56 protein-coding genes and 1 tRNA gene (2 of these 57 running past the window's edge) are annotated in these 56,350 nt (G+C 68.0%); 34 read left to right on the top strand and 23 right to left on the bottom strand.

Annotated elements, in window-relative coordinates; all coding sequences use genetic code 11:
* On the bottom strand, positions 1-267 hold the 5' end (the start) of the coding sequence (locus H0B56_RS18955) for a macro domain-containing protein (protein ID WP_219632895.1). Its footprint begins 282 nt before the window's first position; the window shows 267 of its 549 coding nt (coding positions 1-267); the start codon lies at positions 265-267; its stop codon lies beyond the left edge, outside the window.
* Positions 268-1,074: 807 nt separating this feature from the next.
* Here H0B56_RS18955 and H0B56_RS18950 point away from each other — a divergent pair.
* A complete protein-coding gene (locus tag H0B56_RS18950) occupies positions 1,075-1,956 on the top strand; it encodes a phosphatase PAP2 family protein (RefSeq protein ID WP_219632894.1) in 882 nt (293 codons plus the stop codon).
* A gap of 155 nt (positions 1,957-2,111) precedes the next feature.
* Here H0B56_RS18950 and H0B56_RS18945 read toward each other — a convergent pair whose 3' ends face one another.
* Complete coding sequence (locus H0B56_RS18945) at positions 2,112-2,582, bottom strand: GNAT family N-acetyltransferase (protein WP_180894429.1); 471 nt, start codon at positions 2,580-2,582, stop codon at positions 2,112-2,114.
* A gap of 500 nt (positions 2,583-3,082) precedes the next feature.
* Here H0B56_RS18945 and H0B56_RS18940 point away from each other — a divergent pair, with 500 nt between their 5' ends.
* From H0B56_RS18940 to H0B56_RS18925, 4 genes are all read left to right on the top strand, one after another.
* The gene (locus tag H0B56_RS18940; protein WP_180894428.1) at positions 3,083-3,676 is read left to right on the top strand and encodes a dihydrofolate reductase family protein; all 594 of its coding nucleotides are present in this window, start codon (positions 3,083-3,085) and stop codon (positions 3,674-3,676) included.
* A gap of 387 nt (positions 3,677-4,063) precedes the next feature.
* Entirely contained in the window at positions 4,064-4,480 is a 417-nt protein-coding gene (locus tag H0B56_RS18935) for a hypothetical protein (protein WP_180894427.1), read from the top strand.
* A 360-nt stretch (positions 4,481-4,840) separates the two neighbouring features.
* Entirely contained in the window at positions 4,841-5,431 is a 591-nt protein-coding gene (locus tag H0B56_RS18930) for a TIGR03086 family metal-binding protein (RefSeq protein ID WP_180894426.1), read from the top strand.
* A gap of 290 nt (positions 5,432-5,721) precedes the next feature.
* Positions 5,722-6,354 (top strand): maleylpyruvate isomerase family mycothiol-dependent enzyme, encoded by a 633-nt coding sequence (locus H0B56_RS18925; protein ID WP_180894425.1) that lies wholly within the window; start codon positions 5,722-5,724, stop codon positions 6,352-6,354.
* A gap of 228 nt (positions 6,355-6,582) precedes the next feature.
* Here H0B56_RS18925 and H0B56_RS18920 read toward each other — a convergent pair.
* Positions 6,583-6,656, bottom strand: a tRNA-Gly gene (locus H0B56_RS18920).
* A gap of 140 nt (positions 6,657-6,796) precedes the next feature.
* On the opposite strand from H0B56_RS18920, the gene H0B56_RS18915 reads away from it, so the two are divergent.
* A complete protein-coding gene (locus tag H0B56_RS18915; protein WP_343063956.1) occupies positions 6,797-8,074 on the top strand; it encodes an oxygenase MpaB family protein in 1,278 nt (425 codons plus the stop codon).
* A 76-nt stretch (positions 8,075-8,150) separates the two neighbouring features.
* The gene (gene dcd, locus H0B56_RS18910) at positions 8,151-8,735 is read left to right on the top strand and encodes a dCTP deaminase (protein WP_180894424.1); all 585 of its coding nucleotides are present in this window, start codon (positions 8,151-8,153) and stop codon (positions 8,733-8,735) included.
* Positions 8,736-8,783: 48 nt separating this feature from the next.
* Here dcd and H0B56_RS18905 read toward each other — a convergent pair whose 3' ends face one another.
* Entirely contained in the window at positions 8,784-11,111 is a 2,328-nt protein-coding gene (locus H0B56_RS18905; RefSeq protein WP_180894423.1) for a 4Fe-4S dicluster domain-containing protein, read from the bottom strand.
* A 182-nt stretch (positions 11,112-11,293) separates the two neighbouring features.
* Between H0B56_RS18905 and H0B56_RS18900 the strand changes: the two genes are divergently transcribed.
* The gene (locus H0B56_RS18900) at positions 11,294-11,620 is read left to right on the top strand and encodes a DMT family transporter (RefSeq protein WP_180894422.1); all 327 of its coding nucleotides are present in this window, start codon (positions 11,294-11,296) and stop codon (positions 11,618-11,620) included.
* Complete coding sequence (locus H0B56_RS18895; protein WP_180894421.1) at positions 11,621-12,223, top strand: TetR/AcrR family transcriptional regulator; 603 nt, start codon at positions 11,621-11,623, stop codon at positions 12,221-12,223. It abuts the gene before it with no gap.
* 35 nt (positions 12,224-12,258) lie between these two features.
* Here H0B56_RS18895 and H0B56_RS18890 read toward each other — a convergent pair whose 3' ends face one another.
* Together H0B56_RS18890 and H0B56_RS18885 are read right to left on the bottom strand one after the other, a co-directional pair.
* The gene (locus H0B56_RS18890) at positions 12,259-13,224 is read right to left on the bottom strand and encodes an alpha/beta hydrolase fold domain-containing protein (RefSeq protein ID WP_180894420.1); all 966 of its coding nucleotides are present in this window, start codon (positions 13,222-13,224) and stop codon (positions 12,259-12,261) included.
* Positions 13,225-13,404: 180 nt separating this feature from the next.
* Positions 13,405-13,935, bottom strand: coding sequence for a YbhB/YbcL family Raf kinase inhibitor-like protein (locus H0B56_RS18885; protein WP_180894419.1), 531 nt, complete (start codon positions 13,933-13,935; stop codon positions 13,405-13,407).
* 222 nt (positions 13,936-14,157) lie between these two features.
* Between H0B56_RS18885 and H0B56_RS18880 the strand changes: the two genes are divergently transcribed.
* From H0B56_RS18880 to H0B56_RS18860, 5 genes are all read left to right on the top strand, one after another.
* On the top strand, positions 14,158-14,829 hold the full coding sequence (locus H0B56_RS18880; protein ID WP_180894418.1) for a DUF4097 family beta strand repeat-containing protein: 672 nt from the start codon (positions 14,158-14,160) through the stop codon (positions 14,827-14,829).
* 230 nt (positions 14,830-15,059) lie between these two features.
* On the top strand, positions 15,060-16,931 hold the full coding sequence (gene dnaK / locus H0B56_RS18875) for a molecular chaperone DnaK (RefSeq protein ID WP_089302128.1): 1,872 nt from the start codon (positions 15,060-15,062) through the stop codon (positions 16,929-16,931).
* Positions 16,928-17,647, top strand: coding sequence for a nucleotide exchange factor GrpE (grpE, locus tag H0B56_RS18870; protein WP_180894417.1), 720 nt, complete (start codon positions 16,928-16,930; stop codon positions 17,645-17,647). Before dnaK ends, grpE begins: the two co-directional genes overlap by 4 nt.
* A 21-nt stretch (positions 17,648-17,668) precedes the next feature.
* Positions 17,669-18,868, top strand: a complete 1,200-nt coding sequence (dnaJ, locus tag H0B56_RS18865) for a molecular chaperone DnaJ (RefSeq protein ID WP_180894416.1) — start codon at positions 17,669-17,671, stop codon at positions 18,866-18,868.
* A gap of 5 nt (positions 18,869-18,873) precedes the next feature.
* Positions 18,874-19,305 carry a heat shock protein transcriptional repressor HspR gene (locus tag H0B56_RS18860; RefSeq protein WP_180894415.1) on the top strand — a complete coding sequence of 144 codons (432 nt, stop codon included), beginning with the start codon at positions 18,874-18,876 and terminating at the stop codon, positions 19,303-19,305.
* A gap of 37 nt (positions 19,306-19,342) precedes the next feature.
* Here H0B56_RS18860 and H0B56_RS18855 read toward each other — a convergent pair whose 3' ends face one another.
* The 6 genes from H0B56_RS18855 to H0B56_RS18830 form a co-directional block, all read right to left on the bottom strand.
* On the bottom strand, positions 19,343-20,086 hold the full coding sequence (locus tag H0B56_RS18855) for an ESX secretion-associated protein EspG (RefSeq protein WP_180894414.1): 744 nt from the start codon (positions 20,084-20,086) through the stop codon (positions 19,343-19,345).
* 27 nt (positions 20,087-20,113) lie between these two features.
* A complete protein-coding gene (locus tag H0B56_RS18850) occupies positions 20,114-21,331 on the bottom strand; it encodes a hypothetical protein (protein ID WP_180894413.1) in 1,218 nt (405 codons plus the stop codon).
* 164 nt (positions 21,332-21,495) lie between these two features.
* Entirely contained in the window at positions 21,496-22,146 is a 651-nt protein-coding gene (locus H0B56_RS18845) for a DUF3558 domain-containing protein (RefSeq protein ID WP_180894412.1), read from the bottom strand.
* Positions 22,146-22,655 (bottom strand): hypothetical protein, encoded by a 510-nt coding sequence (locus H0B56_RS18840; protein ID WP_180894411.1) that lies wholly within the window; start codon positions 22,653-22,655, stop codon positions 22,146-22,148. Before H0B56_RS18840 ends, H0B56_RS18845 begins: the two co-directional genes overlap by 1 nt.
* A gap of 476 nt (positions 22,656-23,131) precedes the next feature.
* A complete protein-coding gene (locus H0B56_RS18835) occupies positions 23,132-23,755 on the bottom strand; it encodes a DUF3558 family protein (protein WP_180894410.1) in 624 nt (207 codons plus the stop codon).
* 156 nt (positions 23,756-23,911) lie between these two features.
* Positions 23,912-25,012 carry a globin domain-containing protein gene (locus tag H0B56_RS18830; RefSeq protein WP_343063961.1) on the bottom strand — a complete coding sequence of 367 codons (1,101 nt, stop codon included), beginning with the start codon at positions 25,010-25,012 and terminating at the stop codon, positions 23,912-23,914.
* Positions 25,013-25,457: 445 nt separating this feature from the next.
* On the opposite strand from H0B56_RS18830, the gene H0B56_RS18825 reads away from it, so the two are divergent.
* Complete coding sequence (locus H0B56_RS18825; protein ID WP_343063955.1) at positions 25,458-26,336, top strand: pyridoxamine 5'-phosphate oxidase family protein; 879 nt, start codon at positions 25,458-25,460, stop codon at positions 26,334-26,336.
* Here H0B56_RS18825 and H0B56_RS18820 read toward each other — a convergent pair.
* Positions 26,312-27,412: a globin domain-containing protein gene (locus H0B56_RS18820; RefSeq protein WP_180894463.1), complete on the bottom strand. Its 1,101-nt coding sequence runs from the start codon at positions 27,410-27,412 to the stop codon at positions 26,312-26,314. The two genes, H0B56_RS18825 and H0B56_RS18820, sit on opposite strands and share 25 nt — an antisense overlap.
* Positions 27,413-27,755: 343 nt before the next feature.
* Positions 27,756-29,357 carry an alanine/glycine:cation symporter family protein gene (locus tag H0B56_RS18815; protein WP_180894408.1) on the bottom strand — a complete coding sequence of 534 codons (1,602 nt, stop codon included), beginning with the start codon at positions 29,355-29,357 and terminating at the stop codon, positions 27,756-27,758.
* Positions 29,358-29,712: 355 nt separating this feature from the next.
* Here H0B56_RS18815 and clpB point away from each other — a divergent pair, with 355 nt between their 5' ends.
* The 8 genes from clpB to H0B56_RS18775 all read left to right on the top strand — a co-directional run bounded on the left by clpB (position 29,713) and on the right by H0B56_RS18775 (position 38,899).
* Positions 29,713-32,310, top strand: a complete 2,598-nt coding sequence (clpB, locus tag H0B56_RS18810) for an ATP-dependent chaperone ClpB (protein ID WP_180894407.1) — start codon at positions 29,713-29,715, stop codon at positions 32,308-32,310.
* Between the two features lie 136 nt (positions 32,311-32,446).
* Positions 32,447-33,178, top strand: coding sequence for a type III secretion system chaperone family protein (locus H0B56_RS18805; protein WP_343063954.1), 732 nt, complete (start codon positions 32,447-32,449; stop codon positions 33,176-33,178).
* A 43-nt stretch (positions 33,179-33,221) separates the two neighbouring features.
* Positions 33,222-33,992, top strand: a complete 771-nt coding sequence (locus H0B56_RS18800; RefSeq protein WP_180894406.1) for an SDR family NAD(P)-dependent oxidoreductase — start codon at positions 33,222-33,224, stop codon at positions 33,990-33,992.
* A gap of 843 nt (positions 33,993-34,835) precedes the next feature.
* Entirely contained in the window at positions 34,836-35,612 is a 777-nt protein-coding gene (locus tag H0B56_RS18795; protein ID WP_180894405.1) for an ATP-binding cassette domain-containing protein, read from the top strand.
* A 155-nt stretch (positions 35,613-35,767) separates the two neighbouring features.
* Positions 35,768-36,916: a hypothetical protein gene (locus tag H0B56_RS18790; RefSeq protein WP_180894404.1), complete on the top strand. Its 1,149-nt coding sequence runs from the start codon at positions 35,768-35,770 to the stop codon at positions 36,914-36,916.
* A 95-nt stretch (positions 36,917-37,011) separates the two neighbouring features.
* Positions 37,012-37,539 carry a hypothetical protein gene (locus H0B56_RS18785; RefSeq protein WP_180894403.1) on the top strand — a complete coding sequence of 176 codons (528 nt, stop codon included), beginning with the start codon at positions 37,012-37,014 and terminating at the stop codon, positions 37,537-37,539.
* A gap of 92 nt (positions 37,540-37,631) precedes the next feature.
* On the top strand, positions 37,632-38,207 hold the full coding sequence (gene pyrE / locus H0B56_RS18780; RefSeq protein ID WP_180894402.1) for an orotate phosphoribosyltransferase: 576 nt from the start codon (positions 37,632-37,634) through the stop codon (positions 38,205-38,207).
* Positions 38,208-38,236: 29 nt separating this feature from the next.
* Entirely contained in the window at positions 38,237-38,899 is a 663-nt protein-coding gene (locus H0B56_RS18775; protein ID WP_343063953.1) for a TrmH family RNA methyltransferase, read from the top strand.
* Positions 38,900-38,908: 9 nt separating this feature from the next.
* Here the strand turns inward: H0B56_RS18775 and H0B56_RS18770 are convergent, their stop codons facing one another.
* On the bottom strand, positions 38,909-39,109 hold the full coding sequence (locus H0B56_RS18770; protein ID WP_180894400.1) for a hypothetical protein: 201 nt from the start codon (positions 39,107-39,109) through the stop codon (positions 38,909-38,911).
* A 123-nt stretch (positions 39,110-39,232) separates the two neighbouring features.
* Between H0B56_RS18770 and H0B56_RS18765 the strand changes: the two genes are divergently transcribed.
* From H0B56_RS18765 to H0B56_RS23320, 4 genes are all read left to right on the top strand, one after another.
* On the top strand, positions 39,233-40,081 hold the full coding sequence (locus H0B56_RS18765; protein WP_180894399.1) for a helix-turn-helix domain-containing protein: 849 nt from the start codon (positions 39,233-39,235) through the stop codon (positions 40,079-40,081).
* Between the two features lie 15 nt (positions 40,082-40,096).
* Complete coding sequence (locus tag H0B56_RS18760) at positions 40,097-40,339, top strand: DUF397 domain-containing protein (protein WP_180894398.1); 243 nt, start codon at positions 40,097-40,099, stop codon at positions 40,337-40,339.
* A gap of 232 nt (positions 40,340-40,571) precedes the next feature.
* Positions 40,572-40,778, top strand: coding sequence for a nucleotidyltransferase family protein (locus tag H0B56_RS23045; RefSeq protein WP_343063952.1), 207 nt, complete (start codon positions 40,572-40,574; stop codon positions 40,776-40,778).
* 94 nt (positions 40,779-40,872) lie between these two features.
* Positions 40,873-41,094 carry a HepT-like ribonuclease domain-containing protein gene (locus H0B56_RS23320; protein WP_180894462.1) on the top strand — a complete coding sequence of 74 codons (222 nt, stop codon included), beginning with the start codon at positions 40,873-40,875 and terminating at the stop codon, positions 41,092-41,094.
* Here H0B56_RS23320 and H0B56_RS18745 read toward each other — a convergent pair whose 3' ends face one another.
* From H0B56_RS18745 to H0B56_RS18710, 8 genes are read right to left on the bottom strand one after another with little or no spacing between them, the layout of a single operon-like run.
* Entirely contained in the window at positions 41,095-42,036 is a 942-nt protein-coding gene (locus tag H0B56_RS18745) for an amidohydrolase family protein (RefSeq protein ID WP_180894397.1), read from the bottom strand.
* Positions 42,036-42,464, bottom strand: coding sequence for an SRPBCC domain-containing protein (locus H0B56_RS18740; protein WP_180894396.1), 429 nt, complete (start codon positions 42,462-42,464; stop codon positions 42,036-42,038). Before H0B56_RS18740 ends, H0B56_RS18745 begins: the two co-directional genes overlap by 1 nt.
* Positions 42,461-44,911, bottom strand: coding sequence for a xanthine dehydrogenase family protein molybdopterin-binding subunit (locus tag H0B56_RS18735; protein WP_180894395.1), 2,451 nt, complete (start codon positions 44,909-44,911; stop codon positions 42,461-42,463). Before H0B56_RS18735 ends, H0B56_RS18740 begins: the two co-directional genes overlap by 4 nt.
* The gene (locus tag H0B56_RS18730; protein WP_180894394.1) at positions 44,908-45,441 is read right to left on the bottom strand and encodes a (2Fe-2S)-binding protein; all 534 of its coding nucleotides are present in this window, start codon (positions 45,439-45,441) and stop codon (positions 44,908-44,910) included. The genes H0B56_RS18735 and H0B56_RS18730 overlap by 4 nt, the downstream gene beginning before the upstream one ends.
* Positions 45,438-46,322: an FAD binding domain-containing protein gene (locus H0B56_RS18725; protein ID WP_180894393.1), complete on the bottom strand. Its 885-nt coding sequence runs from the start codon at positions 46,320-46,322 to the stop codon at positions 45,438-45,440. The genes H0B56_RS18730 and H0B56_RS18725 overlap by 4 nt, the downstream gene beginning before the upstream one ends.
* Positions 46,323-46,334: 12 nt before the next feature.
* Positions 46,335-46,856, bottom strand: a complete 522-nt coding sequence (locus tag H0B56_RS18720) for a flavin reductase family protein (protein WP_180894392.1) — start codon at positions 46,854-46,856, stop codon at positions 46,335-46,337.
* Positions 46,857-46,882: 26 nt separating this feature from the next.
* Positions 46,883-48,106 carry a styrene monooxygenase/indole monooxygenase family protein gene (locus H0B56_RS18715; RefSeq protein WP_180894391.1) on the bottom strand — a complete coding sequence of 408 codons (1,224 nt, stop codon included), beginning with the start codon at positions 48,104-48,106 and terminating at the stop codon, positions 46,883-46,885.
* Positions 48,107-48,109: 3 nt separating this feature from the next.
* Positions 48,110-48,901, bottom strand: coding sequence for an SDR family oxidoreductase (locus H0B56_RS18710; RefSeq protein WP_180894390.1), 792 nt, complete (start codon positions 48,899-48,901; stop codon positions 48,110-48,112).
* A 177-nt stretch (positions 48,902-49,078) separates the two neighbouring features.
* On the opposite strand from H0B56_RS18710, the gene H0B56_RS18705 reads away from it, so the two are divergent.
* The 7 genes from H0B56_RS18705 to H0B56_RS23040 all read left to right on the top strand — a co-directional run.
* Positions 49,079-50,089 carry an AraC family transcriptional regulator gene (locus H0B56_RS18705; RefSeq protein WP_219632893.1) on the top strand — a complete coding sequence of 337 codons (1,011 nt, stop codon included), beginning with the start codon at positions 49,079-49,081 and terminating at the stop codon, positions 50,087-50,089.
* A 190-nt stretch (positions 50,090-50,279) separates the two neighbouring features.
* Positions 50,280-51,353, top strand: a complete 1,074-nt coding sequence (locus H0B56_RS18700; RefSeq protein ID WP_219632892.1) for an Ldh family oxidoreductase — start codon at positions 50,280-50,282, stop codon at positions 51,351-51,353.
* Entirely contained in the window at positions 51,350-52,930 is a 1,581-nt protein-coding gene (locus H0B56_RS18695) for a phytoene desaturase family protein (protein WP_180894389.1), read from the top strand. The genes H0B56_RS18700 and H0B56_RS18695 overlap by 4 nt, the downstream gene beginning before the upstream one ends.
* 23 nt (positions 52,931-52,953) lie before the next feature.
* A complete protein-coding gene (locus H0B56_RS18690) occupies positions 52,954-53,691 on the top strand; it encodes an SDR family NAD(P)-dependent oxidoreductase (protein WP_180894388.1) in 738 nt (245 codons plus the stop codon).
* On the top strand, positions 53,688-55,298 hold the full coding sequence (locus tag H0B56_RS18685) for an FAD-dependent monooxygenase (RefSeq protein ID WP_180894387.1): 1,611 nt from the start codon (positions 53,688-53,690) through the stop codon (positions 55,296-55,298). The genes H0B56_RS18690 and H0B56_RS18685 overlap by 4 nt, the downstream gene beginning before the upstream one ends.
* A complete protein-coding gene (locus H0B56_RS18680; protein ID WP_180894386.1) occupies positions 55,295-56,029 on the top strand; it encodes a cupin domain-containing protein in 735 nt (244 codons plus the stop codon). The genes H0B56_RS18685 and H0B56_RS18680 overlap by 4 nt, the downstream gene beginning before the upstream one ends.
* Positions 56,026-56,350, top strand: partial view of a cupin domain-containing protein gene (locus tag H0B56_RS23040; protein ID WP_180894385.1) — the 5' portion only. The gene runs 218 nt beyond the window's last position; the window shows 325 of its 543 coding nt (coding positions 1-325); its start codon is at positions 56,026-56,028; its stop codon lies beyond the right edge, outside the window. Before H0B56_RS18680 ends, H0B56_RS23040 begins: the two co-directional genes overlap by 4 nt.

The raw sequence follows: 56,350 nt of genomic DNA, 5'->3' as shown, positions 1-56,350 counted from the left end.
GACCGGCCCGAGGCAGTGGATGACGTGACTGTTCGGTAACTCGTGTGCGCTGGTGAGTACCGCCTCACCCGGACGGATGGGAGCCAGCGGGCGGCACTCCACGGCGAGACCGGGTCCGGCGGCGCGGTGGATCGCCCCCGCGACACCTCCGCCGGTGGTCAGCTGGGCGTTCGCCGCGTTGACCACGGCGTCGAACTCGTGCTGTCGCGTGATGTCGCCCTCGACGATATCGAGGGTTACGTCTCCGATGCGGTGCTCGATGCTCATGGCGTTTCCTCGGGCATACGGGAGCTCGTGGGTGCCCTTCCGCGCGTGTCCCGGAACCGGACGAGTGCGTCGTAACGCGTCGTAGCATATGTGCCGGCTCGGCGGACGGTCGAGTGTGCCCGTTGCCGCCGGCCGGGTGCTTCAGCATCCTCCCGGAACGTTGTCCGCCGCAGGAGTCAGGAATCGAACGGTATGGTGTGTGAGATCACGCCGGATTCGTGACGGTTACATTGCGGATCGATTCACGCACCCGGAGTGCGTGTGAGCCCCTGCGGAATCATTTCGACGGCGGGCGGGAAGGTCCCGAACCGCCGGTCGCGCGATTGTGCGGGCCTGCCGCGAGATACGGGTCATTTCCGATCTGTCCCTTGCAGTACGGCGTCGGGGGTGGTGCCGGCCGCTTGCTATGCTGGGTATTCACAAGCACAACGAGGTAGCGATCCAGACGCCCGAGCACGTGGGTGTCGTCGGGGGCGAGTCAACCAGCGACCGGCGGGGGAGCTCGGCCGGAGCACGCTTGTGGAGGTGCGCCACACGGCTGTGCCGCTGTGAGCAGTGCTCTCGTTGTGACGATCGCGCGAAGCCCCGATCGTCGAGTCGCGATAGCGCCGACCCCGACTGGCCAGAGAGCGCGGTGAGTTGATGACCCGGACACCGGCGGTTGACCCGCCCTCGCAGCAGGCGTCACGGTCGGCTGATCGCCCGACACGCTTCGATGATCCGGCTCGCATTCGGCCCCGGACGGGATTCGAGAATCGAAACGGTGGCGGGTCTCCACCGGAGAATGCGTGGCCGAGTGCACGGGAGATGATCCGGAAGCTGTCGTTGGACAGCGTCACCATCGTCCTGATGGTGGCGCTGCTCACGGTTACGGCTCTCGCGGCCGGACCGTTGCATTTTCTCGACAACTACCTCAATGAGGTGCCGCACCCGCTGACGCGTCTCGGGGCGGCCTGGTATTTCCTCAAGTTCGTGCCGAACGAGGTCGGATCCCGGTTCATCGCGATACCGCTGCTGGGTATCGTGACATTGATCTTCGCGTACCGGCACCGTTCCTGGCGCCCGATCATCGTGAGCTCGATCGGTGTGTTGGGGATGAGTGGTCTGATCTGGGGTTTCAAGTTCCTCTTCGCACGGAATCAACCGCGCGAGTACGACCCGTCGTTCTTCTCCGACTACGGCGGACTCGCCTTCCCGTCGGGTCATGCGGGCAATGTCGTCCTGTTCTACGGGCTGGTTCTGTTCCTGGTTACTCGCTACGAGCCGGTCAGGCAGCATGTCGTCCGGCGAGTGGTGCACCTCATCATCGCCATGGCGATCGTGCAGACAGCGGTGTCGGTGTACCTCCAGTTCCACTGGTTCACCGACCTCGTCGCTGGACTGATCGCCGGCGGGCTCTGGCTGCGTATCGCCATCCGCACGGACCAGCTCATTCCGGAGGGTCGTACCCGCCACTGGTGGCCGTGGCGTGAAGGCGACTTCGTGGATCGCTACATACGCCCCGTGTCGTCGGCACCTCCCACGAACGGTGCTCTCCCGCCGGTTGTGGAAGGTGCACCCCGCCCCTGGACCGTCCTCGGGAGCGAGGCGGAGCCGGGCCGGATGCCGCGGCATCGAGCTGGTGAGGACGCCACGAGCCCGCCGCCTGGTGGGCACGTCGTCGAGACCTCTCGGCCCGGACCGGCGTAACCCGAGAGTGTGGAACGCGCGCGTTCATCCGGAGGCGAGCGGTATCGGTCGCGCGTGCCCGGATGTGACGGTGCCGATCAGGCCCGCCCGGGATGCCCCGCGGCGTTGCCGGTTCGCCGAAGCCGATGAGCGCGGCCGGCCCCGGGTAGTCGTCGCTATGTCGGGTCCGCGAGGTCGGCCTGTAGCAGCCGGGGTGACGTCACGAAGCCGCGGCGCGAGTACGCGGGAATCGCTCGGACACTGGAGTGCACGGTGACGCGTTCGAGCCCGCGGTCGTGCGCGAGCCGAAGAACCGCGTCGATCAGCAGGCTTCCGAGGCCGTTGCCGCGTTCCTCCGGCACGATATACACCGACTGCAGGTCGCCGGATGCGCGTGCCGGGGAATGTGGCGTCGGTACGCGCTGAACGACTGCCAGCCACGCCATGCCGATGATCTCGTCATCGCGCACCATGACGACGCACCGGTGGGTGACGGCGTTCTCGCGCGCCCACGACGCGAAGCTCTTCGTGAACTCCTCGCGCGTGACTGCTGGCAGCCCACCGTTCTCGAGGACCCAGTCCCACCGAAGCTCGGCGACGGCGCCCAACTCATCCCCCGTGGCAGGACGGATCGCGATACCGTTCATCTCCCCATCCTCACGTGGACCGGGCGCCGGCGTCTCGGCTGTCGCGCACCTGTGCACATGTGGACCGTGCGTATCGCGTCCGCACATCAACACCCGGAACCCCTCCGCCTGCGGCGGGGGTCGACTCGGCTGTTCCCTACCGGCCTGTGTGTGACGGCGCTCCGCCGGTGGCGGCCCGGCTCGTCGCCGAACGGCTGCGACAAGGCGACGTCTGGAATGTGGACTTTGTCGGTATGGCCTGGTAAGTAAGTAGTCGACGATCCGGCGGGGAAGCCACAGCGTACAACGGTGCGTGTGTGAAGTTCGATCTTCAAATGGGGGCTGAGTTGCTTCGAAGGCGTACCAGCACTCGGTTCGACGACTCGAATCGCGGCGGCGTTGTCCCGGTGTACTCCCGGCGTTCTCGGTGCGGCGGCCGTTCGCGGCGATGACTATTCCGTGCGTTCCGAGTCTCACTTGCTGACCGGCCCACCCCGGGCCGCCTGACGAAAGGAGCAACGATGCAAATCATTCTCAGTGACTTCATGAGCCTGGACGGTGTCGTGCAGGCGCCCGGCGGGCGCGAGGAGGACACCGAGGGCGGGTTCACCCACGGCGGCTGGTCGATGCCGTACTTCGAACCGGAGACCATGGGCCAGGTGATCGATGAGGTCATGGGGCGAACGGAGGCGCTGCTGTTCGGCAGGCGCACGTGGCAGACGATGGCAGCCGCCTGGCCCGACCGTGCCGGTGACGAGTTCGCCGACCGCATGAACGAGATCCCCAAGTACGTGGCATCCCGCACGCTCACCCAGGACGACCTCACGTGGCCCGGCTCGGCCCTGCTACCCGCGGACGACGCGATCGGCGCGGTGCGCGAGCTGCGCGCCAAGGACGGCGAGGGGCTGCAAGTCATGGGCAGCGCCTCGCTCGCAGCGCAGCTGATCGAACACGACCTCGTCGACGAGTACCGGCTGATGATCGAGCCGATCCTGCTCGGTGGCGGCAAGCGCATGTTCCCCGACGGCGGTCAGGCCCGCCCGCTCGAGCTGGCCTCGACCACGACGACCGGGACCGGCGTGCTGATCTGCACGTACCGGCGGGCGGATAGCTGATCCTGCCGCGCCTTCCGCAGGGCTCGGGGCGACGTGAGCTCCACGCGGCTGGGGTCGGCCCCGCCGGAGATCGGTGGCGGTTGGACGCCCCGCGTGGGGTTCACCGACCATTCCCGCGCGTCTCGCGTCCGGGATGATCGGTTGGTAGCTTCCGTGCTAGCCGTGTGGGCTTGTCCCAAGTGGTGTGATCGTATGGCTGACTCGGCTTCGTGGGCATCGAGGGTATTGCTTGTCCTGGTCAGCGCCTGCCTCCTCGCCTCGGGCTGCGGCTCCGCCGTCCCGGGTTCGGTTCACACGACGGGCGCAGCTCCGGCAAGTTCCCGTGGGCTGATCGCGCCAGCCGGCGCGGCGCTGTGGAACCCGCCTGGCGCGATCGCCAGATCGTCCGTGGTCGAGTGTGAAGACCGGATCGGCACTGATCCCCCGGCTGATGACCTGGCGGTCGTCTCCGGTGTCGCGGCGCTTCCTGATGCGGGCACGTCCGGGCCGTTACAGGCTGTGCCGAGGGTGAACGGCCTCCGGCTTCGCTACTTCGCCAAGCGAGGACTCGTCGCGGGCTCGGACCGAACCATCGACCTCGTCGTCCCGCCCGAGGAGAGGCATCGTCTGGCGATCACGTGGGGTAGCCCCGGGCGTCTCACCTGGCACCTGCGGGTTTCCTGCCACGCGGCGGACGCGACATGGCTCACTTTCGCCGGCGGTTACGTCACGACTCGCCGGGGATGTGTCTCGCTCATCGTCCGTGCCGATGGCCGGCAGGAGCGTGCCCGCATCGGGGTGGGTGCGCGCTGTGTGGAGGAGTGAGCTGACCCGCCGAGCCAGTACCGGTCGATCGCGACGAACGCGGGGCTGCTCGGAGGAAGCGGCACGTTCGCCGCCGCGCTTGGTCCTGGGCTTGATGGACGAAGCTGGCAGGTCTGGTGTGGACACCGCGTGAACCGGGGCTTGTGTGTGGAGCGGATGGCGCGATTGGAACCCGCGGTTGCAGTTCGAGTATCCGGGGTGATCACGCTGGAAGGTGGCGCTCACCTGCGGGCGGGCATGCGCGTGGATCGCCGCCGTTCGCCGCGCCAAGTTGCCGGGTTCTTCTGCCGTTACAGGTGCCCTCGGCAATTCGTACCGGTACTCTTCGGGCACGTTGCCAGCGATCTGGGGAGGGAACCCATGACAACGGTTGCCATCGACGATCTCGCTGCGGCGCTCGGTGCCGTGGGCGACCTGGTCGCGGATATCCGGCAGGACCAGTGGAGTGCCCTCACCCCCTGCCCGGAGTGGCAGGTCCGCGACCTGGTCAACCATATGGTCATCGGGAGCCGCCTGTTCACCGGCATATTGCGCGGTGCGGCGGCGGCAGCGCCCGGCGCGTTGGATCCGAAGGCCGGCGAGAAGCTCGGCGATGATCCCGCCTCCACCCACGGTGAGGCCGCCGGGGACCTACTCGCCGCGTTCCGGCAGCCGGGAGTGCTCGAATCGACGTTCGAAGTCCCCGTCGGGACAGTTCCCGGGATCGTCGCAGTACACCTGCGCGTCGTCGAGGAACTCGTGCACGGCTGGGACCTCGCCCGGGCGACGGGGCAACAGCTCCGGTTCCCCGACGAGATCGTCGAGCGGGCACTGGAGTTCACCCGCGGTAAGCTCGCTGACGTGCCGCCGGACAGGTCCCCGTTCGGGCCGCCACAGCCGGTCCCCGACGACGCCCCGCCCGTCGACAGGCTTGCCGCCATCCTCGGCCGCCGCGTCACCCCACGGTTCTGAACTCGGGCCGTTCTTCCTCTCCCGTTCGTCCGTGCTGCCGCCGCGTGTCCTGCGGCGAGTACTCGGACGCGAGCGGGGCAGGCGCACCCGTGCCGGTCAGCTCGCGGCACGAGCTGGACGTGAACGAAACCCCCAGGTCTGGTGTGGACACCGTGTGAACTGGGTTTTTTCGTTGGAGCGGGTGACGGGAATCGAACTCGGTGGAACGTAATCACCCACAGGCCGACGAGTTTGCGTTGTGACTGCGGTCTGACTCGTGACAGGACCGCTCAACTTGGTGAGGTGTAGACATGACGATGCAGGCCGATGACCTCCAGACGCTGATCACCGCTGAATTTCTCGCCCTCGCCGATGCGCTGAACTCGATCTCAGAGGAGCAGTGGGATACACCCTCGCTGTGTGAGAGCTGGCGAGTTCGCGAAGTCGTCGCCCATATGACCATGGCCGCACGCTATTCAGACGACGAGTTCATGGCCAAGCTCGGCGAAGTCGACTTCGACTTCACACGGTTGTCTGACCGGATCGCTCGTCAGGACGCCGAGCTGGCGACGTCAGAGCTGGTGGCGAACCTGCGCTCGGAGGTAATGCATCATTGGACACCACCGGGCGGTGGCCAGCATGGCGCGCTCAACCATGCGCTGGTCCACGGCCTCGATGCCACTGGGCCGCTCGGTCTCCCGCGTAGGGCACCGCAGGAGTCCCTGCGGGTCGTTCTCGATGATCTGACCGATGGTGGCGTCCACGACGCGTTCGGCATCGACATTGCCGGTCGCAGTCTGCAAGCCACTGATCTCGACTGGTCGTTCGGGTCGGGCCCGGTGCTGCGCGGTGCCGGTGAAGATCTCGTGTCGGCACTCTGCGGACGCACACTGCCGACGGGACGGCTCGAAGGCGATGCACTAAAGCGGAAGAGCCACGCATGATCGGCACAGTTCGCCCGATGTCAGCGTCCTTGCGGCACTGACTACTGCCCTATCCTGCCCTTCGCCCTTGCCGCTGGTCGTGCCGTGGCGGCCGGGTCACGGGTTTGTCGCGCAGCGACGCCGGTAGGCGCCCTTGAGGGCACGGTGAGGGCACGCGAGTCTCATCACTGGACATATACGAAACCCCCAGGTCTGGTGTGGACACCGTGTGACCTGGGGGTTTGGTGTTGGAGCGGATGACGGGAATCGAACCCGCGTTCTCAGCTTGGGAAGCTGATGTTCTACCATTGAACTACATCCGCGCGCGGCTCCATAGCATACATAAGGCGCTCGTGGCGTTCTCAACCCCCTCCCCCGTCGAGATCACCTGCTTGACCTCGCACCCAAAAGTGACAACACTTGTTGTCGAGTCCGACTCGTCTGTGCGGAGGGTGGGTGTGCCGTGAGTTCCGACGTTGACACCACCGGGGCGGGCACCGAACGCCTGCCGGATCCGGAGCTGTTCACCCGTGGCCCCCTTCGCCTTGCCAGGTCGTTGTGGAGCACGGGCGATGTGCGTGCCGAGCCCGCGCAACTACGCCGCCTGCGGATGTACGCGGCGGCGGGCGACCCGCCGGCGGACGCGGTCGTCCAGCTGTTGGAGGAGCTACCTGCCGGTCGCGGGCGTGAACTGTTCGAGCAGGCTCTCACCGGGGGCATCGACTCGGTCAGCGATGCCCCGGAGCCGTTGGTCGCCTTCTTCACCGACGTCGAGGCGCCCCCGTACTGGGTCGATCCCGACCGCCTGGAGCGCGGTGCCCGGGCCATCACCCGGACCGGGCTGCTGGGGATGTTCCCGCTGGCCGACATGTCGCTGATGGGCGGGTACCTGGCGTCCCGCGCGGCGAAGACGCTGGTCAGTACTGGCGATCTGGAACACATGGCGCCGAAGCGGCTCATCGAGACCGCCACCTGGTGGCTGGATGTGACCACGCCCGGCGCGATGCGCCACGGTGAGAAGGGCTACTGTTCGGCGTTGCGCGTGCGGCTGGTGCACGCGCACGTCCGCGCGGCCATGAACCGGCGTGACGACTGGGACTACGAGTCGTGGGACCTGCCGGTCAACCAGGTACAGACGGTCGGCACGCTGCTGCTGTTCTCCCAGGTCTTCGTGCTGGGTACGCAGATGCTCGGCATCCGCTACGCGCGGCGCGAGCGCGACGACATCCTGCACCTGTGGCGCTACATCGGCTGGCTGATGGGGGTCGACGAGGGCCTGCTGCCCGCAGGGGAGGACGACGCGTGGCGCATGCTGTGGTTGCTCGCCTCCACCGAGTTCATCCCCGACGAGGACTCCCGGCGCCTGGCGAACGCGCTGCTACGGTCGCACAGCGGCATCGGGGAGCGGTTCGGGCCGCTGAGCGGCCTCGTCTCCACCGCGTCCACCGGGCTGCATGCCGCGATCAGCCGGATGCTGCTCGGCGATGCCAACGCCGACTTCCTCGACCTGCCCAACCAGCGGCTCGCCAAGACGGCGGTACTGGGACTCGCGGCGGCGAACTTCGCGACCGAGACCGTGCGCTCGTTCGTTCCCGGTGCCACGATGGCGCAGGAGAAGCTGGGCGCGTTCGCGCGCGGTGCGTACGCGCGCCAGCTGGGCCGGCTCGTGCCCCTCGACCCGACGTACGCTTCGCACATGCGCTCGAACTCGTCGAACGCGGCGAAAACGCGCCGCAAGTAAGGAGCCGAAGGTGACAGCGGTTCCATAGAAGGAACCGAATGTCACGTTCGGCTCCCACCCGGATTAGAGTGTTGCCGTGCTGCTCAGTGACCGAGACCTCCGCAAAGACGTCGAGGCGGGACGTCTCGGCCTCGATCCGTTCGACGCCGAGATGGTTCAGCCTGCCAGCATCGACGTGCGACTGGACCGGTACTTCCGGGTGTTCGACAACTCGAAGTACACCCATATCGACCCGGCGCTGCAGCAGGACGAGCTCACGTCGCTGGTCGAGCAGGACGGCGACGACCCGTTCGTGCTGCACCCCGGCGAGTTCGTGCTCGCCTCCACGTACGAGCAGGTGACCCTGCCTGTGGACCTCGCGGGCAGGTTGGAAGGCAAGTCCTCGCTCGGCAGGCTCGGCCTGCTCACGCACTCCACGGCCGGTTTCATCGACCCCGGCTTCTCCGGGCACATCACGCTCGAGCTGTCCAACGTCGCGAACCTGCCGATCACGCTGTGGCCCGGCATGAAGATCGGGCAGCTGTGCCTGTTCCGGCTGTCCAGCTCCGCCGACTTCCCCTACGGCACCGCCCAGGCCGGCTCGCGCTACCAGGGGCAGCGTGGCCCGACCCCGAGCCGCGCCTACCAGAACTTCCACCGCTCGGACACAAGCAGGCGCTGACCCGCTGCGGGTCAGCGCCTGCTTGCATGCCGTGAGAGCGGGCGGCGATCAGGGCTCCTTGTTCGGGTCCTTCTCGCCTTCCGGCTTGTCCTCGTCGGCCTGTGGTGTTCCGGTCGGTGCCTCGTCGGTCGGTAGGTCGGCCGTGCCGTTGGGCTCGGCCTCCCCGCCGATCTCCGCGGCGCCGCTGGCCACGGTCGCGGGCTCCTTGTCACCTCGCTTGACCGAGGACAGCAGCAGCTGTGCCACGTCGAGGACCTCGACGTTGTCGGCCCGGCCCTCGTTCTCCCGCTGGGTGACCCCGTCGCCGAGCATCACGCGGCAGAACGGGCAGCCGGTAGCGATCTTCGACGGCGCCGTGCCCAGCGCCTCGTCGACGCGCTCCACGTTGATGCGCTTGCCGATGTGCTCTTCCATCCACATGCGCGCACCACCGGCACCGCAGCACATCGAGCGCTCGGCGTGCCGCGGCATCTCGCGGAACTGCGCGCCGGAGGCTTCCACCAGGTCACGGGGCGGCTCGTAGACCTGATTGTGCCTGCCGAGGAAGCACGGGTCGTGGTAGGTCACGCCCTCGGAGACCGGAGCCACCGGGGTGAGGCGCTTCTCCCGCACCAGCCGGTTGAGCAGCTGCGTGTGGTGCACGACCTCGTACTGCCCGCCCAGCTCCGGGTACTCGTTGGCCAGCGTGTTGAAGCAGTGCGCGCAGGTCACCACGATCTTGCGCTGCAGGGGCTCCACATCCTCGAAGACGGAGTTGAGGACCTCGACGTTCTGCTGGGCCAGCATCTGGAACACGAACTCGTTGCCTGCACGGCGCGCCGGGTCACCGGTGCAGGTCTCCTCCGCGCCAAGCACCTGGTACTTCACGCCCGCGATGTGCAGCAGCTCGGCCACGGCCTTGGTGGTCTTCTTCGCGCGGTCCTCGAACGCGCCTGCACAGCCGACCCAGAACAGGTACTCGGTGTCGCCCCACTCGCCCTCGAAGACCGGGACCTCGAAGTCGAGCTCCTTGGTCCAGTCCAGCCGGTCCTTGGCGTTCTGACCCCACGGGTTGCCCTTGTTCTCCAGGTTCTTGAACATCCCGCTGAGCTCGCTCGGGAAGTTCGACTCGATCATCACCTGGTACCGGCGCATGTCCACGATGTGGTCCACGTGCTCGATGTCCACAGGGCACTGCTCGACGCAGGCACCGCAGTTCGTGCAGGACCACAGCACCTCGGGGTCGATGACCCCCATCTCCTCGGGGCCACCCACCAGCGGCCGTTCGGCCTCGGCGAGTGCGAGCGCGTCGATGTTCTTGTGCGGGTCGTCCCCGCTCAGCCCGATCTCCTCACCGGTCATGTCCTTCTTGCCGCCGGCCATCAGGTACGGGGCCTTGGCGTACGCGTGGTCGCGCAGCTGGGTGATCATCATCTTCGGCGACAGCGGCTTGCCGGTGTTCCATGCCGGGCACTGATCCTGGCACCGCCCGCACTCGGTGCAGGTGGTGAAGTCCAGCCAGCCCTTCCAGCTGAAGTCCTCGACCTGACCCGCGCCGAAGACGTCCTGCTCCGGGTCGGCTTCCTCGAAGTCGATCGGCTTGTCGCCGCTGAGCATCGGCTTGATCTTGCCGAGCGCCACGCGGCCGTCGTCCTCGCGCTTGAAGTAGATGTTGAAGAAGGCGCTGAACCGGTGCCAGGCCACGCCCATGGTGAGGAACCGGGAGACCACGATCAGCCAGATCATGCCACTCATCAGCTTCACGAACGCCGCGACCGACACCATCACCGGGCTCGACGGCATGATCTCGGCAAGCGGCTGGGTCAGGAAGCTGCTCCACAGCGGCTGGTCCTTGATGCCGGAGGAGAACTGGAAGGTCCGTACCCCGATGAACCCGAGACCCTCGATGATCACGACGGCCTCGACGAAGTAGGCCTGCCAGAAGTTGGAGCCTGCGAACCGCGACTGGCGGTCGGCGCGACGGGGGTGGTTGAGCTGGCGGATGATCGCCAGCGCGAGCCCGCCCGCGACCGTGCCGATGCCGAGCACCTCGACGACCAGGCCCCACACGGACCAGCCCCCGATCAGCGGCCAGTGGAACTCGGGGTCGAAGACTTCGCCGTAGGCCTCGAACAGCACGATCGCGCCCAGGATGAAGCCCCACATCACGAGCCAGTGCCATGGCCCGACGTGGCGGAGCTTGTTCATCCGCGTGTGCGCGGCGAACTCCTTGAACATGTTCAGCAGCCGCGGGACGAACGGGCCGTTGCGGCTGGAGTCGGGCTGGCCGAGGCGGATCGTGCGGACGATACGGGTGACCGCGGTGATGAACATCGCCCACGCGACGATGCTCACCGCTACGGCGATCCCGCCGAGCGTGAGCTCTACAGCACCCATGGAGCGGCGCCTTTCGTTCGGGCTGTCGGGGAGTTGGTTTTGCAGGGAGCGTAACGCTTCCTACCGATCAGTAGCCGATGAGTGGACCCTAAGTCCCACCGATGTGGCATACGACTCGCTACCTAACTGGACGATCGTACAGGTAGTATTGTGGGGCAACATCACCCGACCGGGGAGATCACATGGCCGCTTACCTGCTACTCGCCGCCGCGATCGTGTTCGAGGTGGTCGGCACGACGGCGCTCAAGCTGTCCGACGGTTTCACCCGGTTGTGGCCCTCGGTGACGGTCGTGTTGGGGTACGGCGCGGCGTTCGGCATGCTGGGATACGTGCTCAAGCTCGGCGTCCCTATGGGAGTCGCGTACGCGACCTGGGCGGCCGCGGGCGTCGCGCTCATCGCGCTCGTCGGTGTGGTGTTCTTCCAGGAACAGTTCACCGCGACGATGGTGCTCGGGCTGCTCTTCGTCGTCGGTGGGGTGGTGTTGCTCGAGCTCGGAGGTGCGCACTGAATGCCGCGTCAGGGGCAGGTCGACGGCCGCAAGGCACGGGGTGAACGGCGGCGCAAGGAGATCATCGACGCCACACTGCGGGTGATCGAGCGCGAAGGGGTCGCCGGTGTCACCCACCGCACGGTCGCGCGGGAGGCCGGCATCCCGACGGCGTCGACGACCTACCACTACGCCACCCTCGACGACCTGTTGATCGCCACGCTCATGTCCTGCGCGCGGGACATGGCCACCGAGGTGTACTGGATGATCGACCGGGCGCGCTCGCGCGAGGGACTGCGGCGGTCCGCGGACTCCTCGCTCGGCGGCCCGAGCGCCGCCGAGGAGGTATCCCAGCTGCTCGCCGAAGCGCTGGGCCCGCGGCGGGGACGCACGATGGCCGAGTACGAGCTCTACCTGCTCGCCGCGCGCAAGCCCGAGCTACGCCCTGCCGCGCGCCGCTGGCTCGACGTGCTGACCTCGATGGTCCGGCACGACGACGAGGTGGCGTTCCGCGTGTTCCTCGCCGGTATCGACGGGTTGCTCATCCAGGGCCTGATCGACGACGAGCCGCCGACCGCCGAGGAGCTGCGGCCGGTGGTGGAGTACCTGCTCAAACCGCACTGACCGGGACCGCGTCGAGCGCGAGCCCGGCAGGCGGTTCACGTCTCGTGCGTGCCGTGCCTGCGTAGGAAGTGCCCGGTGTAGCGGTTGGCCTCGCGCGCCTCCGGCAGGTCGGCCCATGCCTGGAACACGTGGATCTGGTCCGGCCATATCTGGAGCTCGCACGGCACCCCGGCCGCACGCAGCGAGGCCGCCATGCGGTGCGCGTCGTCGCGTAGGCATTCGGAGTCGCTCACCTGGATCAGCGTCGGCGGCCATGCCGTCATGTCGGCGTCGAGCACGTTCACCCGGGGTTCCTCGGGGCTTGTCTCCCCCAGGTAGGCCTCGCAGGTCAGCCGGGTCGTCGCGGGGGCGAGGAAGGGGTCCCGGACGGTGGAATCCATCTCCTCGAGCCGCGCGCAGCTGAGGTCGAGCAGGGGAGAGTACAGCGCCACCGCCGCGGGCAGCGGCAGCTCCGCGCGCGTGAGGTCGGCGAGGAGACATGCGGCGAGGTGCCCGCCTGCGGAGTCGCCGACCACGCGGATTCGACCGGGCTCGATCCCCTGGTCGAGCAGCTCCCGGTAGGCGGTGAGGCAGTCATCGGCGGCAGCGGGGAACGGGTCCTCCGGCGCGCGGCGGTAGTGCGGCAGGAACACCGGCATCTCGGTGTTGCGGGAGATCTGGTGTGCCAGCACCCGGTGAGACCGGTGAGACCCGAAGACGAAACCGCCACCGTGCAGGTGCAGGACGACCCCGTTGGAGGCGTGCGCCTGTCGTGCGCGCAGCCACGTGCCGCGCACCGAGCCGTGCCTGGCAGGCCACGTGGTGGCCGAGCGGCTCAACCGTACGAGCCCGGACGCGTCGGTGATCGCACGGAGCGCGTGCAGCCGCACACCGCGAGGTTCCCAGCCTTCGACGAGCGGCCGGACCCGGCTCCGGTAGAAGTTCGTGAGCTGCACGCTGCGCTCGCTCGGCGCGTCGGGTACGTGCACCTGGACGTTCTCCTCGTCCATCGGTGTGACCACGTCGGCACCTCCTTCCACTCATGGACCCGTGTTGCCCGGTGCTGCACAGGGACCTTCGATTGTGCGTCGGCGGTCGCGGCAAGGCCAGGGGGCGGGCAGTGGTATCCGACCGCGGAGCTTGCCGCGCGCGGGGTCGGCCGGCGACACCGGCCGACCCCGCGCGGATGGCCCGACGAGCGGTTACTGCTCGTGAATGCCGGTGATCAGCGCACGTCCGATGGCGTGGCTGAACAGGTTGAAGCCGAGGAAAGCGGGCGTGCCGTCGGAGAAGCCCAGCGACTCCACGTCCACGGCGTGGACGGCGAACATGTAGCGGTGCGGGCCGTGCCCGGGTGGCGGGGCGGCGCCGATGTACCGGCGAGCACCCGCGTCGTTGGGCAGCGTGAGCGAGCCGGACGGCAGGCCGCTGCCGCTGTCGTCGCCCGCTCCGGAGGGAAGCTCGGTGACCGACGCCGGGATGTCGAACACCGCCCAGTGCCAGAACCCGCTGGCGGTGGGGGCGTCGGGGTCGAAGCAGGTGACGGTGAAGCTCTTCGTCTCCGCCGGGAAGCCGGACCAGCTCAGCTGCGGCGAGACGTCGTGGCCGCCCGCGCCCATGATCCCGGACACCTGGTCGTTGGCGAGCGCGCCGCCGTCCGTGACGTCGGTGCTGGTGACGGTGAACGTGGGGACCTGCGGCAAGAAGTCGTACGGGTTGGGTGGCTGCGGCATCGTTCCTCCTGGTTCTGCTACGGCGTTCAGAGGATTCCCCCGGCGTGAGCCTAGTAGGGCGTGCGTCCTGCTCCATCGGGCGAGGCCGGCGAGCGGGTAGGGGTTACCGCTACCCGCGACCTCGGGGGACTCTCAGGGACGAGGCCGGGATGTCCCTGATGTACCCACTCCGCCGACCTCGCTATGTTCGGTCCGGGTTTCCGGCGGTGAAGGGGGTTCGGCATGGCCAGAGCGAGTATGGCGCTCGCCGGGGTGGCGCTGATCGGGTTCGGGGTGCTGCTCGCTTCCGCGCGGCTGTTGCCGTCATCGGAGCTCCACGCGGGGGAACCGGATGAGCGCGTGGACTCGGTGGAGCTCGCCACCCGATCCGGGGATGTGCGGGTGCGGGTCGGCACTGGCGACTCCGTTCGGGTCGAGCAGCGGGTGTCGTACTGGTGGCGCCCTCCCGGGCCGGGCTATGAGGTACGCGACGGCACCCTCCTGCTGGAGGACTGCGGGCGGTTCTGCGACGCGGACTACGACGTGGTGGTGCCGGACGGCGTCACGGTCACCGGTGCGGTCCGCTCCGGCGATGTGGAGCTGACCGGGGTGGCCGGTATCGAGCTACAGGCACGTTCGGGTGCTGTCACCGCACGCGACGTGACCGGGCCGGTGCGGGTGACGTCGCGGTCCGGCGGCATCGACATCGGTCTGGCCGAGCCTGCCGACGTGACGGCCGAGGCACGCAGTGGCGATGTCACCGTGTCCGTTCCCGACGCGCGCTACCGGGTGGACGGCTCGTCCCGCAGCGGCGAGCGGCGCATCGAGATCCCCACCGAGCCCGATGCGGAGCACGACCTGACGCTCGACACCCGCAGCGGCACCGTGACGGTGCGCCCCACCCCCGCGCCGTGAGGGAGCCCAAGGTGACCTTGGGTTCTTAGAAGGAGCCCGAGGTCACATTCGGCTCCCCGGCTTCGCCGGCAGATCGGGAACTCTTCCCGCTGCGCAAGCGTTACTCTGGCAGAAAGGTTGAGTGCCGGTAGCTCAACTCCAGTTTGACTGCGCTACGATGGAGCTACTAGGACTTGAGTACGGCATGCTCAACCCGAGCGTGCAACCGTAATGCCAGGAGGGATAAACACATGGCGCGAGTGGTCGGCATCGACCTCGGCACGACCAACTCGGTCGTTTCCGTCCTTGAGGGCGGTGAGCCGACGGTCATCGCGAACTCGGAAGGGGCGAGGACGACCCCCTCGGTCGTGGCCTTCGCCAAGAACGGCGAGGTCCTGACGGGCCAGCCTGCCAAGAACCAGGCGGTCACCAACTCGGACAGGACCATCAGGTCAGTCAAGCGCCACATGGGCACTGACTGGAAGGTCGAGGTCGATGGGAAGAACTACACCCCGCAGGAGATCAGCGCGCGCGTGCTGATGAAGCTCAAGCGGGATGCGGAGTCCTACCTCGGCGAGGAGGTCACCGACGCGGTGATCACCGTTCCCGCGTACTTCGAGGACGCCCAGCGTCAGGCCACCAAGGAGGCCGGGCAGATCGCGGGCCTGAACGTGCTGCGGATCGTCAACGAGCCCACCTCGGCGGCGCTGGCCTACGGGCTGGACAAGGGCGAGAAGGAGCAGACCATCCTGGTCTTCGACCTCGGTGGCGGCACCTTCGACGTGTCCCTGCTCGAGCTCGGCGAGGGCGTGGTCGAGGTTCGTGCGACCAGCGGTGACAACCACCTCGGTGGCGACGACTGGGACGAGCGGATCGTCGACTGGCTGGTGGACAAGTTCAAGGCCTCGAACGGCATCGACCTGAAGAAGGACCCGATGGCGCTGCAGCGGATCAAGGAAGCCGCTGAGAAGGCCAAGATCGAGCTGACCAGCTCCTCGACGACGAACATCAACCTGCCCTACATCACGGTCGACTCGGACAAGAACCCGCTGTTCATGGACGAGACGCTGTCCAGGGCCGAGTTCGAGAAGATCACCTCCGACCTGCTGGACCGCACCAAGGCACCGTTCAACAACGTCATCAAGGACGCGGGTATCTCCGTCGGTGACATCGACCACGTGGTGCTGGTCGGCGGCTCGACCCGGATGCCTGCCGTCGTGGACCTGGTCAAGGAGCTGACCGGCGGCAAGGAGCCGAACAAGGGCGTGAACCCGGACGAGGTCGTCGCCGTCGGTGCAGGCCTGCAGGCCGGTGTGCTCAAGGGCGAGGTCAAGGACGTCCTGCTGCTGGATGTCACCCCGCTGTCCCTGGGTATCGAGACCAAGGGTGGGGTGTTCACCAAGCTCATCGAGCGCAACACCACGATCCCGACGAAGCGCAGCGAGATCTTCTCCACGGCCGACGACAACCAGCCGTCCGTGCAGATCCAGGTCTTCCAGGGTGAACGGGAGATCGCCGCGCACAACAAGAAGCTCGGCAGCTTCGAGCTGACCGGTATCCCGCCCGCCCCGCGCGGCGTGCCGCAGATCGAGGTGACCTTCGACATCGATGCCAACGGCATCGTGCACGTCACGGCGAAGGACCTCGGCACGGGCAAGGAACAGAGCATCAAGATCACTGGTGGTTCCGCGCTCCCGCAGGAAGACATCGATGAGATGATCAAGGAGGCGGAGCAGCACGCCGAGGAGGACCGCAAGCGCCGGGAGGCCGCGGAGACCCGCAACCAGGCCGAGACCCTCGTCTACCAGACCGAGAAGTTCCTCAACGAGAACGACGAGCAGCTTCCCGACGAGGTCAAGACGAAGGTCAAGGGCGCCATCGACGAGGCCAACGAGGCTCTCAAGGGCGAGGACACCGAGGCGATCAGCGCGGCCATCGAGAAGCTCACGAACGAGTCGCAGGCGATGGGCTCCTCGCTCTACTCGGACGCGAACGCGGCCGCTGCCGGTGCTGCCGGTGCGGCGGGTGCCGATGCCGGTGCGACCGACGCCGGTTCGGATGCCCAGTCCGGCAATGAGGACGTCGTTGATGCAGAGATTGTCGATGAGGACGACAAGAAGTGACAGCGAACGATCAAGAGTTCCAGGACAAGCCGGAGGAGCCGGTCGTGGTGCGGGATCGCCGCAAGGTTGACCCGGATACCGGTGAGCTGCGCGCTCAGGAGGCCGAGACCGACCTCGCTCAGGAGGTCGCCGCCGATGCGGCGGGCGAGGGTCTTGGCGGGCCCAGCGGGGTAGCCACCTCGGGTGCGGAGCAGGACTCGGCGGCCGATGTGGAGAGGCAGCTCGCCGAGCGGACCGCCGATCTGCAGCGGTTGCAGGCCGAGTACGCCAACTACCGCAAGCGGGTCGACCGGGACCGGGAGGCCGTGATCGCCTCGACGAAGGCCTCGCTGGTCGGCGAGCTGCTCCCGCTGATCGACGACATCGAGCGGGCGGAGTCGCACGGTGACCTGACGGGCGCGTTCAAGGCCGTCGCGGACAAGTTGCTGGCGACCCTGCAGCAGGCGGGTCTGGAAGCCTTCGGCCAGGAGGGCGAGCCGTTCGACCCGAGCGTGCACGAGGCCGTGCAGCACTCGACCTCGCCGGACGTGCAGGGCCCGACGGTCTCGGCGGTGCTGCGCCGCGGCTACCGGATGGGTGACCGTGTGGTGCGTGCGGCGATGGTGGCTGTGACCGACAGCGAGTCGGCCACTCCGGAGCCGCCTGCCGAGGTCACCGGCGACGGCGACGCCACGGAGCAGGTGAGCACACCCAGCGGTGAGCAGGAACAGAGCTGACGCGAAAGGAGGAGACGTCCGGTGAGTGCTCGGGAGTGGGTCGGTAAGGACTTCTACCGTGAGCTGGGCGTCTCCTCCGACGCGTCGCAGGACGAGATCAAGAAGGCCTACCGCAAGCTCGCGCGGGAGAACCACCCGGACGCGAACCCGGGAGACGCCGAGGCCGAACGGAAGTTCAAGGCGGTCTCCGAGGCGTACGGCGTGCTGTCGGATCCGGAGAAGCGCAAGGAGTACGACGAGGCGCGCAGCCTGTTCGGGGCCGGGCGCGGCACCGGCGGCGGGTTCGGCTTCCCCGGCGGCGGTGGCGGCAACGGCGGTTTCGACTTCGGTGACCTGTTCACCGGCGGAACGCGCGGCCAGGCCGGAGGCCCGGCAGGCGGGTTCGGCGGTCTCGGCGACATCCTCGGCGGGCTGTTCAACCGGCGCGGTGGCGGACCGACCACCGCGGGGCCGTCGATGTCGCAGCGCGGCTCCGATGTGGAGACCGACGTTCGGATCGACTTCGCGGAGGCGGTCAAGGGTGCGACTGTGCCGCTGCGCCTGTCCAGCCCGGCGACCTGCGGTACGTGCGCAGGCAGCGGTTCGCGGCCGGGGACCTCCGCGCGCACCTGCGCAACCTGCGGGGGCGCCGGGCTGATCAGCACGAGCCAGGGTGCGTTCGCGTTCTCCGAGCCGTGCCGGGACTGCCGGGGCCGCGGGGCGATCGTCGAGTCGCCGTGCACGGAATGCGCGGGCGCTGGCACCAGCACCCGCACGCGGACGCTGACGGTGCGCATCCCGCCAGGGGTGTCGGACGGTCAGCGGATCCGGCTTGCCGGGCAGGGTGAGCCGGGACGTGGTGGGGCGCTGTCCGGTGACCTGTACGTGCGGGTCCATGTCACGCCGCACCCCGTGTTCGGCCGCTCAGGGAACAACCTGACCATCACGGTGCCGGTGGACTTCTCCGAGCTGGTGCTCGGCGGGACCCTGTCGGTTCCGACGCTGGACGGCAAGGTCTCGGTGAAGATCCCGGCGGGGGCCAGCAGCGGCAAGGTGCTGCGGGTGCGCGGCAAGGGGATCGCCAAGCGCGACGGCACGGTCGGCGACCTGCTGGTCACCTTGCAGGTGAACGTGCCGACCTCGCTGAGCGAGACGGCGCGGTCGGCGTTGCGGACCTACGCCGAGGAGATGGCCGACCACGATCCCCGGCCGGAGATCACGAAGATGCTCAAGGATCGGTGAGGGCGATGGCTTTCGGTGACCTGCCGCGCGGCGCGGATGAGCACACCCCGGTGTTCGTGATCTCGGTGGCCGCCGAGCTGTCCGGGCTGCACGCGCAGACCCTGCGCACCTACGACCGGATGGGCCTGGTGTCGCCGGGCCGCACGGCAGGGGGCGGCAGGCGCTACTCGATGCGCGACATCGCCATGCTCCGCGAGGTGCAGCGCCTCTCCCAGGAGAACGGCGTGAACCTCGCGGGGGTCAAGCGCATCATCGAGCTGGAGAACGAGGTCGAGGCGCTGCGCGGCCGGGTGGCCGAGCTGACCGAGGAGCTTTCCGCGGCCTACGCAGCCGCGGAGCAGGCCGCGGCTGCGGTGCACGCGTCCTACCGCAGGGATCTCGTGCCGTTCCGCAAGCAGGACGCCCTCGTGGTGTGGCGCCCGCAGAACCGGCGTTAACGGGTGAGCGGCCAGGGCACCCGTGCGACGCGGGGGCCTACCCGCGCAGGGCTTCTTCCAGTGTGGACAGCTTCTCTGCGATTGCCATGGTGTCGCACCCTGTGAGGGTGCACCATCCACTGTCGTCGGGGGCGAGCAGCAACCTGCCCGACTCCGTGTCGATCCAGCACGGCATCGGCGCCGTGGTCGCGCGCCGCCTGTTCGTTCCGTCCCGGATGGCGGCGTAGAGCTGGCCCGCGTACTGCCGCTCCATGTCCAGCCACCGCTGCATGCGTTTGGCGTCGCTGGCCGATGGGCCGGACGGCAGTGACTTGCCTGCCTGCAGCGCCTCCAGCTCGTCCACCGAGCAGGTGATCGACTTCAGCTGGGCGGCGGGAGTGTCGGGCAGGGCGACGGCCAACCGCACCCCGAGCTGCTCGTGCGGGATCGGCTCGAGACGGATGGTTGTGCCGTCCTTCGTGATCAGCAGCGCGTCCCGGCCGGTCATGGCGGTGCGCGCGGTCCACTGACCGCCCTCGGCGGCGGTGTAGAAGGTGTAGTACTCCACGGCGGGGCGTTGTACGAGGGCCAGCGTGTCGTAGAAGTCCTCGCTGATCCGGTTTCCCGAGGTGAGCCCCTGCTCGCGGAGCTCGTGCAGCATCCGCACGTCGCGCTCGCGGGCGAGCTCCGGCGGGTACCAGAGCTCGCCGCCGAGCAGGGTGGTGTGGGGTTCGCCGAGGTTCTCCTTGTCCAGCAGCGTGGTGTAGGTCTCCAGGCTGATGGTCACCGGCTGCCTGATCACTGGTGTCGCTCCCCCTGCACGTGCGGTCTACTCGCCGATGACCCCGTCGATGATGACCTGCCCGGTGACCGGGTCGTACTCCTTCTCGCCGTGCTCGTCGCGCATCACGGGAAGGCCGCTGTCGAGCTGTTCGTCCTGGACGTACTTGCGCTCGTGCTCCTCGTCGCCGCCGCCCTGACCGCCACGGCCACCACCGGCGCCCATCATGCCGCCACCCATCGGGCGGGCACCGGCGGTGCCGCCTGCGTGACCACCACCGGCCGCGGCACCGCCACCGGAACCGGTCGGGCCGAACTGACCCTGCCCGGTCATCGAGCCAGGGCCACCCATACCGCTGGCGGCGCCGCTCCTCGCGGCCCCGCCTGCGCCTCCCGCAGCAGCGCCGCCCCCGGCCATGCCACCGGCAACCATGCCGCCTGCGCCGGCCATGCCACCGGTACCGGAGCCGGAGCCGGTCGGGCCGAAGTCACCGCTTGCCGAGCTGCCCGAACCGATCCCCGAGGTGCCCGTGCCGCTCGGCGGGATCACCGTGCCATCCGGCCGGACGAGGCTGCCGTCGGGACGGCGGATCGTCCCGTCGGGGTAGCGGATACTGCCGTCCGGAAGGCGCACGCCACCGGAACCGGTGCCCCCGCCGTAGCCAGGGCCCCCGCCGTACCCGGCGCCTCCACCACCGGGTCCCGACCCGGCACCACCGCCACCCACGGTTCCGCTTCCGGTGCCTGCACCGGGCACCGTGGGTGCCGTGCCACCGCCGCCGGGGCCACCGCCGGCCGCTCCGGTCGGGGTGACACCGGTGTTGCCGCCGGTCGCCGTCGGTGTGGTGCCACCGGACGGGCCGATGGGGCTCGAAATGCCCGAACCGGGACCCGAGCCGGACCCGCCACCCCCGAGTTTCGGGATGTGGATCTCGTCGTACCGGCCTTTGAGCGAGGACTGGTTCTGCTGGGTGGTTGCCTCGTACTCCCTGTACTTGGCGATGTTGTGCCGTTCCTTCTCGGCGCGCTCCGCATCGAGCTCCTCTTGGGACGCCTTGAACGGGGTGTAGTTGCCGATCAGGCCCGCGTCCTTTTGCTCCGGGACCGGAACCATCTCGTCCCGGGTCTTCTCGAACGCCGATGATTGGCTCCCCATGCTGCGCGCAGCCGGCTCCAGGTTGTTCGACGCCGTACCGGCTGCCTCGAACAGCTGGTTGATGACCCCTTTGACGTTCTCGGCGGTGGCGCCCTTCCAGGAGTCATCCACCGACATCTCCAGCGCGGCCAGCTCAGTGATCAGGTCTTCATGCTCTTGACGAAGGCTTCCGGAAGCGTCCCGACCTTCTGCTAGAGATGAAGGGACACGGCTACCCTTGTGCATGAGCTCATAGATCGCTTCGCCGGTATAACACTGTGGCGCGGCCCCCGACATTACACACCTCCAGTCAGGTTCTGTATCGCGAGCGTTGTGAGTTCGCGTGCACTCTCGCAAGGCGTCTCGTGGTGCGGAGAGGTGTCGCTGGTAGCAGTAACCTGCAGCATCAACGCGTTCGCATCGCGCACGCCTGTGTATATATCGCATTCTCCGCGATGACGTTCATCTCTTTGTCCCGCGATGACCGCCGGGTAACCTTCAATATAGTCCAGTTCTTCGAATAGCTCCAATGTGCCAGATTCTTCGAGGCGATATATGTGACTGAGACCTTCGGAGTCGGGCGCTGTTAGAGTTACGGCGAATACGCCAGCCCGTGTGCCTTCCGATGATTTCATTTCGAACTCGCACCGTGGTCCTGTGGACGCCTCCAAGTCGGCCTCAGCGTGATTGATTGGGAATCCGGATTCGGCGAGTTCGTCGTCACCCAGTATGGAACATGGCTCTTCTTCGAATCGTGCTATATCCTGCACGGGATCGTCAATCGGTGGTGCACCGCTGTGAGGCAGGTCGACCTGTTGCCCCTCGCTATCCGGCGAGTCGGTCTGCTCGGTAGGTTCAGCGTCGTCGGCAGTATTGTTGGAACACCCAGATGCTAGCGTGATCGCAGCAATAGCGACGGCGATTTTCCATTGCATTGAGTCACGCATCAGGAATATTCCTTGCCAAGATCTGTAACGATTCCGTCCTCATGAGAGAGGTAGTTTCGCTTTACCTCTTCAAGCATTTTTCGGAAGTCTTCATATGAATCGGTGCTCTTGTTGTGAAAGTCATTGTAGTCGTCGGCCATTTGGTCTGCCGTATTTTTGTACTGACTGCTCACGTATTCGTGGCCGGGGTCTACGTTATATAGATCTCGACTACGAGCCTTCGCGTTGTCGAGCTGGGTCGCAATTTCATTGACTCGTTCGATGATTTTGTCGATGCCTTCTTCGGTGAACTCGATGTCGCCGATCTTGTTGGAGAGTGCCGCACGCTCGCGGGCCTCTTGCATGTAGTTGAAGGCCTTGTAGGCACCACCGACGAACGGTAGGCGTTCGGCGTAGTCCATATCGATCGTGCCCTGCTGGCTGTCGGACTCGGTCGTGTCCTCCGGCGTGGAAGGTTCCCCGTAGTCCTCGTAGTCACCCGGCTTCGGCACGGGCCCGATCTGGGGCATGATGTTCCCTCCTCAGATAACCCCGCTGGGCAGCCCCCATGATCCTGCCTGAGCTGCGTGACGCGCACCGACGCTTACGCTAGCAACGCCGTTTGGGGCCTGCAATCGGTTCTGCCCAGCTCACACTCCTTGACCACCGTTGTTTTGGGCGTTCCGGCAGGTCGTGTTCAGCGGCCTGGCCTGACGTGTTGGGTTGTGCAGCTCCATGTCGTGCTGGGCGGGCTTGCGGAAGATCACCTGCTACCTCGTTTGGCTGGCTCGCCACACCTATGACGTGCCTGGCTGGTTGCCCGTTCCAACAGGTGCCGATCGACATCTCCAGGGTGGCCGGTTGGGTGGTGAGGTCGTCGCGCTCCGTACAGAGCTGGTTCGATGGGTGCTCGTCGTTCCCCAACGACTGGGGCACCCGGCCACTCTTGTGGGTCAGTTCGCAGACCTGTTTGCCGTCCAAGCAGTGCGAGGCGTAGCTGCGACCGTCACTCGCCCGCCTGCAATGTTTCAATTCCCAGTTCGGCCAGCCGGTAGGCGGCGTCGCAGGGTGCGTCGTGGTGCTCGCTGTGCTCTGCGCTGGAGAAGGTCACCTGAACGTCGAGGCCGGCATCGTCTCTGAGCCCGATGTAGATGTCACATTCCCCGTTCTCACGCTGGTCGCGTTCAGCGGCGATGACGGCGGGGTGCCCGTGGATGTCGTCGACTTCTTCGAATAGTTCGAGAATGCCGTCCTCATTCAGCGAGTAGATATGACTCAGCCCACCTGATTCGGCTTTGGCGAGCGAGACACCGAGAGTGCCAGCAAGTACTCCTTCTACGTGGTACGTGCATCGGGGTCCCACGCTGGCTTCGAGATCCTCGCTGCTGTCTTCGATAGGAAATCCGACATCGTCGAGTTTGTCGTCAGGAAGGATTGTGCAGGGGTCCGCCTCGTACTCCCTGGTGTCCTCGACAGGATCCTCCACAGCGGGAGCGCCGCTGTGCGGCAGGCGGTTCTGCTGCTCCTGCCCGTTACCGGCGTCGCCCTGCCCGGCGGGGTCGGTGGTGCCGGTCGTGCTGTCCGAGCAGCCGGTCACCAGCAACAGGACGGCGACCACACCGGTCGTCACGAAACTCCGCACTATTGCGCCCCCTGTAGTCGTGCCCAGCTTCCCCGCGAGCTGTCAGCGATCAAGCCGCCACCGAGCCCAGCGCCCAGCCGCCGACCCCACCTCGTGCCGTCCGGACACGCCGTACCGTACCGCCCGAGCGCTCGCCCGGCCGCCTCAGTCCGTCGGGAAGGAGTCGTAGTAGATCTGGTCGAAGGTGGTTCCGGTGACCAGCATCCGCGACACGGTCGCGCGGATCATCTCCGGCGATCCCGAGATCAGTACGTCGTAGCCGTGCCACGCCCCGTGGGACGTGACGACGTCGGGCAGGGTTCCCTCGAACCCGCCGGGTACCGAACCGTCCTCGGTCACCGGGTTGACGGTCAGCCAGGGGTGTCGCTCCGCGAATTGGCGCAGCTCGGCCAGCTGGTACAGGTCGTCATGGCTCGCCCCACCGAAGAACAGCTCGACCTTGGGTGGTTGACTGCGCTGTTCGAGCTCACCGAGCACGGCCCGCAGTGGGGCCAGCCCGGTACCTCCGGCGACCATGACCAGGTCACGGCTGCCCGTGTGATCGAGCCACAGCGACCCCATGGGCGCGCCGATCCGCCACCGGTCCCCGATCCTCGTGTGGTGGACCAGCGCCCTGCTCACCCAGCCTTCGGGGACGCTCCGCACGTGGAACTCGATCGTGCCGTCCGCGCTGGGTGGGTTCGCAGGCGAGAGGTAGCGCCACATGCGCTGCCGCTGCGGTGTCTCCACGCTGACGTACTGTCCCGGCCGGTACGGGACGGGTTCGTCGGGCTGCACCCGCAGTACCGCGACCTTGCTGCTGAGCTTGCGATGTTCGACGACCGTGCCTGCCCACCAGGCGGGGCCGGAGTCCGCGGCCGCGCCTTCCTGCATCACTCCCGCCACGATGGCGTAGGCATCCGCCCACGCGCGCTCGACCTCCTCGGTCCACTCGTCACCCAGGTAGCGCTTGAGCGCGGCGAGCAGCGCGGTCCCTACGGCCTCGAAGTGCCGCTCGACCACGTCGAACTTGCGGTGGTCCCTGCCGAGCTGCCGGAGGTACGGTTCGAGCTCCTGGCGGTTGTCGATCATCTGCACGATGTGCACCAGCGCGCCGAAGAATCGGCTGCGCTGGACTTCCATGTTCACCGGGAACAGGTCGCGGGTCTCGGGTGCGATGGTGAACAGCACTGCGTAGAAGTACCGCGCGACCTCGTCGGAGCGGGGCTCCACCACGGCGAAGCTGTCCCGGATAAGCGCGACCACGCGCTCAGCACGTTGTTGCTGAGCGCTGTGCTGCCCTTCGTGCTCGTCCGGGTCGTCGATTGCGGCGTTCAGTGTCATCGGTGCGCGGGCTCTCCAAGTTCACCAGTTGCTGCGGCCTGCACACCCTGGCGCTGACCGCGACATTCCCACAGGATATGTCGTCAACCGAGCGTAACTTGTTTCTCGCCGACTTTGGGGAGTCGATCGTTGCGCCAACCGGGGACATTCTGCTGCGTAGCGGGTGCCTCGCGCACCGTAGGCGGCTGTTGGGCATAACGGGGTAATTTTCGTCTCGTGGGGTCTTGCTGATGACGAGACTCATGGCACAGTGGGACGCCTGCCCAGTACTCCGTGCCGGAGCCCGGCACAACGAGTAACCGCAGGACGATCCCTAGAACCGGTGGGAAACCTCGTGGACATCAAGCATTCGCGCCGACTGGCACGCATGGCGTCGATGGACCTGACGCCACCGGACTCCAGTGATTCTCCGCACACCCAGCAGTACGGACCCCCGCAAGTGTCCGGCGGGACGCCTCCACCGGCCCCGCAGCAGGCCGCACCGCCGCCTGCGCCCGCGCCGTCGGCCCAGCGACCCGCACCGGCCCAGCCACCGGTCGATCCGCCGGTCGCCGGGGAGCTCACGGAGGGTTACCAGCCAGCGCTGTTCGACCCCGCCCCGGCGAATCCCGGGTCGGAAGGCGAGCACCAGCTGCAGCAGGCCTGCGGCACCACGACCCGGGCCGAGCGCTTCTACAACGACCAGATGCTCGACCATCTCAACGAGGAGATGCAGGAGTTCGTCGGCCGGATGGACATGGCGTTCGTCGCCACCGCCGACGCGAACGGGGAGGCGGACTGTTCGCTGCGCGCCGGCCCGCCGGGGTTCCTTCTGGTGCTGAACGACAAGTGCGTCGCGTATCCCGAGTACCGGGGCAACGGGGTGATGGCCAGCCTCGGCAACATCATCGAGAACCCGCATGTGGGGATCATGCTGATCGACTTCGTGCGCGATCAGATCGGTCTGCACATCAACGGCCGTGCGCGGATCGTCGAGGACGACAAGATGCGGGAGGAGTTCACCGGGATCCCGGAGGAGACCGTACGCGGACGGATCCCGGAGCGCTGGGTCGTCGTGGAGATCGCGGAGGCCTACATCCACTGCCGCAAGCACATCCCGCGGTTGAAACCGGCCGAGCGGCACCGCGCCTGGGGCACCGACGACAGCAAGCGCAAGGGCGGTGACTATTTCGGTGTCCGTCAGCAGCGCAGGGAGGCCGCTGCGCAGTGCGGCGAGCCCGGTCAGTTGAGGGTGAACGGGTCGTAGGCGATCTGGTCGAGCGTGGTTCCTGCCACGAGCATGCGCGAGATGGTCGCCTTGATCATCTGTGGTGATCCGGACACGAGCACGTCGTGTCCCGGCCATGCCCCGTGCCTGGTGACGGCTTCGGCCAGGGTCCCTCGCTCGGCTCCGGGCAGTGAGCCGTCCTCGACCGTGGGCACGATGCTCAGCCATGGGTTCGTGGCGGCGAGCGCGCGCAGGTCGTCCAGGTCGTAGAGGTCCTCGCCGGTACGCCCGCCGTAGAACAGGTGCACGTTGGGGTTCTTGCCCCACTGGGACAGCTCGTCGACAATCGCGCGCAGCGGTGCGAGGCCGGTGCCTCCCGCGATCATCAACACGTCCCTGCCTGCGTCGCGGTCCACGCTGAGCCTGCCCAGCGGCGGGCCGAACCGCCAGACGTCGCCGAGCTGGGTGTGGCTGACGATGGCCCTGCTCACCCAGCCGCCCTCCACGGCGTGCACGTGGAACTCGATCACGCCGTCCTTGCGGGGCGCGTTCGCAGGCGACAGGTATCGCCACAGCCGCGGGCGCTGCGGGACTTCGATGCTCATGTACTGCCCGGCGCGGTAGTTGATCGGTGTTTCCGGCTGCACCCGGACCAGTGCCAGGTCCCAGGTCAGGCGGCGGTGGTCGATCACGGTTCCGGTCAGCGACGCGGGGCTCGGGTCGGCGTCGGCCGCTTCCTGCATCGACCGGGCCACCACGGTGTAGGCCTCGGCCCAGGCGTGCTCGACCTGCTCGGTCCAGCGCGCGCCGAGGTGGTGCCGCAGGGCGCCCAGCATCGCGGTGCCGATGGCTTCGTAGTGCCGGGAGCGCACGTGGTACTTGCGGTAGTCGCGGCCCAGCTGGTTGAGGTACGGGACGAGGTCGTCCGGGCGGTCGACCATCTGCGCCACGTGTGCGATGCCGCGCACCAGCTTGCCGCGTTGCGCCTCGATGTTGATGGGGAACATCTCCCGGATGTCCGGGCTGAGCCGGAACAGCAAGTCGTAGAAGGTCGCGGAGAGCTCGGCCACGTCCGGTTCGACCTCGGCCCACGTCTCTTTGATCAACCGGACCATCGCGGCGACCGCGGGTGGGGCCTCCCTGGACGCACGCGTCCGCGGTACCGGGCTGACCGCCGGCGACATGTGCTCTGGGTACGAATCCACGGGGTCCACTTCGTTGCGCTGGGAGTCATGCACGGCCGGCCGAGCCGCGACCTGCGCGCAGCGGGGCGCGGGCACCGGACGAGCACGAGTACGCCATACCAGACTGCACCATACTTCTGCTGGGAACCCGCCGTCGGCACGTGGCTGTCGAACGCGGCCGGCCCCGCCCGTGTCGTACACGTGCGGGGCCGGCCCGGATCCGTGTCCCTAGGTATCGCGCCGCGCGATACCGGGGCTGCCAGGGGGTTGGTCGCTACTGCACCTTCTCGATCTCTCGGGAGCGCACCCCGGACCGGAACGCGGCCAGCTCGCGCTTGACCACGGGCGCCAGGATGTAGAGCCCGATGATGTTGAACAGCGCCAGCAGGAACAGCACCGCGTCGACGAAGTCCAGCACGCTGCCGAAGGTGAGCACCGAGCCGATCACGACGAAGGCGCAGAACACGACGCGGTAGACGTTCTCGCTGAGGTCGCTCTTGCCGAACAGGTAGGTCCATGCCTTCTGCCCGTAGTAGGCCCAGGTGATCATGGTGGAGACAGCGAAGAGCACGACGGCGATCGTGAGTACGTAGGGGAACCACGGCAGCACGGTTTCGAAGGAGTGCGAGGTGACGGTCACGCCGTCCGGCGCCTCGCCACGGTCCCCGCTCTCGAAGACGGCCTGCTGGCCTTCCCGCCAGATCGCGGTGTTGGCGATGATGATGGTCAGGGCGGTCATGGTGCAGACGACCACGGTGTCGATGAACGGTTCGATCATCGCGACCAGGCCCTCGGACGAGGGGTGCTTGGTCTTGACCGCCGAGTGCGCGATCGGGGCGGAACCGAGGCCGGCCTCGTTGGAGAAGGCCGAGCGGGTGAAGCCGACGATCAGCGCGCCGATCGCCCCGCCGAGCACGCCGTGACCGGTGAAGGCTCCCTCGAGGATCTGCCGGATCGCGTCGGGTACCGAGGTGATGTTGAACAGGATCACCACGGCGCAGGCGCTGATGTAGACCAGTGCCATGGAGGGCACGAGCCTGCTGGTGACCCGTCCGATGGACTTGATTCCGCCGAAGATGACGCCGCCGACGACGAGGGACAGGATCAGCCCGAAGATCAGCGCGGCGCCGTCACCGGCGAGGAAGCTGTCCTCCCCGCCCGTCGTGTCGCGGATCTGCGCGACGGTCTGGTTGGCCTGGAACATGTTGCCGCCGCCGAAGCCGAAGGCGAGGATCATCACCGAGGACAGCACGGCGAGGACGGTGCCGGCGATCTTGCCGCCGTTGCCGGGTATCCGTTCGGCGAGCCCCTTGCGGAGGTAGTGCATCGGGCCGCCGGACACGGTGCCGTCCGGGTGTTCCTCACGGTAGCGAACCCCGAGGGTGCACTCGACGAACTTGGTGCACATGCCGAGGAACCCGGCAAGGATCATCCAGAAGGTCGCACCCGCGCCACCGATGGTGACGGCGACGCCGACACCGGCGATGTTGCCGAGCCCGACGGTCCCGGAGACCGCGGAGGTCAGCGCCTGGAAGTGGCTGATCTCGCCGGGGTCGTCCTTGCTGGTGTACTTACCGCGGACGATCTCGGTGGCGAGTTTGAAACCGCGGAACTGGATGAACCCGAAGTAGAGGGTGAAGACGAAGCCCGCGAGTACGAGCCAGGCGACGATCCAGGGGAAGGTCACCCCGAACACGGAGATCTCGTAGAAGACGGCGGTGCTGAGCCAGTTGGCGATCGGGTCGAAGGTGTTGTTGATGACTTGTTCGATACGGGCAAGGAACTCGGTCTCGGCCCCGCCGCCCTGTTGGGCGAGGAAGGGGCCTGCCGTGTCGGGTTGGCTGGTGGCCAACGCGTTGACTGAAGTTATGGACATGGTGGCGTAGTGCACAACAAGATCCGGTGACACACAAGAGTGAGTTTCGTGGCGTACCGCCGTTGGTCGTGTGACGAATGAGTACGCAGGGGCGCGATGGCGTGGTGGCGGTTGCGGTTTCAGGGTGTTCCGAACCGTGCATATCGGGTCGCCTGCGATGCGGAGGCGATGGCGCGGACGGCCGGGAGGTGCTCGGTGCTCACTGGTGAAACGTCACAAACTTGAGCGGAACTAACTCAAGTTTCCTCGCGTTGTCCTAGCAGAGCTGATGGTGGCGCGGTGAGCCGCGACGCCAGTAGGCAGTATGAGATGGAACACACGACACAGAGTGTGCTCTGAGGCTTTGAGGAGAGGGATGGACGCATTCAACCCGACGACGAAGACACAGCAGGCGATCTCGTCGGCCGTGCAGGCCGCGACCGTTGCCGGAAACCCCGACGTGGGGCCCGCGCACCTGCTCGGCGCCCTGCTCGCGCAAAGCGAGGGGATCGCTCAACCGCTGCTCACCGCCGTCGGTGCCGACCCCGGCCAGGTGCGCTCCGAGCTGGAACCCATCGCGCAGGGTCTGCCGTCGGCCACGGGGTCGGCGGTGTCGACGCCGCAGTTCGACTCGGAGGCGGTGAAGTCGCTGACCCGCGCCCAGCAGCTGGCCACCGAGCTCGGCGACGACTACGTCTCGGCCGAACACCTCCTTGTGGGGCTGGCCTCCGAGGGCGGCAAGGTCGCCGACCTGCTGCGCAGGCACAACGCGACCCCCGAGGCGCTACGTGAGGCGTTCACCAAGGTGCGCGGCTCGGCAAGGGTCACGAGCCCGGACCCGGAAGGTACGTACCAGGCGCTGGAGAAGTACGGGCTCGACCTCACCGACCGGGCACGGTCCGGCGACCTCGATCCGGTCATCGGCCGGGACAGCGAGATCCGCCGCGTGGTGCAGGTGCTGTCCCGGCGCACCAAGAACAACCCCGTGCTCATCGGCGATCCCGGCGTGGGCAAGACCGCGATCGTCGAGGGCCTCGCGCAGCGCATCGTCGCGGGCGATGTGCCGGAGTCGCTGCGCAACAAGCGGGTCGTGGCGCTGGACCTCGGTGCGATGGTCGCCGGGGCCAAGTACCGCGGCGAGTTCGAGGAGCGGCTCAAGGCGGTACTCAAGGAGATCACCGAGTCCGAGGGTGAGGTGATCACCTTCATCGACGAGCTGCACACCATCGTTGGTGCCGGCGCGGGCGGCGAGGGCGCCATGGACGCTGGCAACATGATCAAGCCGATGCTGGCCCGCGGCGAGCTGCGCATGGTCGGTGCCACCACGCTGGACGAGTACCGCAAGCACATCGAGACCGATGCGGCGCTGGAGCGGCGCTTCCAGCAGATCATGGTGAACGAGCCGTCCGCGCCCGACACGATCGGCATCCTGCGCGGGCTCAAGGAGCGCTACGAGGTCCACCACGGCGTGCGTATCACCGATGCCGCGCTGGTGGCAGCCGCGACCCTGTCGGACCGCTACATCACAGCGCGGTTCCTTCCGGACAAGGCGATCGACCTGGTCGACGAGGCTGCGTCCCGGCTGCGTATGGAGATCGACTCGCGACCGGTGGAGATCGACGAGGTGGAGCGCGCTGTCCGGCGCCTCGAGGTCGAGGAGATGGCGCTGTCCAAGGAGGACGATGCCGCCTCGCGGGAACGCCTCGCCAACCTGCGTGAGGAGCTGGCGTCGCAGCGGGAGAAGCTCTCGGCGCTGACCGCGCGCTGGCAGAACGAGAAGGGGTTCATCGACCGGATCCGCGACCTCAAGGAGCAGCTCGAGCAGCTGCGCGGGGAGGCGGACCGCGCCGAGCGCGACGGCAACCTCGGTCGCGTGGCCGAGCTGCGCTACGGCCGGATCCCGTCGCTGGAGAAGGAGCTGGAGGCTGCCACGGCCGACGACTCCGGGATGCAGGACGAGGTGATGCTCAAGGAGGAGGTCGGGCCGGACGACGTCGCCGACGTGGTCAGCGCGTGGACCGGGATCCCGGCAGGCAAGCTCCTCGAGGGCGAGACCGGCAAGCTGCTGCGCATGGAGAGCGAGCTCGGCGCGCGCGTGGTCGGCCAGGACGAGGCGGTACATGCGGTGTCCGACGCGGTGCGCAGGGCGCGCGCCGGGGTGTCCGATCCGGACCGGCCCGCTGGCTCGTTCCTGTTCCTCGGCCCCACCGGTGTCGGTAAGACGGAGCTGGCCAAGGCGCTCGCCGAGTTCCTGTTCGACGACGAGCGCGCGATGCTGCGCATCGACATGAGCGAGTACAGCGAGAAGCACTCGGTGGCCAGGCTCGTCGGCGCCCCACCCGGGTACGTCGGCTACGACCAGGGTGGTCAGCTGACCGAGTCGGTGCGCAGGCGGCCGTACTCGGTGGTGCTGCTCGACGAGGTGGAGAAGGCCCACTCGGACGTGTTCGACGTGCTGTTGCAGGTACTGGACGACGGCAGGCTCACCGACGGCCAGGGCCGCACGGTGGACTTCCGCAACACGATCCTCGTGCTGACCTCGAACCTCGGCTCGCAGGTCATCGCCGATGCCGAGCTGGACGAGTGGCAACGGCGGGACGCGGTGCTCGGCGTGGTCCGCCAGCACTTGAAGCCGGAGTTCATCAACCGGCTGGACGACATGGTCGTGTTCGGCTCGCTCGACACCGAGCAGCTGACGTCGATCGTGGAGATCCAGGTGCGGCGGCTGGCCGACCGTCTCGCCCAGCGCAGGCTGACGCTGGACGTCACCGACGCGGCCAAGGAGTGGCTCGCTGTCGGCGGGTTCGACCCGGTCTACGGTGCTCGCCCGCTGCGCAGGCTGGTGCAGTCGGCGATCGGCGACGAGCTGGCCCGCAAGCTGCTTGCCGGGGAGATCAGCGACGGCGACACGGTGCGGGTGGACGTGCCGGACACCGACAACGCCACCAAGCTCAGCGTGACCCGCGCGGCCTGACGCGCCGTGCGGGGTCGAGCCGAAGGGCGCCTTCGGTGCACGTGATGTACCCAAGGGGTCCCTCGGCTCGACCCGACTTCCCGCGACACGCAGCGGCGATCGAGGTACCGGGCCGTCGCGCGTTAGGCTGTACCGCGTGGGTATACCGGCGTGGATCTGGTTCGTGATCGCTTTCGTGGCGCTCGTGTCCGGTCTGGCATTGCTCGCGACGGACCGTGCGCGCGAGGGACAACGCAACCGGGAGCGGTTGCGCTGGGCAGACCTGCGCGGCTGGCAGTTCGCCGAGGAAGATCCCAGGATGGTCAGCCACTGGACCGAGGGCGCCATGGGGTACTTCGGTGCGGACGCGGCGGTGAACGTCGTCGCAGGCACCACCTTCACCAGCGAGGGCAGGCGATCGGTCTACATCTTCGACATCGAGACCGACCGGCAGATCCCCGCCGTGGTGGTTGCCGTGCGGTGCGGCAAGGCGTACCCGGTGCTGCTCGAGCTGTGGCTGGCCAGCGTGCCGTTCCAGCGGGCGAACATGCCGGAGCTGCTCGGCCCCGCCGGGCAGCGTTACGCGTTCACCGACGATGTGGAGGCTGCGCGCAGTACCATCACCCAGGACCTTGTGGATGCCGCGGACGAGCTCGGCGGAGACGTCAGCGTGCTGTGGATCGAGCACGACTGGGTGCTCGCCGCGGTGTCGGCGAACGCGGGCCCGTCGCGCCTGGAGCGGCTGCTGCGCGATGTCGGCGAGATCGCCGACATCATCGACCCCGCCGATGAGGAGGACGGGCCGGACGGCAGGCACGTCTGGCAGAACCCACCGGACGGGGTGCGGCCCGTGGACACCATGCACGAGCGCCCGCACGGGGAACTCTGAGGACGCATCCGGGCGCGCACCGGCGCTAGGAAGGTAGCTGGCGATGGCCACAGCACTGATCACGGGCGCGACAGCGGGTATCGGAGCGGCGCTCGCACGCAGGCTCGCCGATCGGGGCTACGATGTCGTGCTCGTCGCGCGGGACGCGGAGCGGCTGCGTGGGATGGCGGCCGAGCTCGGCGGGCGCGGGGTCACCGCCGAGGTGCTCCCTGCCGACCTCGCCGACGCCGAGCAGCGCGGGAAGGTCGAGCGGCACCTGAAGGACCATCCGGTCGACCTGCTGGTCAACAACGCGGGGCTCGGGCTCAACGAGCGGTTCGACGAGGTCGACCCGGACCGGCTCGAGGCCCAGCTCGACCTGAACGTGACGAGCGTGCTGCGGCTGACGAGGGCGGCCGTGCCCGGCATGGTCAGCCGCGGCGGTGGTGCCGTGGTGAACGTGTCCAGCGTGGCCGGGTTCTTCCCCGCATCGGGGCCGGCCTACGCGGCGACGAAGGCGTGGGTGACGGCGTTCTCCGAGGGCATGGCCGCGTCGCTGGCCGGTACCGGGGTCCGGATGCTCGCCCTGTGCCCAGGCTTCACCCGCACCGAGTTCCACCAGCGCTCCGGCGACGATGTCTCGCGCATCCCGGGGTGGCTGTGGCTGGACGCCGACCGGGTGGCGCGGGAGTGCCTCGCCGATCTGGACCGGGGCCGGACCGTATCGGTGCCGGGCAAGCGCTGGAAGGCCATCGTCGGCGCAGGCCGCCTCGTCCCGCCCCCGCTGCGCCGGTTCGCCCAGAACAAGCTCGCCGCGGGCCGCACCCGCACCTGAGCCGGGCAGACGCCGGCGGATCCGGTGTGGAGGGTGGAGCCCGATGTCACGTTCGGCTCCTTCTATGGAACCGCGGCCACCTTCGGCTCCCCCGCCCTCGCGGGATGACCGCCGCGCGCCGCCCGCTCTCCGGGGGTCCCTGATGGATGACGAGTCTTGACGGCCCGATGATCGTCACATAATATGATTGCTGCATTACGCATTGTATTGGACCGAGTTGCCTGGGGGTATTCACTCCGGTCTTTGGGGGCTTTACTAACTATCACTGGGGATGGTTACCTTCTGTGCTTCGCGATAACGAACGAGTCGTGCGACTCGTTCGTGGGAGAGGAGCGAATTCGTGGAATTCAAGCGAACGGTCGCTGTCGGAGCGATGGTCGGTGCATTGACGGCAGGGGGGCTCGCGATGACCTCGACAGCGTGGGCCGATGATCCGGGGGCTTACGCATGCACGGTCGGCGCGTCAGTTGTGTCCCAGAGTGGCTCGACGTTGTACGGCGATGGCACACGCGGTCCCACGTGTGCGAGGTCGGCCAGCGTCGCGGCGGCGATGTACAAGGATCTCAGCTGGTGGCCGGACTCGAGAATCGCCTCCGCCAGCGACACGATCACCAATGGCAGCCTTCGTGTCGTTGCTGCGTGCGATGGGAACAACGAGTATTACATGACAATGAACAGTGACGCGGGAGGCAGTGCCGAAGGAAGTCACCGTACGCTTTGCTAGCGGTGCGATTCGTTCCGGAGGTGGGTAGCGAACACGTGAACCGTTCGCTACCCACCTCCGGAAGTTGTGTGTAATCCGGATGTAGGAATTGTTTCTTTGGACGACGGGGAGATTCTCGGATGGATGTCGCGTTCACCGACGTGAGCTTCTCCTATGGAAGAAAACCCGCGCTGGCGAACGTGACATGGGAGTTCGGGGCAGGTGTAACCGGGTTGCTGGGACCGAACGGTGCCGGCAAGACGACCTTGCTGTCGTTACTCGTGACCTTGCTGCGCCCGCATTCAGGGCGAATCGCGGTGGGCGGGAACGGGCTGGAGCACTCGTCCGGCCGCCGTGCGGCGCGGCGGGAACTGGGTTTCCTGCCGCAGCGGTTCTCTCTCGCCCCGGAGATGCGCGTACACGATACCGTCGAGTACACCGCATGGGTGCACGGTCTGCCGGGTGCCGAGTGCTCCGCGGCGGCCGAGCGCGCGCTGCGGGAAGCGGGCATCGGTGAACTCGCTCGAGCGCGTGTGCGCACTCTCTCCGGTGGGCAACGGCAACGCCTGGGGCTGGCTGCCGCCCTCGCGCACAACCCTTCGGTGGTGATCCTCGACGAGCCGACTGTCGGGCTGGACCCGGGCCAGCGCTTGAGAATGCGGGAGCGCATCGCGGCGATCGGTGCTGACCGCACGGTCGTCATCTCCAGTCACCTGCTCGAAGACATCGAACATCTCTGTCATCGAGTGGGTGTCCTGGCTGAGGGACGGCTCATTTTCGCCGGGGATCTGCAGGAGCTGAACGACGCCATCGCTGACGCCGACACCGGTTCTCACGACGACTCCGTGACGTTGGGGTCCCGATTCGAACGTGCTTACGACGTGCTGATCGCGCGTCTCGAAGGCGGTGCGGGATAGTGCGCGACGGAGCGGCAACATGGGTCCCACTCGGCCGGGTCGTGCTCCTCGTGGCGTGCATGGCCATCGTAGCGACGGTCCTGCTACAGGCCTGGCCGCTGTTCGGCCAGGAGTACCAGACGTGGGCGCGAACCTCGACAGCGTTCCACGAGTACTTGCAACTCGCGGCTCCGGTCGCTGCGTCGGCGGCGACCTACGTTGCGGGTCGGGCGACCGCAGCGAGCCGCATCTTCAGCCAGCCGTGGCTGCCACGCAACGGCCGTGAGGTGATGCGCAGGCACCTCGCGGTCCTCATGGTGCTGCTGACAGGTGCGTACTGTGTTGGCCTGGCACCGCTGGTGATCAGCACGATCGCCGGAGCCGAGCACGGCGCTCCGTACTTGTTGAGTATGCTGACCGGAGTAGCCGGCATGCTTGCCGCGATCGCCGTTGGCTATACGGCTGGTGTCCTTTCCGGTACCGCCTGGCTGGCGCCGATCACCTTTGCGTGCGTGTTCGCCGGAATCGGGATTGCCGCACATGAAGTTAGGGGGCTGGAAGCGGCGATCCCGGTGTCCGGATCGACGGGGACTCTCGGCATGGTCGAGCCGTATTCGCTCCTGGTCTACCGCCTTGCCGCATGCGCGATCATCGTGGGCGCGGCTGCCTGGTTCTCGGCTCGCGCACTGCGCCGGAGTAGACGGTGGAAAGTCCCGTCGCCGACCAGTTCCGCGATCGCGGTGATTCTGATCGCGACGATATTGCTGCCGGTGAGCAATCCTCCGGCGCTCTTCGCGAAGGAAGGCGACCTTCCGGCCAGCTGCACGACTGCCTCGGGTGTCGAGTACTGCGTACACGCGGGTCAAGCCTCCCAGCTCGACTTGATGCGCGACACCACGCGGAAGCTGCTCGCGGTGAGCGGTGTACAACCACAGGAACTCCGGAGGGTGTGGTCCGTAGCGTTGGCGGATGACGCCGGAGCTGGGGACTCGGCCGATGGGAATGTCGATTCGTCGACCGTATGGATTGGACTGTATCCGGGGAACGACACCGCGACAGAGACGGCGTTCGCGGTGGCGCAACGGCTCAGCGGGCTCGAGGCGTGCGGCGCGGTTCCCAGCGGAACGGTAACCGACTTCCGCAATGGCGTGGGAGCGGCGCAGGCCTTCTATATCGCGATGCTCCGTTCCGCGGGCCATCCTGACCAGGGCTACGCTGTCGAGACACCCTTCGACCATCTCTCCTCGGACGAGCTGGCATCCTGGGGCGCCCGGCACGCCGAGGCCATTCGGAACTGTGCGTTGAACGAGACGGATATGCCATGAGCGCACCGCTGCGACGTGTCGCAGCATCCCGGCGGATCGGCCTGGTTGTCGTTGCCGGCGCGTTGATGAGTGTTGTTAGTACGCTGTCCGCCCGTATGGCGATCAGGATCGACCTGTCGGTCGAGCACACGCATCGGCTCCCGCTCGTCGAGATCATCGTGATCGTCACCGCGACACTTGCGGCGTCACTCCTGCGTTCCCGGTTCTGGACATGGGAGCGGCTGGGCGGGGTGCGTTGCCGCGTTGTGGCGGGCGTCTCGGCGATCGTCGGTCTCTGCGTTTCGATGCTTCCTGCTACCACCGCGACTACGCGGATTCCCGGGGATGTGCCGACGAACTGGGTTCTCGCGAACGCGCTGACCCTTGCCGCCACGGTATCGATCATCGCGGTCGTTATGAGCCCGCTACTCGGTGGCGGGTTGGTGCTGCTCGCCTACTTCGTCCACGGGATCGTCTACAACATGGAGCCCCTGGTTCGCGACTACTTGCCGCTCGTCGGCTATCCGGGCCCGGACGGGCACTGGGTACTCGCGGTAGCTCTCGCGACCGTCGCTGTCGCATGCCACGTCGCCACCTGGGGTTCGACGCGTTGGGCTCACCGGCGCGACCACAACGAAGGCTGACCCGGATGCGCCTATGGAACCGATGTGACATCGGTTCCATAGAAGGAGCCCGATGTCACGTTCGGCTCCACGACCTGGGACGCTAGGGGACCGTGGACCCCGTTACCGATGTTCCCGCCGTCGAGCACTCCGCGAGGACCGAGCTGGCCCGGCTGGTCACCGAGTTGGCCGTTGTGCACGGCACCGTGACGCTGTCCTCCGGCCAGCAGGCCGACTACTACGTGGACATGCGCAGGGCCACGCTGCATCACGCGGCCGCGCCGCTGATCGGCACGCTGCTGCGCCAGCTCACCGCTGACTGGTCCTACGTCGCCGTCGGTGGCCTGACCCTCGGTGCCGACCCGGTCGCCTGCGCGATGCTGCACTCCGCGGCCGCCGACGGGAAGGTGCTCGACGCGTTCGTGGTGCGCAAGTCCGAGAAGCAGCACGGGATGCAGCGGCGTATCGAGGGCATCGAGGTGTCCGGGCAGCGGGTGCTTGCCGTGGAGGACACCTCCACCACCGGCGGCAGCGTGCTCACCGCTGTGGACACGCTGACCGAGGCCGGAGCGACCGTGATCGGTGTCGCCACGGTGGTCGACCGCGACACCGGCGCCCGCGAAGCGGTCGAGGAGCGTGGGCTGACGTACCGCAGCCTCCTCGGGCGCGCCGACCTCGGGCTGGCCTGACCCGGCGCGAAGGCGTGGCAGGGATGGACGTGACAGCGGACGATCCGACCGGCGAGCCGGGACCGACCGAGTGGGCCACGCACGACGACGTGGGCGTTGGCCCGTGGGAGGGCCCGTGGCCGAGCGGGGAGCACTACGACCCCGAGCTACTCGAGCACGGCGACCGCCGCAACGTCGTCGACGCCTACCGGTACTGGCGGCGCGACGCGATCGTGGCGGACCTGGACCGCACGCGCCACCCGTTCCACGTGGCGATCGAGAACTTCCAGCACGACCACAACATCGGCACCGTGGTGCGCACCGCCAACTCGTTCGCCGCAGCCGCGGTGCACATCGTCGGCAAGCGGCGCTGGAACCGGCGCGCCGCCATGGTCACCGATCGCTACCAGCACCTCTACCACCATCCCGATGTCCCCACCCTGGTGGAGTTCGCGGCGCAGCGGGGCCTGACGATCGTGACCGTGGACAACACCCCCGGCGCGCACCGGCTGGAGAGCGTCACGCTGCCGCGCGAGTGCATGCTGCTTTTCGGGCAGGAAGGCCCCGGCCTGTCCGAGGAAGCGCGGCAGGCGGCGATGCCCGTGTCGATCGCCCAGTTCGGTTCCACCCGTTCGATCAACGCGGGGGTCGCGGCGGGCATCGTCATGCACGCCTGGATCCAGCAGCACGCCGACCCGAGCACCGCCTGGTAGCTCCCGCGCTCACCGCCGGCCATTGAGCGCCAGCTGGGCGTCCCTGGCGTCCTCGCAGCAGTTCACCATGTCGTAGAAGAACTCCGCGACCCGGTCGATCTTGTGCGGCCATTCGGTGATCGGTTCCTCGACCTGCTCCTCCGGCAGGTCGACGGACAGGGTGAGTGTCCACGCCGCGTAGGTACCGCTGATGGTGACGGTCTTCTGCATCGCTGGTCCCCTTCCAGATGTCTGTGCCTGCGGTTACGTTCGCCGTGCTCCGGTCGTGCAAGCAACTGTCCGATCGGGTGATGGGGCTTTCTTGCCGGGGTGGCAACCGCGGAGGGTGTGCGCATGACTGGAGGGGCACGTTCGTCGATCCGGCAGCGCAGGGTCTCGTCGGAGCTGCGCAGGCTACGCGAGGAACAGGGGATGACCTGCGAGGACGTCGCCACGGCTCTGGGCTGCTCGATCAGCAAGATCAGCCGTATGGAGACCGGGGTTCGCGGCCTCAACGTGGACGATGTCGCCGCGGTGCTGGGGGTGCTGCATGTTCCGGCCAGGCACCGCGAGGAGCTGCTCACCCTGGTGCGCAACGGCGCGCAGCGCAACCTGGTCCACATCGGTGGCAAACTGCCGGACCCGCTGAAGGACCTGATCCGCGCGGAGAACGAGGCGGTGGCGCTGTACAACTACGAGTCGCTGCTCGTACCGGGGCTGTTGCAGACCGGCGACTACGCCCGCACGGTGATCCGCACCGGGAACCCGCTGCTGTCCGAGGACGAGGTGGACGCGATGGTCACGGCCCGCATGTCCCGGCAGGCCGTGCTGTCCAGGTACCGGGGGCCGACGCTGTCGGTGATCGTGGACGAGATGGCGCTGCGCCGTCCGCTCGGCGGCGCGGGGGTGATGCACGGTCAGCTGCAGCACCTGCTCGGCATGATCCAGCGACCGAAGGTCGAACTGCGTGTCGTGCCGTTCACGACCGAGGAACACCCCGGCCTCGGTGGCCCGCTGATAATCCTGGAGTTCGACGACCAGCCGACGCTGGTGTCCTTCGACGCGCGTTCCATCAGCGGCCTGCTGGAGGAGGAGCCGGTCATCCAGCGCGCTAGGCTGACCTGGAGACGGCTGCGGGCCGTGGCACTGTCACCGGAGGAGTCGGCCCGGCTCGTTGCCGAGATCGCAGGCGAGTTGACCTAGTGCGAGGAGCCGACCATGAACGCCCCGGAGCTTTCCCACGCCACCTGGCGAAAGAGTAGCTACAGCGATGCAGATCACAACTGCGTCGAGGTCGCCTTCCCCTGGCACACCAGCAGTTACAGTGACGCCCACGGGAACTGCGTCGAGGTCGCGGTGACCGAGCGGGTCACGTCGGTGCGCGACTCCAAGGACCCGCACGGCGGCGTCCTCACGCTCACTCCCGCCGCCTGGCGCACCTTCTGCGCGGCCCAGCGGTAGGGGCACGTGGTTGCGAAGACCGTCGTCGAGTAGCGAATCATATGTCCCGCGCAACATCGATCGAGACTAGCCACGATGATGTCGAATTCGGTGATCGAATCGGGTCGGCGGCAGCCTTCGGTCGAGACTCTCGAACGATTGCTGCGGGCAGCTGGTTGCCGGCTGGAAACCAGGCTGGTGAACGTGATTCACCCATCGACGCTATTCGAACGCCACGGCCGGGAGGTGGCGCGTGCTCGCTCGCTATCCCATCGGGCGATCGTGGGTGTTCGGCTCGGTCGCGCGAGGTGATGACGGACCTGACTCGAACCTTGATCGGCTCGTTGAGCTAGCCCCCGACTCGTCTTTCGCCGACTCCGTGGGGCTGGAGGACGACGTCGCGACCTTGATCGGGGTGTGCTGTCGACGTGATCACCACCAAAGACCTGGCATCGAATGAGCTGTATCGAAGGCGGGTCGAGAGTCAGCGGCGGGAACTGACGATCGCGGCCTGATATGGAGGTCGGAACCGCAGAGTGCCGCTGTACGTAGCCATGACACTGGAGGAGACGTGTCAGCTGACCCGTCGTGGGCGGGAAGCGTATGACTCGGACATCGCGGTGGCACGGGGTGCCAGTACAACGTCGTCCGCCTGGTGCCTGATCACGGGCACGCGCAATCGCATCGCGCACAACTACCGGTCTGCTGACGACGACTTCGTGTCGGAAGCTGTTGAACGGTACGCTCCCGAGCTCAGGGACGCGCTACAGGCGTAGCTACCAACCCAGTGCGGCCGCGGCGTTGGCGGTGGCGACACGATTCACGAACGCCGGGCCGCGGTGTGCGACCTGGTAGCGTGGGTCATCGGTGCCCATAGTGAACGGCCAGTCGCTGCCCAGTACCACCCGGTCCGCGCCGAACACGGAGACCGCCTGGTCCACGAGGCCGGGATCGTGTGCAAGGCAGTCCACGAACACCCGGCGCAGAGCCCGGCGCGGCGATTCGGTGAGGACCTCGACGCCAGGACGTCCGGTCTCCGACCCGCGCTGCCAGCGTCCGGCGACGGCGGGTACGCACCCGCCGCAGTGGACGAGGAGTAAGCGGAGCCCAGGGTACCGCGCGAGAACGTCGCCGAACACGAGCTGGGCGGTGGCCACCGTGGTCTCCACCGGGTTGCCGAGCAGGTTGTGCAGGTAGAACTCCTCCAGCCGGTCATCGGGCGAGGCGCCGGGATGTAGCAGGAGTAGTCGCCGCTCGGCATCCAGTCCCTTCCACAGTGCATCGAAACGTGTGTCCGCCAGGGAAATAGACCGCCCACCTGCCGGGCCGCATACACCGGCGAACCGCTCGTCATCCCGGACCCGTTCGTACTCGTCTGCGGCAAGTTCCGGTTCCTCGAGTGGCAGGTACGCCAGCGGTCGCAGGCGGGTGCGTTCCTGGGTGACCCGGAGCAGGCCGTGGTTGACCGCGCGCACCCATTGTGCGGTGCACGGCAGGCCCTGGCGGAAGAATGGGGGCGGGATGGACACGACGGCCTCGTCCAGCCCGGCACGGTCGAGGTACGCCTCGGCCTGGTCCGCGTCGTAGAGGGCGGGCGGTCCCAACGGAGCGCCGTCGGCTGTCAGGCGCCCGTCGACCGCCCGGCCGATACCAGGGATACGGAGACCGTCGGCGTCGAGTGCAGGGGCGAGGTGGACGTGCAGGTCTACCGCCGCCATCATGCCACCGCCGCCGTGTCGCGCAGTATCTCGTCGATCGCGGCGTACACGAGATCGCGGACCACGCGTTGCCCGACCGTAGCGCCGGTTCCCCGGACGGAGACATCGGCGGCCCAGGACACGGTCGTTCCCGACGTACTCGGCTCGAAACCGAGGCGCAGCTGAACATCGACCGCAGTCTGACCACGGGTGGCGCGCACTGCCAGTTGCGCGCCGGTCGCGCTCGCCCGCTCGACGGAGACGGTTAGCGCGAAGGGCATGGGGACGAACGTGCCGCGCGGGGAGAAGGCGGCGCGGATGCCGCCGGAGGCGTCCCGCCGGACGCCGCGCAGCGTGGGCACCGCCGCGAGCGCCTCCGGCCCGCCGTGCAGCGCGAGCAGGGCCGCCGCGTCTGCCGGGGTGTCGAACCGGCCGGTCAGCGTGATCATCGGATCACTCTCACTCTCTCGGCGTCGAGGCCGCGCAGGAGGCGCAACACGCGCTCAGGGGGGTTACACGAATCGAGCACCATCGCGCGGTCGCCGACGGCGTCCTGGAACGCGGCGCTGAGCGCGTGCAGCGGAGCGCCGCCGCCCTCGCCCATCCCTTTCGCGCCGACCGGGGCGAAAGGCGAGGGGCTGACGACGTTGTCGTAGCGGAAGCTCGGTAGGTCGTACGCGGTGGCCGCGTGGTAGTCGTAGAAGTTGCCTGCAACCAGCTGCCCCTCCGCGTCGTATGAGAGGTGTTCGTATAGCGCGGCCGAGATGCCGTGCACCGTCGCGCCGTGCACCTGGCCCTCGATCACCATCGGGTTGATCGGGGTGCCGCAATCGTCGACCATCGCGTACCGCAGCAGCCTCGTGTGCCCGGTCTCCTCGTCGATCTCCACCACGCAGGCGTGGACCTGAGTGGCGTAGGTGAGCGTGAGGTTGCCGTACTTGCGCTCGGTATCGGGAATCTCGAAGGGTGCTCGGTACACCGCCCGTCCCACGAGGCCGACCTCGTCGGCGACCTCCGGCGGAAGGTCGGCGGGAGAGAAGTGCACGATGCCTGCGACCGCGGAGAACGGCAGCGCCCGGTCGGGGTCGTCGGCGACCACGGCGTGCCCGTCGACCAGCGTGATGTCGTCCGGCGTGCAGCCGAGGGCGCTCGCCGCCACCAGGTTGATCTCGTGCGCGAGTTTCTTCGTGGCATTGAGGATCGCGCCGATTCCGGTGACCGCGAACTGGGACGCGTACGACCCGGACATCCCGGTCTGCGCGGACAGAGCCGAGTCACTTCCCCGCTGTACCTGGACCTCGTCATAGGCGACGCCCAACATGTCTGCGACCACCTGGGCGATGGTGGTCTCGTGTCCCTGGCCGAACGCGACCCCGCCGGTCGTGGCGTACACGGTGCCGTCGGCGCCGAGCCGGACCAACCCGCCCTCTGTGTTGCCGCTGAACGGAAGCTCACCGTTGATCAGCCGAGCCTGACCGAGGTTGTTCGTGCCGGAATCCAGAGTGGACCCGATTCCGATGCCGATTCGCTTCCCGCTTCCTGATAGCCTCTCCTGGAGTTCGCGGGCACCGCGGTAGTCGATCAGGTCCAGCGCCTTGCGCAGGGACAGCGGCAGGTCCCCCGAGTCGTACACGCAACCGTTGACCGTGGTGTACGGGTACTGCTCGGGTTGCACGTAGTTGCGGGTGCGGAACTCGACAGGGTCGAAGCCGAGCTTGTGCGCGGCGATATCCATCATCCGCTCGACCAGCCACAGGTGCTGCATTCGCGAGTAGCCACGGTTCGGGTGCACGGGTCCCTTGTTCGTGTACACCGAGCGGTAGTGCACCTTGAGGTGTTTGAGCTGGTAGCATGCGTTGGCTACCTGGGTCCAGATCACCCCGCCGAGCGGCTCGTACCGGGTGTACGCTCCGACATCGTCGAGCGCGTCATAGGTCAAGCCCAGCACTGTCCCGTCGCGCTGCACGGCCATCCGGACGTCACGGAACCATCGTTCGTTGCCGTGTCCGCCTGCTTGATGGTGCTCGGTGCGGGTCTCCGTCCAGCGCATCGGACGTCCGAGCTTGCGTGACAGCAGCGCGGCGGCGGTGGCGGGGATGTGCATGTTCAGCTTGAGCCCGAACGAGCCGCCGATGTCCTTGCTGAGCACCCGGAGCTTGCTGAACGGATGGCGCAGTGCCACGGACAGGTTCAGGGTGGCCAGCTGCGGGGTGGCGAAACCGCCCGTGAAGGTGAAGGTGTCCACACCGGCGTCGTACTCCACGGTGATCGCTCCGCACTCGAGTGGGGTGGAGGAGAACCGGTGGAAGTGCAGCTCGTCGACTTCGATGACGTGGTCGGCGTTGTCCATGGCGAAGTCGATGTCGCCCCAGTCGTACAGTGAGTCGAAGGCGACGTTGGTGCCGACCGGTTCGTGGACGAGCGGGGCGTCGGGCTGGACGGCCTCGCGCGCGTCGACCACGTGTGGCAGCGGCTCGTACTCCACGACGACGGCTTCGGCGGCGTCGCGGGCGGCCTCGCGGGTTTCGGCGGCCACGGCCACCACCGGTTCGCCTGCGAAACGGGCGATTCCGCCGGACGCGAGGCACCGGTCCACCTCAGCGTCCCCCGGAGGCCCCTGAAGCTCCAGGTACGGGTCCGTCAACGTCTCGACCTCGTCGGGCACGAGGCAGCCGAGGTAGCCGGGAGCCTGCTCGGCGCCGGACACGTCGATGGCGGCGATCCTGGCGTGCGCGTAGGGCGAGCGGACGAATGCGACGTACGCCAGGTGCGCTACGGGGGTGTCGTCACCGAACTCGCCCTGTGCCTTGAGGAGGCGGGCGTCCTCCTTGCGCGGCATCGCCTGTCCGGTGAACCGTCGGGTCACGGTCCCGGGTGCGATGTGCTCAGTGGTCATCGGCTCTCGACCTCCTGTGCCGCGCAGCCGTGTGGCGCGGGAACCTCTTGACCCGCCGCGGCGCGTACGGCCTTGACGATGTTGTGGTAGCCGGTGCAGCGGCAGATGTTGCCCTTCATTCCGCGGCGCACCGATTCCTCAGTGATCTCTTCCCCAGAGGACAGCAGGTCGGTCGCGGTCATGAGCATTCCGGAGGTGCAGTAGCCGCACTGCAGGGCGTGGTAGTCGGCGAAACACCGCTGGAGCCGGTTGAGCGAGCCGTCCTCTCCTTCCAGCGCGGCGGCCGTTTCCACCTCGTCACCGTCCGCCTGCGCGGCCAGCACCATGCACGACTTCACCAGCGTGTCGTCCCAGCGCACAGTGCACGCGCCGCAGTTCCCGGTGTCACAGCCGATCTTCGGGCCGCGCTTGTCGAGCGCGTCGCGCAGCCAGTGCACCAGCAGCGTGCGGTCGGACACGTGGCCGGTTTCGGATCTACCGTCCACGGTGACGGTGATCTCCCTGGTCTCGGCGGTGTGGTCGATCGTCATCGGATGCTCCCTTCGACAGCGGCGCGGAGCGCGCGCCGCAGCTGGACTTCAGCCATTTCCAGGCGGTAGGCCGTCGAGCAATGCACGTCTTCCGTGGGCCGCACGTCGACCTCCCGCAGAGCCGTCGCGGCGTCGGCGAGGCCGGGCGACACCCGCGCGCTGGAAAGCGATCGTTCGACCGAGTGCAGGCGAAGGGGTGAGCCGTACACGGCGCCGAGGACGGCGCGGGCGTCGGTGACGAACCCCTCGCCAGTGCCACCGGTGCCATCTCTGTCGAGTCGTACGACCGCGCGAGCGATCGCCCACGAGTCGGCACCGACCTGCAGGTGCTCGTGTGCCACTACGGATCCCGGAGGCATGGCGGGGACCTCGACCGCGACGAGCAGCTCACCGCGGCGGAGACCGGTGGCGAGCGTGCCGACGAAGAACTCATCCGCCCGCAGCACGCGCTCGCCGTCCGTCCCGAGCACCCGGAACCGGGCGTCCAGCGCGGCGAGCAACGGCGGGAAGTTGTTCGCCGGGTCGTTGAGACAGCAGTTGCCGCCGATCGTGCCGCGGTTGCGGACCTGCCGGTCGACAAGGCTCGCCGCCATGTCCGCCACGGCGGGATGCGTCCGCCGGGTTTCGGATGAGCCGGCGAGGGCGCTGTAGGTCACCGCGGCCCCGATGATCAGGGTGCCGTCCTCGCGATGCCGGATATCGCGCAGCGCCGAGATCCGGTGCACGTCGACCAGCGCGGCCGGACGGGCCAGGTCGAGCTTGAGCATGTTCAGCAATGTCTGGCCGCCGGCAAGCACCACGCTGCCGTCCATCTCGGACAGCAGCGCCGCGGCGTCGCCGGGAGTTTCCGGCCGGAGGTACCTCAGCGGTGGTAGCAGCATGGCGGGCCGTCCTCAGAACTCGGGGTGCGGTGCGGCCACGTGGTACGCGCCGCCGTGGAACACCAGTGGGTCGCCGTCGGCCGTGTCGAAGCGCTCGACCTCGGCGATACAGATCACGTGGTCACCGGCGTCCACCCAGCGCACCGGGCGGCACTGGAAGCGGGCGAGCGCGCCCTCGATCAGCGGTGCCGCACCGAGTCCCTCGGTGGTCGCCACGCCATCGAACTTGTCCGGCGCCGGAGTGGCGAACTGTGTGGACAGCCGGTGCTGCTCGGCGGCGAGCACGTTGACCGCGAAGTGCGTGGCCTGCGCGAGGTCCGGCAGGCTCGGCGCGCGCTTGGCAGGGCACCACGCCACCAGAGGCGGCTCCAACGACACCGAGGTGAACGAGTTCGCGGTGACACCGATCCGGTGGCCGCCCGCGGTGCTGGCGGTGATCACGGTGACGCCGGTGGTGTACCGGCCGAGAGCGGTGCGCAGTTCGCGCGGATCGAAGTCGCGGGTAACGGCGTGCTCGGTCAGGGTGCTGGTCATCGTTCCTCCGCGAAGGGGTCAGGGGTTCAGGCGGCGATCGACGCGAGGTAGCTCTGGGCGCTCGCGGGATCCATGAACCAGTGGAAGAAGTCACGGGGGTCGTCGAATCCGTTGGCGAACCGGCGCGCGATCCTCGGATGGTCGTTCGCGGCGCCGAGCAGGTCGAGCGCGTGCGATGGCGGTGGCGCGAGCAGCGCGTTCGTCCACCCGGCTACGTACTGCGCGTAGTCCCAGTACCTCTCGAAGGTTTCCCGCATGAAGGCGCGGTCGAACGGCCGGTCGCCGTGTTCGAGAATGCTGGACAGATACGATGCCGCGCACTTGCTGGCGTTGTTGGAGCCCTGGCCGGTGATCGGGTCGTTGAGCACGACCACGTCGGCGAGGCCGAGCACGTACGAGCCAGACGGCAGCACGCCGACGGGCTTGCGCACGGTCGGCGGGAACCGGCCCGCGAGGACGCCGTTGTCGTCGGTGAGCCGCAGGTCGCCGCAGCGTTCGGCCTCCCACGGCAGGAACTCCTCGAGGATCCGCACCGATGTCTCGAGGTGCTGCTGGGGCGAGCGGACATCGCTCCAGCAGTCCATCGGCCCGCCGGGAACCCCCTCGAACACCATGATCTCGCAGGGACCTGTGGTCGTGAGGGCCGGGAAGACGAAGTACTCGCCCACGCCGGGGATCAGGTTGAACGACACCGCCGAGAACTCCTCGCGCGGCCGCATACCGGCCACGTACGTCAGGGCGAGCGCGCGCTGCGGCTCGTCGTAGGTGGAGCGTTCGGCGTCGCGTTCGAACAGCTTCGACACGTCCCCCTTGCCCGCCGCGACGAGCACCAGGTCGGAGGAGCGCGCGTAGGACTCGAGGTCGTCGATCCCGGCCTCCATGATGTCGAGCTTGCCGCCGCGCAGCTCGAACTCGTTCATCCAGGCGGGAATCTTCACTCGCTGGTCGACCGACTGTGCCGGTACGTCCAGCCGGGACGCCCACGAGATGGCCCTGCCTCCCTCGCCGTCCGGCACGGTGAATCCAATACCCTCCACCGGCGGGCACCGCTCGTCCCACAGGTTCAGGCCGAGCATGCGCTCCCTGGCGAGCGAACTACCGAACATGCACTGGCTGGACATGACTTTCCCGGCGCGGATATCGTCCGGCGTCCGGTTGGAGACGACGGTGACGTCGTAACCGTGGTCGAGCAGGCCGATGCCGAGCTGAAGGCCGGCTTGGCCTGCACCGACGATGGTGATGGTGCGCATGGGTTACCTCCGGGGGTCGGAGAGCTGGGAGATGGCCGGGACGGCCTGTTCGGGACCCATCGCCGAGTAGCCACCGTCGGCGGCCCAATCGGCTCCGGTGACGAAGGACGCCGCTTCCGAGCAGAGAAACGCCACGACCGTGGCGACTTCCTCGGGATCGCCTGCGCGGCCGAGGACGTGGAACGGCGCGGCGACGCGGTCGGTACGAGCGCGGTCCGAGCCGGTGAGCTCGTCCATCACCTTCGACCACGTCCATCCCGGACTCACCGAGTTCACGCGGATGCCGTCGGCCGCGAAGTCGAGTGCCATGTTTCGGGTCAGCTGCACGAGCGCCGCCTTGCTGACCGGATATATCCAGCGCTCGCTCTGCGCGACTTTCGCCGAGATCGACGTGAAGTTCACGATGGCGCCGCCCCTGTCCTTCATGTGCGGGCGCGCCGCCTGCGCGAACATCGCCGCGCTGACGAGGTTGACGTCCAGCGCATGTGCCCACTGTGCGCGGCTGGAATCCGCTCCATCGTCCACATAGGAGCAGGCCAGGTTGACCAGGATATCGATGCCGCCGAAACGGTCGACGGTCTCCGCCACGCAACCGGCGATCTCGGCGTCGTCGGTGATATCTGTATGCCGTGCCAGCACGCCGGTGCCGAGCTGGTGGGCCAGGGCCTTAGCGCCCGCGTCGTCGATGTCGGCGATCATCACGTTGGCTCCGTCACCGTGCAACGCCCGCACCACTGCCTGCCCGATGATCGTTGCGCCGCCGGTCACGACGGCGGTCTTGCCTGCCAGTCGCATCGCACCTCCTGCTATTGGGTTGGTGCGGGACGCTACGGCTGTGACCCAACCCTCACTATCCACCTGGCGAGGCGACTGTGCGTTTCGCGCGGGACAGGCGGATCGGGTGTCGCGGTCGCCCCTGATTCAGGGCATAGTGATGCGTGTCACGGCTAGCAGCGGGCGGAGGTGATCGCCATGGCCGGAAGTCCCGATATGGAAGAGTCGGAGTTCGTCGACCTGCCGCTGTCGCACGGGGAGCATATCCATACCCACGACGTCGAGGAGGCACGTGACCTGGTGGCCAGGGCGTTCTGCGCGCACCAGCTGTTGCCGCTCGAGGGGCAGGGCACACTCGACGCGCGATTCCACTCGGTGCGCCTTGGCCACGTGGGTCTGCACTACCTGGACTACGGCGCGGAGGTCCGTATCGCGCCCGGTCAGTTGCAGGACTTCTTCCTGGTCCAGATGCCGCTGGCCGGGCGTGCGGAAATCCGGTGCGGCAACGAGACACTGCTCTCCGACCCGCATGTGGCGTCCGTGCCTGCGCCTGACCAGGACCTCGTCATGCGGTGGGGTGAGGGGAACAGGCAACTGATCCTGTGGATCGACCGCGCCGGCCTCGAGGATCACCTGAGCAGGATGCTCGGGAAGCGACTGACCCGGCCACTGCGGTTCGACCTGGGCATGGACATGAACCAGCAAGCGATCCGTTCCTGGCGCAACGTCGTAGACCTGCTGCGTCGCGAAGTCGACACGGGTGGCACACTCCCCGCCGAGCCGCTGGCGATGACGGAGCTGCAGCGGCTGCTGTTCAGTCAGCTGCTGCTGGCGCAGCCGAACAACTACAGCGCCGCGCTGCACAGCGAGCCGCTGGCGAGTGCCCCGAAGGTGATCAAGCAGGCCGTCGAGCTGATCGACGCGCACGCTGCCGAGCCGCTCACGGTGGAGGACGTCGCCGAGGCGGTCGGCATCGGCGTCCGTGCGTTGCAGGAGGGGTTCCGGCGGTATCTCGACACCACGCCGATGAACTACCTGCGCGACGTGCGCCTGCGCCGGGTGCGGGCCGAGCTCGAAGTCGCCGACCCGGCCACCACCAACGTCACCGACATCGCCATGCGATGGGGGTTCCTGCACGCCGGACGCTTCGCCGTGCAGTACCGGGAGCGTTTCGGCACGTCACCCTCGGAGACCCTGCGCGGTCGCTGATGGCTCGTGATCCGCGGTGCGGGCGAACCCGGCGCGCGCTGGATTCGCCGCGTCGGCGGGCCACGTGCCTCGTGCTGCGCTCATCATCGCGCGTTTCCGGACAACCGGCGCGCTGAGCGGATAGCCGGGTGTTCGACCAGTTCCTACCGTGACCTGACACACAGCAGCCGATCGAGGAACGAGGTGCCCGGTGGATCCGCAGGACACGGTTCCGGTAGACGCACTGACCGATATGGTCAGCCGAATCTTCACAGCCGCCGGACTGTCCGCAAAGGCGTCCCGGAGCGTGGCGGAGTCCCTGGTGGAGGCCGACTGCCGGGGCATCCCGTCGCACGGCGCAATGCTGGTGCCGATGTACGTGGACCGCCTCCGGTCGGGCTCGGTCAGCACACACGAGGAAGCCGAGGTCGTTGCCGACCACGGCGCGGTCGCAGCGCTCGACGGCCACCACGCGCTCGGCCAGCTCACCGGCGATCAGGCCATGCGGCTCGCCGTGGCCAAGGCGCGGCGGTTCGGCGTCGGGGCTGTGACTGTCCGCCACGCGTTCCACTTCGGCGGTGCGTTCCGTTACGTCCTGGCCGCCGCAGAGCAGGGCTGTGTCGGTATCGCGGCCGCGAACACACGACCGCTCATGCCAGCGCCAGGTGGTGCCGCGCCGGTCGTCGGCAACAACCCGCTCGCGATCGGGGCCCCGGTCGCTGGCCGGACACCGGTCGTGCTCGACATGGCGTTGTCCGAGGCGGCGCTCGGCAAGATCCGGATGGCCGCCGCGGACGGCCGGACCGTACCCGCCACATGGAGCACCGACGCCGAGGGTGTGCCCACTACCGACCCAGTTTCGGCGCTGGCAGGCATGCTGCTCCCCGCGGGCGGCCCCAAGGGCTACGGCCTCGCCGTGATGGTCGACGTGCTCACCGGGGTGCTGTCCGGCGGCGCGTTCGGCGCCGGGGTATCCGGGCTCTACGCGGACACCACCGCGCCCAATGACTGCGCGCACTTCTTCCTGGCGATAGAGCCGGCCGCGTTCGGACCGGACGAGGAGTTCGCAGAGCGGATGGGCGCCTTCGCCGAGGCGATCGCAGCGTCCCCGGTCGCGCCGGGGACCGAGCGGGTGTGCCTGCCGGGCGAGCTGGAGGCATCCCGCCACGCAGAGACGCTTCGCGAGGGCGTTCACCTGGAGCCTGCAGTACGGGACGCGCTCGTCGGGACGGCGCGCGCGCTCGGCATCGACACCGAACCGGCCCTCGAGGGAGGAGTGCGATGAGCGACGAGGTGGACGCTGTCATCATCGGTTCCGGCATCAATGGCCTTGTGGCTGCCGCAGAACTCGGCAAGGCGGGCTGGTCCGTGGCCCTTGTCGAGCGCAACGACACCCTCGGCGGGTTCATCGCTACCGAGGAGCGAACGCTTCCTGGATACCGCCACGACACCTACTCCTCGTGGCATCCCCTGTTCGTATCCGGACCGGCGTACGCCGCGCTCGGTGACGATCTGCACCGCTTCGGGCTGGAGTATCGCAACACCGATGACTGCGTAACCGCGAGCGTCGCCGGCGACGGGCATGTCACGCTCGCCCACCGCGACCCCGAACGCACCGCGGCGCTGTTCGCGCACGATCGCGATCGCGAGACCTACCTGGCGGCGCTGGGCGCGTTCGCCAGGATCGCCGAGCCGTTCGGCGCGCTCCTCGGCAGTGAGCTGTGGTCGCCACGGCTCGTGCGGCGGGCGCTGCGGCTCGCACGTGCCGCCGGTCGTCCGGGACTGGCACGGCTGTCGCGGGACGCTGTCACCAGCGGTCGCGCCTATTGCCGGCGCGACTTCGTCGGTGACGAGGTCGACCACCTGTGGACGCCCTGGCTGCTGCACGCAGGCCTCTCACCGGACCACGCCTCCGGCGGGATGATGATCCCGGTCCTCGCCGCCACGATGCACGGTTTCGGCCTGCCCGTCGTCGCGGGCGGGTCGGCCCGGCTGGTCGACGCGTTCGGCAAGATGTTCGCCGAGCTCGGAGTCGATGTGCGGACCGGTGCCGAAGTCGAGCGCGTGCTCGTCTACCGGGAACGCGCCACGGGCGTGGTCGCCGGGGGGCGCACCATCCGCGCCCGCCGCGCAGTGCTGGCCTCGTGCACACCGACCGCATTGGTGCGTGACCTGCTGCCGACCGGGTCCGTGCCGGCCCGCTTCGAAGACGAGGCCGCCAGGTATCGCTATGGACGCGGGGCAGCGCAGATCCACGTCGCGCTGTCCGAACCACCGGCGTGGCGCGAACCGGACCTCGGGCGTGTGCCGCTCATCCACCTGTCCGACGGGGCGGCGAGCACCGGTATCGCATGCGCGCAGGCCGAGGCGGGCATGCTTCCGGCGACACCCACCGTGGTGGTCGGTCAGCAGCATGTGCTCGACTCGACGCGCGTGCCCGAGGGCGCCGCGGCGCTGTGGCTCCAGTTGCAGGAGGTGCCGTTCGCCCCGACCGGCGACGCCGCGGGCGAGCTCGACACCGGCGACGGGTGGACGCGCGAACTGGCCGGAAGCTACGCGCGCCGCGTCCTCGACAGGGTCGCCTCGCACGCTCCCGGGCTGGGCGACCGGGTGCGTGCGATCGATGTCATCACGCCAGTAGACCTGGCCGCGCACAACGTCAACGCGGTACACGGTGACCCCTACGGCGGCTCCGCTGAACTCGACCAGAACTTCTTCTGGCGCCCCACCCCCGCCTGCGGCAGCCATGCCACCCCGGTGCGCGGGCTGTGGCACATCGGCTCCTCCACCCACCCCGGGCCCGGCCTCGCCGGGGCGTCCGGGCATCTGGTGGCCCAGCGACTCATCACCCGCCGCCGCTGACCCCGACCAGCAGGAGAGACACCATGAAATCCAGCTTCGACGCCCGCGACGACGTGCTCCTCGTGACCGGAGGGGCGAGCGGGATCGGTGGCGCGACCGCTCGCGCCTTCGCCGAACGCGGTGGCAATGCTGTCGTATTCGACATCGCCCCCAGCGAGGACCTCGCCGGGCTCGATCGGGTCGAGCAAGTTCAAGTCGATGTATCCGACCGGGACGCGGTCGTCGAGGCGGTCGAAGCGGTGGTCGCCCGGCATGGCCGCATCGACGCGCTCGTGGCCGGTGCCGCCGTGCAGCCGCGTTGCGACGTGGCCGGCATGGATCCCCGCGCGTGGCGGCGGACCCTCGCGGTGAATCTGGACGGTGTCGTCTGGTGCAGCCAGGCGGTGCTGCCGGGCATGATCGCCCGCAGGTCCGGCAGCATCGTGGTGTTCTCGTCCGGTTTGGCGCACTCCGGACGCGCCCAGGCGTCGGCGTACGCGGCGAGCAAGGGCGCGCTGATCTCCTACGCCAAGTCACTGGCGGCCGAGGTTGCCGACTACCGGGTGCGGGTCAACACGATCTTTCCCGGTGTGGTCGACACTGCACAGTTCCGTGCGGCGAACCCGGCGGGAGGTGAACGTGAGTACTGGTCGGCCACGACCGGCATCGGTGAACCGGACGACGTGGTCGGCTGCCTGCTGTTCCTGCTGTCCGACGCAGCGACGATGACCGGGTCGACGCTGACCCGCGAGCGCGCCTTCGCGGAGGAGACGGTCGCATGACGGCGCCGGACGCGCTGCCCGTCGCCGTGGTCGGTGGCGGCCCAATCGGGCTGATCACTGCGCTCGGCCTCGTGCACCACGGGATCTCGGTCGTGGTGTTCGAGGAGGACCAGACGCTTTCCATGGACACCAAGGCAGGCACGGTACTGACCCGCACGCTCGAGGTGCTGCACCGTTACTGCGCCGTGGACGCGGTGCTGCGCGCCTCGCTGCGCATCGACGAGATCGGTGACCTGGACCGGGCGACCGGAACTTCCCGCGACAGCGTGCTCACCGGCACGCTGGCAGGCGACACTCGGTACCCGTTCGTCGTCAACATCCCGCAGCACCACCTCGAGCCGGTGCTGCGCGCCAGGCTGGAGCGCCTGGCGCCCGGTGTCCTGCACATGAGCCACAGGATGGTCGGGTTTACCCAGCACGACGAGCACGTCGAGCTCGTACTGGACACCCCAGAGGGCGAGCACCGCGTAGCAGCGCGCTACCTGCTGGCCTGCGACGGCGGCCGGTCGCAGACTCGCGAGCAGCTGGGCATCACGGTCGACGGCCACACCCTCGCTCAGCGGTACATGCTCGTTGACCTCGAGGTGGACCTCGATGTGGCCAACCCGCGTGACTACCCCTACCTCGCCTACTTCGGCGACCCGTTCGAGTGGATGATCCTGGTGCGCCAGCCGCACTGCTGGCGCTTCCTCTACCCGCTCGAACCGGGGCGGCCGGAACCGGACAGGGACGAACTCGTCGCCAAGGCTAAGCGCTTCATCGGTGACGTCGACGGTCTGCATGTGCTCGGTACCAACATCTACCCGGTGCACCATCGGGTCGCTGACCGTTGGCGGGACGGCCGGGTATTCCTCATGGGGGACGCGGCGCACCTGATCACCCCGATGTGGGCGCTTGGCCTGAACACCGGCGTGCTCGACACATCCAACCTGCCCTGGCGCCTGGCGTGGGTGCTGCGGGGCTGGGCGGATGAGTCACTACTGGACGGGTACGAGCGCGAGCAGGCCCCCGTGGCGATCCGCGGCTCCGGCGAGATGGCCGAGGCCGCCCGCGCCTACATGGACCGTCGCGATGGCGGCGTCGCTGCCATGGCCGGTGGCGGCTGGGGTGTGGCGGTTACGCGTTCCCTGCTCGGCGTGCGGCTGGATGTCGACGGCACCGGTGACTGGTCAATGATCGCGACCGGTGACGCGCCGCGCCCGGCCCACGCCGGGGACCGGATCCCGGATGTGCGGTTGTTCGGCCAGCACGGCGAGAGCAATGTCCACGATCTGTGCGCCGACTCGTTCGTCGCACTGTACTTCACTGACGCGCGCCGCCGCCCGAGGCTGCCCGTCGACGACGAACCGGGCCTCCGGCGTTACCTGGTCAGTCGCTGGGACACCCCGCTCGATTCCGGTCTGCGGGACCGGGCCCTGTTCGACCCGGGGGAGCACGCTACCAGCCGGATCGGCGTGCCTGTGGACACCGCGATCCTCGTCCGTCCGGATGGGCATATCGCGGCGGTCGTGCCGTTCGACCCGGCAGCGCCGGAGAACGATCCCGTCGCCGAAGCCTACGCACGGATCATCGGCCGGGTTCCGGCCAGACAAGGAGCACTGATATGACAGCGGGAGCCACCGTGTACAGCCCGGACGGGACACCTGTCGTACTGGCCGAGATCGGTCAGACGATGCTTCTCGAGAATCGCCGAGTGCGCATCTGGGAGGTCGCTCTCGACCCCGGCGGTTCGCAGCCGTGGCACCTTCACCACAACCCCTACCTCGTGGTGAACATCGAGGCTTCACCCGGACGGATGGACTGGTTCGATGGCGCACCGCCCCGGTACATCAGTGAGCACGTCGGTGGCGTGATCTTTCGGCCCACCTCGCCGGTGCACATGCTCACGAACATCGGCCCAACCCCGTACCGCAACCGGCTTATCGAGCTACGCGACATCGGCGAAGACGTACTCGGCGACGTCGAACCCGCGCTCGTGCCCGAGCCGGCGCCACCGGCGCCAGAGCTGGTTCACACCCCACAGGGCGAGGAGACCAAGACCGGACCGGTCGGTCACCACATCGTGTTCGAGACCGACCTGGTGCGGGCGTGGGAGATCGTGCTCGACCCTGGCGCGACGCTGACCTGGCATCGCCACCGGAACCCGCACGTCGTGGTCACCCTGGACGGTTCCGATACCCGCACCGACACTCTCGCCGGTTCCGGGACGGTCGAGACAGAGGCGTCCGGATCGGTGCGCTACCGGGTGCCTGGCGATGTCCAGACCCTCGTCAACGCGGGCCCGACCCGCTACCGCAGCCGCCTGATCGAACTCAAGTACCTGGGAGAGAACAGATGATCGACACGAACTCCGGACGGCTCGTGCCGCCGCCACCGCGCCCGGAAGGCGTCACCGTGGAGGAATGGCTCAACAACATCTCCGAGCCCGCGCGTTACTCCGGCGAGGCGCCCGACCGCTCGCGTGAACAAGTCGAGACTGGTCCGGACGGAGGGGCGCTCGGCAGGTTCCGAGAGATCCTGCTGCGGACCGATGACCTCGGGTGGGTAGAGAAGACCCTGGCCGGCCTGTCACACAAACCGCTATGGCGCGACGACGAGACGGGGGCGTCGATCTCCCTGGTCCGCTTCGAGAAGGGATCCGGCATCCCGTCCCGCCACT

The organism is Haloechinothrix aidingensis, assembly GCF_013450155.1.
In the GTDB taxonomy this organism is placed as follows: Bacteria; Actinomycetota; Actinomycetes; order Mycobacteriales; family Pseudonocardiaceae; genus Haloechinothrix; species Haloechinothrix aidingensis.
This window is presented reverse-complemented; position numbering and strand designations above follow the sequence as displayed.

Bases quoted from the DNA above. Each gene is read 5' to 3' on its own strand.
- H0B56_RS18950 (WP_219632894.1), top strand. From the start codon at position 1,075: ATGATCCGGAAGCTGTCGTTGGACAGCGTCACCATCGTCCTGATGGTG.
- H0B56_RS18945 (WP_180894429.1), bottom strand. From the start codon at position 2,582: ATGAACGGTATCGCGATCCGTCCTGCCACGGGGGATGAGTTGGGCGCC.
- H0B56_RS18940 (WP_180894428.1), top strand. From the start codon at position 3,083: ATGCAAATCATTCTCAGTGACTTCATGAGCCTGGACGGTGTCGTGCAG.
- H0B56_RS18930 (WP_180894426.1), top strand. From the start codon at position 4,841: ATGACAACGGTTGCCATCGACGATCTCGCTGCGGCGCTCGGTGCCGTG.
- H0B56_RS18925 (WP_180894425.1), top strand. From the start codon at position 5,722: ATGACGATGCAGGCCGATGACCTCCAGACGCTGATCACCGCTGAATTT.
- H0B56_RS18905 (WP_180894423.1), bottom strand. From the start codon at position 11,111: ATGGGTGCTGTAGAGCTCACGCTCGGCGGGATCGCCGTAGCGGTGAGC.
- H0B56_RS18900 (WP_180894422.1), top strand. From the start codon at position 11,294: ATGGCCGCTTACCTGCTACTCGCCGCCGCGATCGTGTTCGAGGTGGTC.
- H0B56_RS18895 (WP_180894421.1), top strand. From the start codon at position 11,621: ATGCCGCGTCAGGGGCAGGTCGACGGCCGCAAGGCACGGGGTGAACGG.
- H0B56_RS18885 (WP_180894419.1), bottom strand. From the start codon at position 13,935: ATGCCGCAGCCACCCAACCCGTACGACTTCTTGCCGCAGGTCCCCACG.
- H0B56_RS18880 (WP_180894418.1), top strand. From the start codon at position 14,158: ATGGCCAGAGCGAGTATGGCGCTCGCCGGGGTGGCGCTGATCGGGTTC.
- dnaK (WP_089302128.1), top strand. From the start codon at position 15,060: ATGGCGCGAGTGGTCGGCATCGACCTCGGCACGACCAACTCGGTCGTT.
- H0B56_RS18860 (WP_180894415.1), top strand. From the start codon at position 18,874: ATGGCTTTCGGTGACCTGCCGCGCGGCGCGGATGAGCACACCCCGGTG.
- H0B56_RS18845 (WP_180894412.1), bottom strand. From the start codon at position 22,146: ATGCGTGACTCAATGCAATGGAAAATCGCCGTCGCTATTGCTGCGATC.
- H0B56_RS18840 (WP_180894411.1), bottom strand. From the start codon at position 22,655: ATGCCCCAGATCGGGCCCGTGCCGAAGCCGGGTGACTACGAGGACTAC.
- H0B56_RS18825 (WP_343063955.1), top strand. From the start codon at position 25,458: ATGGCGTCGATGGACCTGACGCCACCGGACTCCAGTGATTCTCCGCAC.
- H0B56_RS18820 (WP_180894463.1), bottom strand. From the start codon at position 27,412: ATGGTCCGGTTGATCAAAGAGACGTGGGCCGAGGTCGAACCGGACGTG.
- H0B56_RS18815 (WP_180894408.1), bottom strand. From the start codon at position 29,357: ATGTCCATAACTTCAGTCAACGCGTTGGCCACCAGCCAACCCGACACG.
- clpB (WP_180894407.1), top strand. From the start codon at position 29,713: ATGGACGCATTCAACCCGACGACGAAGACACAGCAGGCGATCTCGTCG.
- H0B56_RS18800 (WP_180894406.1), top strand. From the start codon at position 33,222: ATGGCCACAGCACTGATCACGGGCGCGACAGCGGGTATCGGAGCGGCG.
- H0B56_RS18795 (WP_180894405.1), top strand. From the start codon at position 34,836: ATGGATGTCGCGTTCACCGACGTGAGCTTCTCCTATGGAAGAAAACCC.
- H0B56_RS18785 (WP_180894403.1), top strand. From the start codon at position 37,012: ATGGCGATCAGGATCGACCTGTCGGTCGAGCACACGCATCGGCTCCCG.
- H0B56_RS18770 (WP_180894400.1), bottom strand. From the start codon at position 39,109: ATGCAGAAGACCGTCACCATCAGCGGTACCTACGCGGCGTGGACACTC.
- H0B56_RS18765 (WP_180894399.1), top strand. From the start codon at position 39,233: ATGACTGGAGGGGCACGTTCGTCGATCCGGCAGCGCAGGGTCTCGTCG.
- H0B56_RS18760 (WP_180894398.1), top strand. From the start codon at position 40,097: ATGAACGCCCCGGAGCTTTCCCACGCCACCTGGCGAAAGAGTAGCTAC.
- H0B56_RS23320 (WP_180894462.1), top strand. From the start codon at position 40,873: ATGACACTGGAGGAGACGTGTCAGCTGACCCGTCGTGGGCGGGAAGCG.
- H0B56_RS18745 (WP_180894397.1), bottom strand. From the start codon at position 42,036: ATGGCGGCGGTAGACCTGCACGTCCACCTCGCCCCTGCACTCGACGCC.
- H0B56_RS18740 (WP_180894396.1), bottom strand. From the start codon at position 42,464: ATGATCACGCTGACCGGCCGGTTCGACACCCCGGCAGACGCGGCGGCC.
- H0B56_RS18735 (WP_180894395.1), bottom strand. From the start codon at position 44,911: ATGACCACTGAGCACATCGCACCCGGGACCGTGACCCGACGGTTCACC.
- H0B56_RS18730 (WP_180894394.1), bottom strand. From the start codon at position 45,441: ATGACGATCGACCACACCGCCGAGACCAGGGAGATCACCGTCACCGTG.
- H0B56_RS18725 (WP_180894393.1), bottom strand. From the start codon at position 46,322: ATGCTGCTACCACCGCTGAGGTACCTCCGGCCGGAAACTCCCGGCGAC.
- H0B56_RS18720 (WP_180894392.1), bottom strand. From the start codon at position 46,856: ATGACCAGCACCCTGACCGAGCACGCCGTTACCCGCGACTTCGATCCG.
- H0B56_RS18715 (WP_180894391.1), bottom strand. From the start codon at position 48,106: ATGCGCACCATCACCATCGTCGGTGCAGGCCAAGCCGGCCTTCAGCTC.
- H0B56_RS18710 (WP_180894390.1), bottom strand. From the start codon at position 48,901: ATGCGACTGGCAGGCAAGACCGCCGTCGTGACCGGCGGCGCAACGATC.
- H0B56_RS18705 (WP_219632893.1), top strand. From the start codon at position 49,079: ATGGCCGGAAGTCCCGATATGGAAGAGTCGGAGTTCGTCGACCTGCCG.
- H0B56_RS18695 (WP_180894389.1), top strand. From the start codon at position 51,350: ATGAGCGACGAGGTGGACGCTGTCATCATCGGTTCCGGCATCAATGGC.
- H0B56_RS18690 (WP_180894388.1), top strand. From the start codon at position 52,954: ATGAAATCCAGCTTCGACGCCCGCGACGACGTGCTCCTCGTGACCGGA.
- H0B56_RS18685 (WP_180894387.1), top strand. From the start codon at position 53,688: ATGACGGCGCCGGACGCGCTGCCCGTCGCCGTGGTCGGTGGCGGCCCA.
- H0B56_RS18680 (WP_180894386.1), top strand. From the start codon at position 55,295: ATGACAGCGGGAGCCACCGTGTACAGCCCGGACGGGACACCTGTCGTA.